Annotated in this window: 55 protein-coding genes and 1 tRNA gene (1 of these 56 only partly in view); 46 read left to right on the top strand and 10 right to left on the bottom strand. The window is 38.8% G+C overall.

Features of this window, described 5'->3' with window-relative positions; all coding sequences use genetic code 11:
• A protein-coding gene (fadJ, locus tag GQR45_RS08420) for a fatty acid oxidation complex subunit alpha FadJ (protein WP_165725674.1) crosses the window boundary here: on the top strand, nt 1-984 show its 3' portion. It extends 1224 nt beyond the left edge of the window; only the last 984 of its 2208 coding nucleotides appear in the window; the start codon falls outside the window, past its left edge; it ends in the stop codon at nt 982-984.
• 73 nt (nt 985-1057) lie between these two features.
• Nucleotides 1058-1567, top strand: a complete 510-nt coding sequence (locus tag GQR45_RS08425) for a GNAT family N-acetyltransferase (protein ID WP_024608906.1) — start codon at nt 1058-1060, stop codon at nt 1565-1567.
• A 36-nt stretch (nt 1568-1603) separates the two neighbouring features.
• On the opposite strand, the gene GQR45_RS08430 is transcribed toward GQR45_RS08425, so the two are convergent.
• A complete protein-coding gene (locus GQR45_RS08430; RefSeq protein ID WP_007580596.1) occupies nt 1604-1990 on the bottom strand; it encodes an MmcQ/YjbR family DNA-binding protein in 387 nt (128 codons plus the stop codon).
• A gap of 194 nt (nt 1991-2184) precedes the next feature.
• Between GQR45_RS08430 and yeiP the strand changes: the two genes are divergently transcribed.
• Nucleotides 2185-2757 carry an elongation factor P-like protein YeiP gene (gene yeiP, locus GQR45_RS08435; protein ID WP_007580599.1) on the top strand — a complete coding sequence of 191 codons (573 nt, stop codon included), beginning with the start codon at nt 2185-2187 and terminating at the stop codon, nt 2755-2757.
• 368 nt (nt 2758-3125) lie between these two features.
• Nucleotides 3126-3320: a hypothetical protein gene (locus GQR45_RS08440; RefSeq protein ID WP_007580601.1), complete on the top strand. Its 195-nt coding sequence runs from the start codon at nt 3126-3128 to the stop codon at nt 3318-3320.
• Here GQR45_RS08440 and GQR45_RS08445 read toward each other — a convergent pair.
• Together GQR45_RS08445 and GQR45_RS08450 are read right to left on the bottom strand one after the other, a co-directional pair.
• Nucleotides 3317-5569, bottom strand: coding sequence for an EAL domain-containing protein (locus tag GQR45_RS08445; RefSeq protein WP_007580604.1), 2253 nt, complete (start codon nt 5567-5569; stop codon nt 3317-3319). The genes GQR45_RS08440 and GQR45_RS08445 overlap by 4 nt on opposite strands.
• A 54-nt stretch (nt 5570-5623) precedes the next feature.
• Nucleotides 5624-8347, bottom strand: coding sequence for an insulinase family protein (locus GQR45_RS08450; RefSeq protein WP_010554661.1), 2724 nt, complete (start codon nt 8345-8347; stop codon nt 5624-5626).
• 192 nt (nt 8348-8539) lie between these two features.
• Between GQR45_RS08450 and sixA the strand changes: the two genes are divergently transcribed.
• The 3 genes from sixA to GQR45_RS08465 are packed head-to-tail and all read left to right on the top strand — an operon-like array spanning nt 8540 to nt 10134.
• Complete coding sequence (gene sixA, locus GQR45_RS08455) at nt 8540-9010, top strand: phosphohistidine phosphatase SixA (RefSeq protein WP_007580608.1); 471 nt, start codon at nt 8540-8542, stop codon at nt 9008-9010.
• Nucleotides 9011-9034: 24 nt separating this feature from the next.
• Nucleotides 9035-9388, top strand: coding sequence for a RidA family protein (locus GQR45_RS08460; protein WP_010554663.1), 354 nt, complete (start codon nt 9035-9037; stop codon nt 9386-9388).
• Nucleotides 9389-9396: 8 nt separating this feature from the next.
• Nucleotides 9397-10134, top strand: a complete 738-nt coding sequence (locus tag GQR45_RS08465) for an SDR family oxidoreductase (protein ID WP_024608900.1) — start codon at nt 9397-9399, stop codon at nt 10132-10134.
• Between the two features lies 1 nt (nt 10135).
• On the opposite strand, the gene GQR45_RS08470 is transcribed toward GQR45_RS08465, so the two are convergent.
• Both GQR45_RS08470 and smrB read right to left on the bottom strand, forming a co-directional pair.
• Nucleotides 10136-11065, bottom strand: a complete 930-nt coding sequence (locus GQR45_RS08470) for an AEC family transporter (RefSeq protein WP_010554665.1) — start codon at nt 11063-11065, stop codon at nt 10136-10138.
• A 27-nt stretch (nt 11066-11092) separates the two neighbouring features.
• Nucleotides 11093-11650, bottom strand: coding sequence for an endonuclease SmrB (smrB, locus tag GQR45_RS08475; RefSeq protein ID WP_165725675.1), 558 nt, complete (start codon nt 11648-11650; stop codon nt 11093-11095).
• Nucleotides 11651-11802: 152 nt separating this feature from the next.
• Between smrB and prmB the strand changes: the two genes are divergently transcribed.
• The 9 genes from prmB to GQR45_RS08520 all read left to right on the top strand — a co-directional run bounded on the left by prmB (nt 11803) and on the right by GQR45_RS08520 (nt 19469).
• Nucleotides 11803-12738, top strand: a complete 936-nt coding sequence (prmB, locus tag GQR45_RS08480; protein WP_165725676.1) for a 50S ribosomal protein L3 N(5)-glutamine methyltransferase — start codon at nt 11803-11805, stop codon at nt 12736-12738.
• Nucleotides 12739-12802: 64 nt separating this feature from the next.
• Nucleotides 12803-13900 (top strand): chorismate synthase, encoded by a 1098-nt coding sequence (gene aroC / locus GQR45_RS08485; protein WP_008138551.1) that lies wholly within the window; start codon nt 12803-12805, stop codon nt 13898-13900.
• Between the two features lie 119 nt (nt 13901-14019).
• A complete protein-coding gene (locus tag GQR45_RS08490; protein WP_165725677.1) occupies nt 14020-14397 on the top strand; it encodes a DUF4112 domain-containing protein in 378 nt (125 codons plus the stop codon).
• 106 nt (nt 14398-14503) lie between these two features.
• On the top strand, nt 14504-15151 hold the full coding sequence (locus GQR45_RS08495; protein WP_165725678.1) for a glutathione S-transferase family protein: 648 nt from the start codon (nt 14504-14506) through the stop codon (nt 15149-15151).
• Between the two features lie 62 nt (nt 15152-15213).
• Nucleotides 15214-15675, top strand: a complete 462-nt coding sequence (locus tag GQR45_RS08500) for a zinc-ribbon domain containing protein (protein ID WP_010554668.1) — start codon at nt 15214-15216, stop codon at nt 15673-15675.
• A 117-nt stretch (nt 15676-15792) separates the two neighbouring features.
• The gene (locus tag GQR45_RS08505; protein ID WP_010554670.1) at nt 15793-16347 is read left to right on the top strand and encodes an elongation factor P hydroxylase; all 555 of its coding nucleotides are present in this window, start codon (nt 15793-15795) and stop codon (nt 16345-16347) included.
• Nucleotides 16337-17500, top strand: coding sequence for an ATP-NAD kinase family protein (locus tag GQR45_RS08510; protein WP_165725679.1), 1164 nt, complete (start codon nt 16337-16339; stop codon nt 17498-17500). The genes GQR45_RS08505 and GQR45_RS08510 overlap by 11 nt, the downstream gene beginning before the upstream one ends.
• Complete coding sequence (locus tag GQR45_RS08515; RefSeq protein WP_002962183.1) at nt 17497-17772, top strand: YfcL family protein; 276 nt, start codon at nt 17497-17499, stop codon at nt 17770-17772. The genes GQR45_RS08510 and GQR45_RS08515 overlap by 4 nt, the downstream gene beginning before the upstream one ends.
• Before the next feature lie 143 nt (nt 17773-17915).
• A complete protein-coding gene (locus GQR45_RS08520; RefSeq protein ID WP_101216627.1) occupies nt 17916-19469 on the top strand; it encodes an AbgT family transporter in 1554 nt (517 codons plus the stop codon).
• A gap of 80 nt (nt 19470-19549) precedes the next feature.
• Here the strand turns inward: GQR45_RS08520 and GQR45_RS21345 are convergent, their stop codons facing one another.
• From GQR45_RS21345 to GQR45_RS08535, 3 genes are all read right to left on the bottom strand, one after another.
• The gene (locus GQR45_RS21345; protein WP_240920188.1) at nt 19550-19864 is read right to left on the bottom strand and encodes a hypothetical protein; all 315 of its coding nucleotides are present in this window, start codon (nt 19862-19864) and stop codon (nt 19550-19552) included.
• Between the two features lie 511 nt (nt 19865-20375).
• On the bottom strand, nt 20376-22229 hold the full coding sequence (locus GQR45_RS08530; RefSeq protein WP_165725681.1) for a DEAD/DEAH box helicase: 1854 nt from the start codon (nt 22227-22229) through the stop codon (nt 20376-20378).
• 160 nt (nt 22230-22389) lie between these two features.
• Nucleotides 22390-22653 carry a GrxA family glutaredoxin gene (locus GQR45_RS08535; RefSeq protein WP_007585470.1) on the bottom strand — a complete coding sequence of 88 codons (264 nt, stop codon included), beginning with the start codon at nt 22651-22653 and terminating at the stop codon, nt 22390-22392.
• 257 nt (nt 22654-22910) lie between these two features.
• Here GQR45_RS08535 and GQR45_RS08540 point away from each other — a divergent pair, with 257 nt between their 5' ends.
• The 9 genes from GQR45_RS08540 (at nt 22911) to GQR45_RS08580 (ending at nt 32487) form a co-directional block, all read left to right on the top strand.
• Complete coding sequence (locus GQR45_RS08540) at nt 22911-23948, top strand: response regulator (protein WP_024593897.1); 1038 nt, start codon at nt 22911-22913, stop codon at nt 23946-23948.
• A 22-nt stretch (nt 23949-23970) separates the two neighbouring features.
• Nucleotides 23971-24579 carry an isochorismatase family cysteine hydrolase gene (locus tag GQR45_RS08545; RefSeq protein ID WP_165725682.1) on the top strand — a complete coding sequence of 203 codons (609 nt, stop codon included), beginning with the start codon at nt 23971-23973 and terminating at the stop codon, nt 24577-24579.
• Nucleotides 24572-27382, top strand: a complete 2811-nt coding sequence (locus GQR45_RS08550; RefSeq protein ID WP_165725683.1) for a PAS domain-containing hybrid sensor histidine kinase/response regulator — start codon at nt 24572-24574, stop codon at nt 27380-27382. Before GQR45_RS08545 ends, GQR45_RS08550 begins: the two co-directional genes overlap by 8 nt.
• A gap of 365 nt (nt 27383-27747) precedes the next feature.
• Nucleotides 27748-28038: a hypothetical protein gene (locus GQR45_RS08555; RefSeq protein ID WP_165725684.1), complete on the top strand. Its 291-nt coding sequence runs from the start codon at nt 27748-27750 to the stop codon at nt 28036-28038.
• Between the two features lie 426 nt (nt 28039-28464).
• Nucleotides 28465-29277: an EAL domain-containing protein gene (locus tag GQR45_RS08560; RefSeq protein WP_139016253.1), complete on the top strand. Its 813-nt coding sequence runs from the start codon at nt 28465-28467 to the stop codon at nt 29275-29277.
• Between the two features lie 108 nt (nt 29278-29385).
• Nucleotides 29386-29760 (top strand): Hpt domain-containing protein, encoded by a 375-nt coding sequence (locus GQR45_RS08565; RefSeq protein ID WP_024591627.1) that lies wholly within the window; start codon nt 29386-29388, stop codon nt 29758-29760.
• Between the two features lie 9 nt (nt 29761-29769).
• The gene (locus tag GQR45_RS08570) at nt 29770-31167 is read left to right on the top strand and encodes a sigma-54 dependent transcriptional regulator (RefSeq protein WP_345889735.1); all 1398 of its coding nucleotides are present in this window, start codon (nt 29770-29772) and stop codon (nt 31165-31167) included.
• 113 nt (nt 31168-31280) lie between these two features.
• Nucleotides 31281-31811 (top strand): peroxiredoxin-like family protein, encoded by a 531-nt coding sequence (locus tag GQR45_RS08575; protein WP_007585494.1) that lies wholly within the window; start codon nt 31281-31283, stop codon nt 31809-31811.
• Between the two features lie 229 nt (nt 31812-32040).
• Complete coding sequence (locus GQR45_RS08580) at nt 32041-32487, top strand: Hsp20 family protein (protein WP_007585496.1); 447 nt, start codon at nt 32041-32043, stop codon at nt 32485-32487.
• Nucleotides 32488-32547: 60 nt separating this feature from the next.
• On the opposite strand, the gene GQR45_RS08585 is transcribed toward GQR45_RS08580, so the two are convergent.
• Together GQR45_RS08585 and GQR45_RS08590 are read right to left on the bottom strand one after the other, a co-directional pair.
• Nucleotides 32548-34104: a cryptochrome/photolyase family protein gene (locus GQR45_RS08585; RefSeq protein ID WP_121954719.1), complete on the bottom strand. Its 1557-nt coding sequence runs from the start codon at nt 34102-34104 to the stop codon at nt 32548-32550.
• A 191-nt stretch (nt 34105-34295) separates the two neighbouring features.
• Entirely contained in the window at nt 34296-34757 is a 462-nt protein-coding gene (locus GQR45_RS08590) for a globin domain-containing protein (protein WP_007585499.1), read from the bottom strand.
• A 430-nt stretch (nt 34758-35187) separates the two neighbouring features.
• Here GQR45_RS08590 and GQR45_RS08595 point away from each other — a divergent pair.
• From GQR45_RS08595 to GQR45_RS08695, 21 genes are all read left to right on the top strand, one after another.
• Nucleotides 35188-35264 (top strand) — tRNA-Met (locus GQR45_RS08595).
• A gap of 281 nt (nt 35265-35545) precedes the next feature.
• Complete coding sequence (gene rimP / locus GQR45_RS08600) at nt 35546-36001, top strand: ribosome maturation factor RimP (protein WP_002958482.1); 456 nt, start codon at nt 35546-35548, stop codon at nt 35999-36001.
• Nucleotides 36002-36040: 39 nt separating this feature from the next.
• Nucleotides 36041-37540 carry a transcription termination factor NusA gene (gene nusA, locus GQR45_RS08605; protein WP_007585502.1) on the top strand — a complete coding sequence of 500 codons (1500 nt, stop codon included), beginning with the start codon at nt 36041-36043 and terminating at the stop codon, nt 37538-37540.
• A 25-nt stretch (nt 37541-37565) separates the two neighbouring features.
• Nucleotides 37566-40226, top strand: a complete 2661-nt coding sequence (infB, locus tag GQR45_RS08610) for a translation initiation factor IF-2 (protein WP_007585504.1) — start codon at nt 37566-37568, stop codon at nt 40224-40226.
• A gap of 156 nt (nt 40227-40382) precedes the next feature.
• Nucleotides 40383-40868: a 30S ribosome-binding factor RbfA gene (gene rbfA, locus GQR45_RS08615; RefSeq protein WP_007585506.1), complete on the top strand. Its 486-nt coding sequence runs from the start codon at nt 40383-40385 to the stop codon at nt 40866-40868.
• On the top strand, nt 40852-41811 hold the full coding sequence (truB, locus tag GQR45_RS08620; RefSeq protein ID WP_007585508.1) for a tRNA pseudouridine(55) synthase TruB: 960 nt from the start codon (nt 40852-40854) through the stop codon (nt 41809-41811). Before rbfA ends, truB begins: the two co-directional genes overlap by 17 nt.
• A 153-nt stretch (nt 41812-41964) precedes the next feature.
• Nucleotides 41965-42234 carry a 30S ribosomal protein S15 gene (gene rpsO, locus GQR45_RS08625; RefSeq protein ID WP_007585509.1) on the top strand — a complete coding sequence of 90 codons (270 nt, stop codon included), beginning with the start codon at nt 41965-41967 and terminating at the stop codon, nt 42232-42234.
• Nucleotides 42235-42854: 620 nt separating this feature from the next.
• Nucleotides 42855-44981, top strand: a complete 2127-nt coding sequence (pnp, locus tag GQR45_RS08630) for a polyribonucleotide nucleotidyltransferase (RefSeq protein WP_007585511.1) — start codon at nt 42855-42857, stop codon at nt 44979-44981.
• 141 nt (nt 44982-45122) lie between these two features.
• A complete protein-coding gene (gene nlpI, locus GQR45_RS08635; RefSeq protein WP_121954716.1) occupies nt 45123-46001 on the top strand; it encodes a lipoprotein NlpI in 879 nt (292 codons plus the stop codon).
• Complete coding sequence (locus GQR45_RS08640) at nt 45988-47163, top strand: hypothetical protein (RefSeq protein WP_165725685.1); 1176 nt, start codon at nt 45988-45990, stop codon at nt 47161-47163. Before nlpI ends, GQR45_RS08640 begins: the two co-directional genes overlap by 14 nt.
• 215 nt (nt 47164-47378) lie before the next feature.
• The gene (locus GQR45_RS08645) at nt 47379-50171 is read left to right on the top strand and encodes a monovalent cation/H+ antiporter subunit A (protein WP_033012429.1); all 2793 of its coding nucleotides are present in this window, start codon (nt 47379-47381) and stop codon (nt 50169-50171) included.
• Nucleotides 50171-50524 carry a Na+/H+ antiporter subunit C gene (locus tag GQR45_RS08650; RefSeq protein WP_010554685.1) on the top strand — a complete coding sequence of 118 codons (354 nt, stop codon included), beginning with the start codon at nt 50171-50173 and terminating at the stop codon, nt 50522-50524. Before GQR45_RS08645 ends, GQR45_RS08650 begins: the two co-directional genes overlap by 1 nt.
• On the top strand, nt 50521-52038 hold the full coding sequence (locus tag GQR45_RS08655; protein ID WP_010554686.1) for a monovalent cation/H+ antiporter subunit D: 1518 nt from the start codon (nt 50521-50523) through the stop codon (nt 52036-52038). Before GQR45_RS08650 ends, GQR45_RS08655 begins: the two co-directional genes overlap by 4 nt.
• Complete coding sequence (locus GQR45_RS08660) at nt 52038-52574, top strand: Na+/H+ antiporter subunit E (RefSeq protein WP_007585523.1); 537 nt, start codon at nt 52038-52040, stop codon at nt 52572-52574. Before GQR45_RS08655 ends, GQR45_RS08660 begins: the two co-directional genes overlap by 1 nt.
• The gene (locus GQR45_RS08665; RefSeq protein WP_007378493.1) at nt 52568-52837 is read left to right on the top strand and encodes a K+/H+ antiporter subunit F; all 270 of its coding nucleotides are present in this window, start codon (nt 52568-52570) and stop codon (nt 52835-52837) included. The genes GQR45_RS08660 and GQR45_RS08665 overlap by 7 nt, the downstream gene beginning before the upstream one ends.
• A 9-nt stretch (nt 52838-52846) precedes the next feature.
• Complete coding sequence (locus GQR45_RS08670; RefSeq protein WP_007585525.1) at nt 52847-53179, top strand: Na+/H+ antiporter subunit G; 333 nt, start codon at nt 52847-52849, stop codon at nt 53177-53179.
• A gap of 130 nt (nt 53180-53309) precedes the next feature.
• On the top strand, nt 53310-53807 hold the full coding sequence (locus GQR45_RS08675) for a DUF2059 domain-containing protein (protein WP_010554687.1): 498 nt from the start codon (nt 53310-53312) through the stop codon (nt 53805-53807).
• Nucleotides 53808-54309: 502 nt separating this feature from the next.
• On the top strand, nt 54310-54753 hold the full coding sequence (locus GQR45_RS08680) for a MerR family transcriptional regulator (RefSeq protein WP_165725686.1): 444 nt from the start codon (nt 54310-54312) through the stop codon (nt 54751-54753).
• Nucleotides 54743-56989: a heavy metal translocating P-type ATPase gene (locus tag GQR45_RS08685; RefSeq protein ID WP_165725687.1), complete on the top strand. Its 2247-nt coding sequence runs from the start codon at nt 54743-54745 to the stop codon at nt 56987-56989. Before GQR45_RS08680 ends, GQR45_RS08685 begins: the two co-directional genes overlap by 11 nt.
• Nucleotides 56990-57009: 20 nt before the next feature.
• Nucleotides 57010-57363 (top strand): cupredoxin domain-containing protein, encoded by a 354-nt coding sequence (locus GQR45_RS08690; protein ID WP_007378488.1) that lies wholly within the window; start codon nt 57010-57012, stop codon nt 57361-57363.
• Nucleotides 57364-57433: 70 nt separating this feature from the next.
• On the top strand, nt 57434-57649 hold the full coding sequence (locus tag GQR45_RS08695; RefSeq protein ID WP_007585532.1) for a TIGR02450 family Trp-rich protein: 216 nt from the start codon (nt 57434-57436) through the stop codon (nt 57647-57649).
• Nucleotides 57650-57671: the final 22 nt, after the last annotated feature.

Below are 57671 nucleotides of genomic sequence, written 5' to 3' on the forward strand. Positions count from 1 at the left end.
GACGTAGAGCAGCAATGCCAAGCAAATACAATTTTTGCAAGTAACACGTCATCATTACCAATATCGCAAATTGCAGCGCAGGCAGCACGTCCTGAAAATGTAATTGGCTTGCATTACTTTTCACCAGTGGAAAAAATGCCATTAGTGGAAATTATTCCACACGAAGGTACGTCTCAAGAGACCATTGCCCGCGTTGTTAACTTTGCACGTAAGCAAGGTAAAACGCCAATTGTTGTAAAAGACATGGCCGGTTTTTACGTCAACCGTATTTTAGCGCCTTACTTAAACGAAGCTGCTAACTTAATGTTAGCAGGCGAGCCAATTGAAAAGATTGATGCAGCGCTTGTTGAGTTTGGTTTTCCGGTAGGCCCGCTGGCTCTACTTGATGAAGTAGGTATTGATATTGGCTCTAAAATTGCCCCAATTCTTGAAAAAGAATTAGGCGAGCGTTTTAAAGGCCCTGATGCATTTATGCGTATGATTGATTCAAAACGCCTTGGCCGTAAATCGGGTCGTGGTTTTTATGAATACGATAAAAAAGGCAAAAAGGTTGATGAGTCAGTTTACGAACTATTGGGTGTTACCCCGGCTCCACGTTTAAACAAGAGCGAAATTGCTAAGCGTTGTGTATCGCAAATGCTTAACGAAGCAGTACGCTGTTTAGATGATGGCATTATTGCCAGCCCACGTGATGGCGACATTGGTGCAATATTTGGTATTGGTTTTCCACCATTTTTAGGTGGCCCGTTTAGCTATATGGATAAATTAGGCGCAAGTAAAATAAGCTCTGATATGTCTACATTAGCTAACAGCGATGCTAACTTTGCACCATGTGAATCACTGGTAACAATGGCAAGCTCTGGTGCTACTTTTTATAACGCAACACATGTTGAGGTTGTAGCTCCTGAAGTACAAAGCACTGAGTCACAAGAGCAAAGTGTAGCTGAGCCTGAAGTTATTAAAGAGATTGAAACGAAAGAATAAAGTTTCTGCTATCTAAAAAAACCGCATTTAAATGCGGTTTTTTTATAGTTTTTATAAATAAATGAGGAGCTTAATGACATTATTTACACAAAGATTGAGCATGTACCAAATGGAAGAATCTGATTGGCCTCTTTTTCTAGCGCTTCATCGCGATCCTCAAGTCCTTAAGTATTGTTTTGATATGCCAATGGAGTCACTGGTAAGAAACCGCTTTGAGATACGCTTGCCTAAGTGGAATGCTAAATCACGTCATCCCCTGTGTTTACTCATTATTAATAATCAAACAAAACAACCTGTGGGTGTTACAGGCTTTGCCTATGACGGAGAAACCGCAGAGCTTGGTTATTTATTATTGCCAGAGTATTTTAATAAAGGCTACGCGACAGAATCCCTAAGAGCTGTGATTGACTGGGCTTGGAAAGAATGTGGTATTAGGCAGTTTAAAGCAGTCGTAACGCGTGGCAATATTGGTTCTGAAAAGGTGCTTGGTAAGTGCGGTTTAACCCATACCGATACACTTTTTAAAGTGCATACAATAGGCGAAAAGTTATATGACGATTTAATTTATACGCTTAAGGTGTAGGGTTTTAATGGGCTAGTAGCCTAGCCCAAAAAGTGTTTACAAGTGAAGTGAAATAGCTTTTCGGTCTTTTTCTGGCATGTTTTCTACGACTAAATTAAATGAGTTATCAATCATTCTCTCAATTTCACCTTGTGGAATTGTGCCGTCTAAAATTACTGTGTTCCATAAGCGTTTATTCATATGGTAACCAGGGATCACTGCCGGGAAAATATCACGCAATGATATTGCTTCATCAGGATCGCACTTTAAGTTAAGCCACCAAATAACCTCACCATCATCATTAGTTTGACCGTCATTGCCAATAGCAAGAGTCGCAAACATTTTATGATTCACTTTATATACATCAACCTCTTGCGCAAATGGTTTTGTAACCTGAACAAGTGGTTTTTTAACTAAATACTCATGTACTTTTTTCTGGTCCATGATCCATTCCTTGAAGTCATACTCGGTAAAGCTACCATAGCAGTTTTTTTCACATTTGATTATATGTATTTTAGTATAAATTAAAATTTTACAAGCTAATACAACATGTAGCGTAAAACCAACGTAATTTTAGTTGAACAAAATCCAGTTCGTGGTATGTTTCTGGCAATCAAAAAAATAATAGGAATTTACACATGCCAAAGGCGAGTGATGTTAAAAAAGGTACTGCTATTGACTTCAATGGCCGCGTTTTAGTTGTAAAAGATATTGTGCGCTCTGTGCCGCAAGGTCGTGCTGGTGGTAGTTTATACCGTATGCGTTTATACGATGTGGTAACCGGTGGTAAAGTTGACGAAACATTCAAAGACAGTGACATGCTAACGCTGGCTGATTTAACACGCCGTGAAGTAATGCTATCGTACATTGATGGTGACGAGTATGTGTTCATGGATAATGAAGATTACACGCCTTATAACTTAAGCAAAGATGCTATTAGCGAAGAAATTTTATTTGTTAATGAAGAAACACAAGGCGTACACGTAATTGTTATTGATGGCGCGCCAGTAGGGCTTGATTTACCGTCAAGTGTTGAACTTGTTGTTGAAGAAACAGACCCATCTATCAAAGGTGCATCTGCGAGTGCTCGTTCAAAACCTGCACGTATGTCTACTGGCTTAAATATTTCTGTGCCAGAGCATATTTCAACAGGTGACCGTATCCGTATTAATACTGTTGAACACAAATTTATGGGTCGTGCTGAAAAGTAACTTGTAATACCAACCTGCATAAATCTTTGATCAATTTAACGAATTAAATTGCACTATAACGTCGTTAAAAGTTTTTTATTTACGACTGCATGGATGCATGGATGCATGGATGCAGGAGGTAGAGCAATGCAGGGAGCAATTGCCGAGAACAACTAGATATAAAAACTTTTGCCTAGTTCTAGCGTAATTTTCTTAACGTTAAATAGACCCCATATATAAGCAGATTGGTATAAATTATAATTTTAAAAGCCGAATCTGTGTTTAACAGCTTCGGCTTTTTTGTGCGCGCGGGGGATTTGTTGCTTTAAATTTAATCACGTTAGCGTTAGAATAAGTGCCGTATTTTTGAGCAACTTTAAAGGGTAATTTTGTTTATAGTTTTACTAAGCAGTGCATTTATAGCTTTAATGTATTTAGAAGCCATTAAAAAAGGTATGCCAATTAAGCGATGGCTTATTTTAGGCGGTTTACTTGGGCCTGTGGCCTGGTGCTTATTTAATCTACATTATCGCCGTGCTTTAGTAAGAAATGTAGGTATAAATGCGTGTATATGGCGCCCTTAATTTATCGACGCCACATTTTTATTTTTTCTAATTAAGCTTGGGGCTGCTTTAGTTTGTTGCTGCTTTAAAAATTCAGTAAATTCACTTTTTGATAGTGGCTTAGAATAGTAATAACCTTGTACTGTTTCGCAATTAAGCTTTTTAAGTATATCAATTTGATGAGCTTGTTCTACACCTTCAGCAACTACATGCAAATCAAGGTTATGCGCAATAGTGACTATTGAGTCGACCATATTACGCCCTCGTTCGTTGGTCATGTCATCTATAAATGCTTTATCTACTTTAAGTGTATTAAGCGGAAATTGCTTTAAATACGCTAATGATGAATAACCAGTACCAAAATCATCCATTGCTAAATGAATACCTCGGGCACTTAACGAACGCATAATTGCAATGGCTTCTTTAGGGTCGTCCATTACAGTACCTTCTGTTATTTCAAGCTCTAAAAAGTAAGAAGGTAATTCGTTTTTTTGCAAAATAACGTCAATACGAGAAGTTAAATCGGGGAGGCTAAATTGCTTTGCTGATAAGTTGACAGCTACTCGGCCGCTAAATAAACCGCTATCTAGCCATTCTTTTACGTCTCTGCAGGCTTTGTTTAATACCACTTCACCAATTTCAATTATTTGGCCCGTCTCCTCGGCTATGGGTATAAACACGCCTGGGCTAATAATGCCTTTTTTGGGTGTAATAAAGCGTACTAATGCTTCCATTCCGGTTAGCTTGCCTGTGCGGATATTCATTTTTGGTTGGTAGTACACTTCAAAATGATCTTCTTTTAAACCAAAGCGCATAAGGTTTTCTATTTGTAGTCGTTTAACGGCTTGACGGTTCATCGTGTCGTTAAAAAATAAGTAGCTGTTACCTTTCTTTTTAGCATGATACATCGCGGTATCTGCATTTTTTAAAAGCAGTTCAGGCGTATTACCGTCTTCTGGAAATAATACAATGCCTACACTTGAGGTGATTGCCAGTTCGTGGCCAGCCATTTTAAATGGTGTAGCAATGGCTGCTAAAAACTGTTTTGCCATACGTGTAATTACATGTATGTCGTTAGTGTCAGACATTACAAGAGCAAACTCATCGCCGCCTAAACGATAAAATACATCATTTTCGCGGGTTAGTTTATTTAAGCGCATTGCTAGTTTAGCTAATAAGCTGTCACCTAGTTGATGCCCTAACGAGTCATTTATTTTTTTAAAGTTATCTAAATCGAATACAAGCAAGGCGTGATGCGAGTTGAGCTTTACTAGCTTTTGCAAATCAGTAAAAAATAAATTTCGGTTAGGCAGGCTAGTTGTGCGATCTCGATTCGATAAGTTATGTAACTGCGATTCGGCTTTTTTACGCTCTGTTAAATCTGAATAAACAACGACATAATTAGTTATTTGATTTTGATCGTTTTTAATTTCATCTATCGATATTTCTATAGGCAATAAAACACGCTCACTATTACGAAGCTTCACTTCTTGTTGGATATGTTCGCGCTCTTTTACTATTTCAATAATTCTGTTTGTGTAGCTTGGCTCATACCCAGATAGGTTGAAATCTTTTCCTAAGTATTGCTCGCGTACGCCACCAAACAAGGTTAAAAAACTCGGGTTTATATCAACCAGTTTAAAGTTTTTATCGTAAATTGCTAAGGCGTCAGTGAGAGATTCAACACATTTAGCAAAAAGGTTTAAGCGTTCTTCCGTTGATTTTAACTGTGATATATCGCGAACGGTACCGGTCATTCTAAGGGGTGATAAGTTGGCGTCTTTTTCAATTATTTTTCCGCGATCGAGTACCCAATGCCAACGACCAAATGTATCTTTGATTCGGTAGGTGGCTTCAAAAAAAGCAGACTGCTCTGCAAAGTGTACTTTTAACAAGTGCTCAACGTTATTAATATCGTGAGGGTGAATAAGGCCTTTGTTTGGCGGAAACCCCATTAAGGTAGTCGAATCCATTAAGTACTTATCGTTAATACGAATAACTTCGCCTGTTTTTATGTTCCAGTCCCAAAGTGTATCGCCGCTACCTTCTACAGTGCTTTTAAGGCGTTTTTCCGAAAGACGGAGTTGACGGCGTGAGCGTCTAAGTTTGTGGATTACAAATAACAGGTAGGGCAAAGCAAGCGCTATAATGGCGCTTGCTAGTATAAGTATATTGTCGGAGTTGTAATTAAATGATGACTCAAAGGCAAAAAGCTCAAATGAGTAAGCAAGTACTACAAGCATGCTTAGTTTTATTATTATTTTTATCATTTTTTTATTACTTCTAATTTACAAATGATAATTTAAAACAAGCTAAACCTAGTGTCAAAGAGATTGAGAGTAAACGGGCATATTTTGAGATTTATTGACTTTTGCCGAGCTTAAAAGCTCATATCTTGGTCTATTATCATCAAATAGGCTTAGTGCATAAACTTTTAGTTCTTTTAGGGTTAGCGCATTTAAGGCATCTAAAAGTCGTTGTTGCATATGAAATTCATGATCTCTGTTACCAATAGCAAGCCATAACCGTTGTGAGCGTAGGCGCAGGTTTTTATCTTTTTCTGCAATATGAGTACTAAGGCCGTGTTTTTGCTGTTGCCAATCGTTTTCATCAAGTGCATCAATGTTATCAAGGTAGTTTTTAATAAAACGGTTATGTCGATGCAATAAAGTTTTTGCATCAAACTTAGGTGACTGCACATAAAATGCTATTCCAGCACGCGTGTTAAATGGTGCATAACCTGCGCCTACTAAATAACCAAGTTGCTGTGTAGTTCGTAATTCATTAAAGTAATCTTGATTAATTAAATGATTTAACGCCATCATTTTTACTTTTTCGGCCACGCAATCCGTTTGCGCTTGATAGTAAATAACCATTGCATGGTCGTTACAAGGAAGCTCTAACTCGTAGCGAGTTACTTTTTTAATTTCAAAAAGAGGGCGTCTTAAATCTTCAATTATGGTTGCGTTTTTTAAGTGATTTGCGACCTTTTTTTGAAAGGCTATTGCATCACTTTGCTGCCAGTTACCATGTAAAAATGATTCAACATGTAGTGCTTTAAAAAAGTCTGTTCTGAACTCATTAAATTGCTGAAAACAGGTGTTTTTTAATGCCGATGCAAGCTCCCCAGGTTGTGGGTTCCAAGGCATTATTTTTGCGCCTAAAATGCTAAATAACTCACTGACTGGTTTGTTTTGGTTGCTATTGCGCCAATGCCTTACAAGCTGTTTTTTATATTCAGCAAAGCGTTTTGCACAGATCTCTACATTAAATAAAGCATCTATTAATTGATCAACAAGCTCTAACTGGCTAGATGAAAGCCCCGCAGTATGTAGAGTTAATCCACCTTGATGCGAGGTTAAGTGGTAGCTAAGTCCCGCAAGTTCTGCTGGATAAAATTGCTCGCCCACACTATCCATAAATAAATCTGTAAATAAGCGGGTGAGTGCCATATGTTTTACATCTTTTACGGCAAAATCAGAATCCATGGCCAAATAAAAATGGCCTTTAGCAACACGAAATGTGTTGTCTTGTTTAAACCAAAAGTCAAAACCGGGTTCTTTTACTAATAACTCGGGTTTTGTTTGTGGTTTTACGACATCAAATAACACCACTTCTTTTGTTAAATAAGGATTAGCTGTAGGTAGCAGCATTTCGCTCAACGGCTTATTTATCTCGCTAAGGGCATCAAGCCAACTAGGTGAAATATGTTCTACTTTATATGGTGTGTTGTACCATGCCGTTTTATGTTCAGGCTCTACATCTGGATGTATAAGTACGATGCGCATATTATGTGGCGTTAACCACTGCATGGCCATTTCGTGGGTCGCTTTTTTAAAGCCTTCCATTAAATAGTCGCCTTGCACGTAATTTGCTTCATCGTAATGCTGCATATTAATGCTTAAATTACTGACCCAATCAATCAGGCGTGACTTTTCTTGGTTATCGAATGCTATTTGTAATAGATTTTTTTTATCTTGGTATAAGCGTGGCAATTTTTCGGTGTTATCGTTAATTAAGCAAATGTATTCAAACACCATTTCAATAATGTCTTCGAAGTATTCAATACCTTCATCGGTAAGCGCTAAGCTAATATTAAAATCTTTGAAGTTGCTGCCATTAATACCACCGCCAGCAGAAAGCGCGTTTATCCAGCCTTGTTCTTTTAAAATAGAATAAAGAGAACCCGCGCCTTCATAGCCAAGTAAGTGGGCAATAAAACTTACTGTTTTATGGCGATAAAAGTCGTCAATATTAGGCATAGCAAAACTTATAATAAGTTTTTGCATATGCTTATGTGGCTCAATGTGGAGTATTTTTCCTATGTCTTGTTTACGATAAAGTGGCTCACTGATCTCTGGCTTTTTAAGGTTTTTGTTGCCGTTAATTGCGCCAAAGTAAGTTTGAGTCCAGCTTTGTAGTGTGTCTAATGTTTCGTTTGCGCAAATAACTAAAGTCATCCACTGAGCTTGGTACTGGCTATTAAAAAAGTCACGAAGCTCATCACTAATACAGCGCTCTCTGTCAGCTAAGGTTTGTAGGTTTCCTACAGAAAACTTAGCAAATGGATGAGCTGGATTTACCGTTTCTTTATGGGCTTGATAAATACGGCGACCGTCGTCTTTTATTTTTAGTTTAAACTCGGCTTCAATTGCGTTACGTTCTTTTTCTGTTTCGGCTGAATTTAAAAGAGGCGCAATAAAAAAGCGGCTAAATTGGGTAAGTGCTTGTTCAAATTCTTGATTGTTAATATCAAAAAAGTAACAGGTATGCTCAGTGCCGGTCCACGCATTGGTGTTGCCGCCAGCTTGCGAAACAAAATTATTAAAACTGCCTGAATCTGGGTATTGGTCAGTGCCTAAAAAAAGCATGTGCTCTAAAAAGTGTGCTAGGCCTTGCCTATCAAGAGGGTCGTCAAAATGTCCGGCGTTAACTGCCATTGATGCTGCCGCTTTTGTAGAATCTTTATCTTGCACTAATAGTACTTTTAGACCATTGTCCAGTGTAAAGGCGCGGTATGCTCTGTTATCATTGCGGCTGATATTCAAATGATGCTCCTGAAACTAAACGTTTACTTGTTAACAACAGATGATGGCTTCAGGAAAGCGAAGTACAGCTTAAAGATTTACCTGAATCTCATGAAAGAACTATTTTAGAAATAAATAGATTTATATTGTTAATATAGCTGACAAACGGGCAAACTGGCTACTGTTTTATATTCTTTAATCGGTTGATTTTTTATGAAAACAATTCTAATAATGCGCCACGGCGAAGCAACACCCATGCAGGCTGATGATGCAGGTAGAAATTTAACCCAAGCAGGGCATGATGAAGCTGAAAAAATGGGCCTTTGGCTCAGTAAAGCACATTACCCTGATGCACTGTTAGTTAGTCCTTACATTCGAGCACAGCAAACAGCTGCGGGTGTGGCTAAAAATAACGTATTTAAATTTAGCGAAACCACGTCTGATATAATTCCCGAAGGCAAACCTCAAATTGCTGCTGACTACATCGAAACACTTATTGCTACTCACCCCCAATGCAATACATGGCTTATAGTGGCACACATGCCTATTGTAAGTTACTTAGTGGACCAATTAAGCCCTGGCAATATGCCCATTTTTAATACGGGTGCTGTTGCTGTTATTAGTTACGATGAGCAAACCCAGCGTAGTAGTTATTTAAGTATAAATGCCCCAGAAAACGTTTAAATATAAATAATTGAGTAAAGTAAAATGACAATAGAACGTTTACAAACAGGTGCGCGCATGAGCCGCATTGTAAAACATAACGGCACTGTGTATTTATGTGGGCAGGTATGCGCCGACGCGCAAAAAGATATCAAAGAACAAACTCAAACTATGCTTGATAAAGTAGAGGCATTGCTTGATGAAGCGGGAAGTTCAAAAGAACATATGCTTAGCGCGACTATTTATGTAAAGAGCATGGAATACTTTGCTGATATGAATGCAGTATGGGATGCGTGGGTAACCGAGGGTTGTGCACCAGCACGTGCCTGCGTAGAAGCTAAAATGGCACGTGATGCACTGCTTGTTGAAATTTCAGTCGTTGCAGCTTTAAAAGAATAATAGCTTTAATGACTTGCTCCCCCGTTGTACTCATCACTGGCTCTAGTCGAGGTATTGGCGCAGCTACCGCATTATATTTTGCAAAGCACGGTTATAATGTTTGCATTAATTATAAAGCAGATTTAGCTAGTGCAATATTGGTGGCAGAAAAAGTAAAGCAATTAGGCGTTGAGGCTGAAGTAATTCAAGGTGACGTGTCACTAGAGGCTGACGTTTTAGCTTTATTTATGCATATAGATAAAGTCTTTGGTCAACTTGATGTACTAATAAATAACGCCGGTATTTTAAAACCACAAATGCCTTTGTTAGAAATGAGTGCTGAGCGCATAAACGAAGTTTTGACTACAAATATTACCAGTGCTTTTTTATGTAGCCGTGAGGCAATAAAGCGAATGGGAAATAGCGGTAGTATTGTTAATGTTTCATCGGGGGCCGCTAAAACGGGCTCTCCTAATGAGTACATTGATTATGCAGCATCTAAAGGTGCAATGGACACATTTACTATTGGCTTGGCAAAAGAGGTGGCAAGTAAAGGTATTCGAGTTAACTCGGTTAGACCTGGGCTTATTTACACTGATATGCATAGCGATGGCGGTGAAAAAAATCGAGTCGATCGTCTTAAAAGTAAATTACCCCTTGGCAGAGGCGGTACACCCGAAGAGGTTGCTGCAGCAATTTACTTTTTAGCTTCAGAGCACGCTTCTTTTACAACGGGTAGCTTTGTTGATGTAGCCGGCGGTTTGTAAGCTAAAGTAATAAAGCTAGCCAAAACGTAAAGCTAATAACACTTAAGATAGTAGAAAGTACGACAGCCCCAGCAAGAGTAGCTTCATGCTGCTTTATTTGAGTCGCAATAAGATAAGCATTTACGCCAACAGGGGACGCACTTAAAAGTACCAATACATTAAGTATTTGCGTGTCTAGCTTAAATACATAGGTGCCTACCAATAAAACTAGCGCAGGCAATAAAAATATTTTTAAAATTGATGCTATTAACGCCGGTTGCCAATTTGCAGCTATTTTATAAAAAGCTAAATTAGCACCAAGTACAAATAGCGCACAGGCAATTGCTGGTTTAGCTAATAGCTCCAAACTATTTGCTAAGTCGGTAAACAGTGTAACTCCTAATATGTTTAATATAAGCCCGCACCCAATACTTAGTACTATTGGGTTTAACACCATACTTTTTCCAAAGTGCGACCACGAAAATTTATCGCTACTGCCCTTAGCCCCTATTAAAAAAGTAAGTGCAAATAACAATGTGCTATGAAAAGTAATGATCATAAACGCAATGGCTATCATCTCTTTGCCAAGCGATGCAATAACAATAGGAATACCCACTAACACCATATTTGAATAGCTAGAAGCGAGTCCAAAGACGCCGTGTTGTTGGTAATTTTTTAAATACTTTTTATTTAAATAAAAGCGATCAATTAAAATACCCACCCCAAACACGCTCAGAACGGGTATGTAAAAACTCAAAAATGCAAAAAGGCTAATGCTTTGCTGTAAGTTAATTTGCGACATATTTAACAATAAAAAAGCAGGCAAACTAATATAAAAAGTAAATTTACTTAAGCCTGCAATATGCTGCTTTTCGAAAAATTTTAATCGGCAACAGCTATAACCAAACGCAACAATAAAAATGAGTGGAAAAATAATCGAAAAAATATGCACGAAGTTACATCCTAGTAATAGCTAAAGTTAGCGTCTAAATTCATCACTTTGCGGTAAATTAATTAGTATGAGTACAGCGCCTCTACCACCATATTCGAGAGGGGCTTGGTGCATCGCTATTACGTCTGGGTGCTGTACTAAGTACTGAGGCACTTTGTGCTTTAGTACGCCGCCGCCAATACCGTGCACTACACATGCACAATAGTAATGCTGCTTTTTACATTCGTGAATGAGTCCAGCGAGTTCATCTTTAGCAAGTTCTTTATTTAAGCCATGTAAATCTAGCGTCAAATCGGGTGCAAAGTCACCACGGCGAAGCTGTTTAGCTAGGAAGGTATCTTGGCCTGGTTTTACATATTTAACCGTGCCGTGGGTGTCTATATCGGGAATATAAACGTCTGAGAAGAAAAATTCAGATTGAGCCTGCTTTTTTTGCTGGGCAAATTGCTTAGCTTGTGACACCTTAGGCTTTGTATCAAAACGATGAGTATCTTGTTTAAATACTTTGGCGTCTGTGATCGTTTGACGAAATAAGCTTATGTCGTCATTGCTTAGGGACGAATGTGATGGAGTGTCTTTTTTCATAACTATTACCTAAACAAAAAAACGTAAAAACGCAGCGCAAAAGGCGGTACAATACTTAAATGAGGGGCAATTGTAATTTGCCCAGCGCAGATAGGCAATGCAATCGTCTTAAAGACTCAAAACAGTCAGTAAGCTAATACAGGTAAAAATATATGAGCGATTTACAAATAGAAGAAGCAACACTCGAAGAAGCCGTTGCAGAACTGTCAACTTTACATGACTGGTTACGTTGGACTACAAGCCAATTTGCAAGTAGTAGTATATTTTTTGGACACGGTACAGATAACGCATGGGATGAAGCTGTAAGCTTATTACTGCCTGCGCTTAGCTTGCCTGTTGATGCGCCAAAAGAATTAATGCACGCGCGTTTAACAAGCACAGAAAAAAACCGACTTGCGGGTCTTATTGCAGAACGTATTAACGACTGCACACCAGTACCTTACTTAACAAACATTGCATGGTTTGCGGGTATGCCATTTTATGTGGATGAACGTGTACTTATACCTCGCTCACCGTTTGCTGAGCTTATCAGCAACCGCTTTACACCCTGGCTTGAAGAGCCACAATCGGTTAACCGTATATTAGATTTATGTACAGGCTCGGGTTGTATCGCAATTGCACTTGCGCAAGCTTTTGAGCAGGCACAAGTTGATGCGGTAGATATATCGTATGAAGCGCTTGAAGTGACAGACATTAACATTAACGATTACATGTTAACTGATCGTGTGTTACCTATTCAGTCTGATGTATTTAGCGGTGTACCAGGTCAAAAATACGACCTAATAGTAGCAAACCCACCATATGTTGATGCAGAAGATATGGCTGACTTACCACGTGAATTTCATCATGAACCAGAGCTTGGGCTTGCTTCAGGCCACGATGGTTTAGATGTAACCCGTACTATTTTAAGTGAAGCGAGTGAACACCTAACTGATAACGGTTTGTTATTTGTAGAAGTTGGTAACTCTATGGTACATATGGATGCACTGTATCCGGGCGCGCCGTTTGAATGGATTGAATTTGAACAAGGCGGCTTAGGTGTATTTGTAATTAGCAAAAAGCAGCTAGATGAGTATTTTGCAAAATAAGTAAAAAATGAATAGCCAAGCCGTGTGCTTGGCTATTGGTAGTCATTAGGAATGAGGAAAGTTAATGGCAGGTAATAGCATTGGACAGTTATTTAAAGTGTCCACCTTTGGTGAGAGCCACGGCGTTGCATTAGGCGGCGTTGTTGATGGTACTCCCGCAGGTCTTGAAATCACAGAGGCCGACTTACAAATTGATTTAGATCGCCGAAAACCAGGCCAAAGCCGTTATACAACGCAGCGCCGCGAAAGCGATCAAATAAAAATATTAGCAGGCGTTTTTGAAGGTAAAACCACAGGTACCAGCATTGGTTTATTAATTGAAAACACCGATCAACGCTCGCAAGATTACGGCAAAATTAAAGATGTATTTCGCCCAGGTCATGGCGATTACACGTATTGGCATAAGTACGGCCTGCGCGATTATCGTGGTGGCGGCCGTTCGTCTGCACGCGAAACCGCAATACGCGTAGCGGCAGGCGCTATCGCTAAAAAATACTTAAAGCAATTTCATGGTATTGAAGTTAAAGCATGCTTAAGCCAGCTAGGTCCTATTAAGGCGGAAACGTTTGATTGGGACGAAGTTGAAAATAACTTATTCTTCTTCCCTGATGCAAGTAAGCTTGAAGCGCTTGACGAATATATGCGTGACCTTAAAAAGCAAGGTGACTCAGTTGGCGCTAAAGTAAAAGTAGTGGCAAGCAATGTACCTGTTGGTCTTGGTGAGCCAGTATTTGACCGCCTTGATGCCGAACTTGCACACTCATTAATGAGTATTAATGCAGTTAAAGGCGTTGAAATTGGTGATGGCTTTGACGTAGTTGAGCAAAAAGGCTCTGAGCATCGCGACGAGCTAACCCCTGAAGGTTTTACATCAAACCATGCAGGTGGCGTACTTGCGGGTATTTCGACAGGGCAAGATATTATTGCTTCTATTGCGCTAAAACCAACGTCGAGTATTACCATCCCAGGTAACAGCATTAATACAAGCAACGAAGCGGTTGAGATGATCACTAAAGGTCGTCACGATCCGTGTGTGGGTATTCGTGCAATCCCGATTGCTGAGGCAATGATGGCTATTACATTAATGGATCATTTACTGCGCCAACGCGGACAAAATCCACATGTAAACCACGAACACGGGCCAATTAACGGCTCTGTGTAAGTATTTATAATTATAAAAAACGCGGACTACCGCGTTTTTTTATGTCTGTAATTTAGTTCAAAGCCTTTCAGGAGTTGTTCAAGTAGGCCCTATATACTGCAAGAAGGAGGGTAGTAATCATGAACGATAATATTAATGAACACTCACAAATGAAAGCCCAAGCTGCAATAGCCCGCTTAGAGCGATTCAGTAAGTTAACTGATAGCAGCATTGGCATTCCTTTTACTAAATTTAATATAGGTTTGGAGGCTGTGATTGGTTTAATTCCCGTTATAGGTGATGCCGCAGGGCTAATTTTATCAAGTTATGTGCTGATAGAAGCCCAGCGTTTAGGTGTGAGTAAACGTATAAAGACTAAGATGATTATCAATATGATCATAGACTTTGTGGGCGGTTTAGTGCCATTTTTTGGTGATATTTTTGATGCCTTTTTTAAAGCTAACACGCGTAATACACAACTATTAAAAAAGCATTTAAACAAGCAGTTGAGTGAGTAATTAATAGCTTTAAGTAACAGTTAGCAAAGAGACTTTAAACAAAATGTTGTTGGTTGTTAAATCACCTAGTATGGTAGGAGCGTCTATTCACTTTGGTATTTACAATATGCAATTATTTATCGGTAATAAAAACTACTCTAGCTGGTCATTACGCGCATGGTATTTAATGAGTAAATTTGATGTTGAGTTTAGTGAAACCCAGCTAGTACTCGACACCCCCGACTTTTACAATGAACTAAAAAAGACCTTTGCTTTGCAAAAAGTCCCAGCGTTAATTGATGGCGATTTACAGGTATGGGATTCGCTAGCAATTTGTGAATATATTAACGATGCTTACTTATCAGGCGCTGCATGGCCAAAATATATTACCCAAAGAGCTAAAGCGCGTGCACTAAGCGCTGAAATGCATTCAGGCTTTGTGGCACTGCGCAGTGAAATGCCAATGAATATAAGAGCAACCCGTAAAGTAGACCTATCGAGCGAAGCACTAAAAGACATAGCCCGTATAGACGAAATATTTGCACAGCAACAAGATGTGTTTCCAAATGAGTGGTTTTTTGGTGACTTTAGTATTGCTGATGCCATGTATGTGCCTGTTGTACTGCGCTTAAAAACCTATCAAATTACGTTATCGCCAGAGGCACAGCAATATTGTGACTTTGTTATGCGCTGCCCAGTATTGCAAGCATGGATCACTCAGGCATTAACCGAGACCGATATTGTAGAGTGTGATGAAGCAGGAACGCCTGTATAATTATTGTTTTCTTATATGGCATGTTTTATACCTTAAAATCATAAGTTTAAACTAGGCAGCTCATGTATCTAAATCACCCAAGGTATGGCAATACACCAATAACTACCAATACCCCAGTGACAATAGAGGCGATAGAGAATGCGCACTGGCGTTACTCGAGCCTTAAATACTTCCCTAATACGGTAATATTGGCTGATATAAAAAAGCAAAACTATGCCATTTATCCTCGGGCACTTTATGTTGATATTGAAGAGAAGTGCGGGACTTGCTCTAAGGCATTTATTTTTTTTGCTCAAGAGCAGCAATATTGGTTTGAAACATTAAGATTTTGGGTCGATTCACACTGTACTCATTGCTTTGAATGCCGTAGACATGCCAGATATATACTAACTCTACGTAAACGGTACGATATGTTAACTAGCTTAGCCAATAAAACCTCAGGTGAAAAAACACAGCGTAAAGAACTTGGTAATACTCTTTACTGTTTAGGTATTATTAAAAATATCAATAAAGTGAAAGATTAGTCCGCTTATATTTTACTATCACGCCTTATTTTTACTTTAGTTGTAAAAGCCCGTACAATTCGTCTCGTTTTTACTGCGCAAAATAGCGCTGCAACCGAGAAAAATTAGCCTAATTTTATGCATCAAATAGCTGATCTAATTTCAATTTTTGAACGCACTTTTTATCAAAGTCATAATACATGTCTGATAAAAGGCGATTTTGAACCTGTGTATTTACCAGCAACAGAGCACGTGCCATATCACCAAGTTGTATTTGCGCATGGTTTTTACGCGAGTGCATTACATGAGGTTGCACACTGGTTGGTTGCAGGCGATGAACGTCGTTTATTAGAAGATTACGGCTATTGGTATTGTCCTGATGGGCGCGACAAACAAAAACAAGCTGAGTTTGAAAACGTAGAAGTAAAGCCTCAAGCTATAGAGTGGTTATTAAGCACCGCAGCAGGGTTTAATTTTAATGTGTCGGTGGATAACTTAAACGGCGAGCAAACATGTCGGTTTGATTTTCAGCAGCGAGTACATGCACGTGTATTATCGTTAATCGAAAATGGCTTTAACTCTCGTACAGAGTCACTTTTAAAAGCACTCTCTGATTTTTATAATACACAGTGGCCATTAACAGCGCAGCAATTTAATTGGCAACATCCGAAGGAGCTTTGTAATGGCGTTTAAATTAGGTTTAATTGTAAACCCAGTAGCAGGTTTAGGCGGAACAGTTGCCTTAAAAGGTAGTGATGGCGCACACACAGCCGCTAAAGCAATCGAATTAGGTGCAGAACCCAAAGCAAATAGCCGAACAAAAGCAGCGCTTGAAGTGCTATTGCCTTATAAAGAACGCTTAACCATTTACACCGTTAACGGTGACATGGGTGAGCAAACAGCAAAAGCCTTGGGCTTTAATGTAGAGGTTATATACAACACTGCTGCTATAACAACCCCAGATGACACAGAACAAGCAGCAAAAGTACTTAAAGACTTTGGTGTTGATTTAGTTTTATTTGCTGGAGGCGATGGTACAGCGCGTAATATTTGCCATGCAATCGAAGATACCATTCCCGTACTTGGTATTCCTGCAGGCTGTAAAATTCATTCTGGTGTATACGCCATTACACCCAAAGCAGCAGGGCGCGTAGTCGAAATGCTGGTTAAAGGTGAGTTAGTTACCTTAGCTGATGCAGATGTAATGGATATAGATGAAGATGCCTTTAGACAAGGCACAGTAAAAGCAAAGCGCTACGGCGAAATGCAAACACCTAGCGAAGTACGCTATATGCAAGCGGTTAAAAATGGCGGCAAAGAAACCGACGAACTCGTACTTGCCGACATTGCTGCGCATGTTGTATCGCAAATGGATGAAGACACATTTTATATAATGGGTAGCGGCTCAACCGTTGAGGCCATAATGGAAGAAATGGGACTTGAGAATACGTTGCTTGGCGTTGATTTAATAAAAGATCAAACCTTAGTTGCTCAAGATTTAACGGCGAAGCAATTACTTGAGCTTACACATGATCAAAGTACTAAGTTAGTCATTACGCTCATTGGCGGGCAAGGGCATATATTTGGCCGTGGTAACCAGCAATTGAGCCCTGCGCTTATACGCGCAATTGGCAAAGAAAATATTATTGTAGTAGCAACTAAAACAAAACTACAAGCGCTTAATGGTCGCCCCCTTATTTGTGATACAGGCGATGGCGAATTAGATGATGAATTAACGGGTTATATTAAAGTAACCACCGGATTTAACGACCATATTATGTATGCAGTAGGGCACCAAAACCTTGAAAATACAGGTGCTTTACAAAACCAGGAGATTAATAAATGAGTTTAGTGAACTATATCGATGCAGCCCAGCAGTACTTCGATGATTTAGTAATAAAAGCAACTGACGATGAGTTATTTGCAGGCGGCTATTTACGAGGTCATTTTGATCTTGCAGTTGGTTATGCCGAAGTAGAAAAGCTGACAATCAGTATAGATGAGCTAAACGAAACTGTAGAGCAGAGCTTAGTTAAAGCGTATCGTAATGGTGAGCTTAACGAAGAAGATAAGACATTAGTTGCACGCTTGTGGGAAGAAGTTAAAGCCCTCGCTTAAAAGTAAGTGATACAAAAAACACGATTTGTTTATCACTATCGTGTTTTTTTGTGTCCAAAACTTTTAAAGCTAATTTTTATGTTAATTTACTGTTTTGTTTTTATGCGATATTGTTACTAAAAATAAATTTAGGAACAATAAAAATGAATAATAATCAAGACGCTTTACCTTCAGGGGTTGTTGCGCGTTTTTTAAATTTTGTTGAACGGGTTGGCAATAAGCTTCCAGATCCAGCCGTAATATTTCTGTTCGCAATGTTATTAATTTGGTTTTTGTCGTGGTGGTTTTCAGGCGTGAGTTTTGATGCAATAGACCCACGAACTGGCGAAGCGATTATTATTAATAATATGCTGGCAAGTGATTCGCTCGCTACCTTTTTATCCTCTATGGTAAAAACCTTTACCGGCTTCGCTCCCTTAGGTGTCGTTTTAGTAGCTATGTTAGGTGTCGGTGTTGCAGAGCATTCGGGCTTCATTAATACCGGTCTTAAGTTAATGCTTAAAGTTACTCCTAAAAAGCTATTAACGCCTTCAATCATTTTAGTAGCCATTGTGAGCCATACCGCTACTGACGCAGGTTATGTATTAGTTATTCCACTTGCCGGTGTTATATTTTATGCTGCAGGACGCCATCCGCTTGCGGGTATTGCAGCTGCATTTGCAGGAGTCAGTGGTGGTTTTGGGGCTAACTTTATTCCATCAGGGATTGATCCATTGCTACAAAGCTTTACCCAAAGTGCGGCGCAAATAATTAATCCTGCAATAACAATTAACCCGTTAAATAACTGGGCATTTGCTTCAGCATCTAGCTTATTTATTGTGGCATTAGGCTGGTACATTACCGATAAAATTATTGAACCACGTTTACAAAAAACAGCAGTTGATGGTGCTAAAGAGGACTTACCTGTATTTGAAGATGCACGTAGTGATGAAAAACGTGCCTTTTATATAGCTAGTACCGTGATGATTGCAGGACTTGCGTTATTAGCATTTGTCTCTGCTCCAGACGATTCTGCAATGCGCAGTAGTGACGGATCCCTTACTAATTTTAGCTCTCCTTTAATGCAATCAATTGTACCACTAATATTTTTACTTTTTTGGCTACCTGGCACAGTATATGGTTTTACGGTAGGTACCTTTAAAACTTCAAAAGATATGATTGATGCAATGAGTAAAGCGATGAGCGGCATGGCATATTATATCGTCATGGCATTTTTCTGTTCGCTATTTATTGCTGCATTTAGTAAATCAAATTTAGGTGCATTACTCGCAATCGAAGGTGCGCAGTTATTAAAGGCAATGGAATTGCCAAGTGCAGTAACGGTTGTGGGCATTATCTTTTTAACTGGCTTTGTTAACTTGTTTGTAGGTTCAAGTTCAGCAAAATGGGCGTTACTTGGCCCTATTTTTGTACCGATGTTAATGCAACTTGGCATTTCGCCAGACTTAACTCAAGCCGCTTATCGTGTAGGTGACTCAAGTTCTAATATTATTACACCGTTAATGCCTTATTTCCCATTAGTGGTGGTGTACTGTCAAAAGTATGTGAAAGGCACAGGTATAGGTACTTTAATTGCTATTATGCTACCGTACTCAATCGCCTTTATGATTGGCTGGAGTATCTTTTTATTAGGTTACTGGGCACTTGGTATTCCACTAGGGCTTGATGCTAGCTACGTTTACCCAGCTTTGCCTTAACCTAAACCTTGATTTATGAACCTCACTCACTTGAGTGAGGTTTTTAAATAAAAGTCCTGTAATGTAAAAGTAAGTCTAAGTTACTTTTCTAAATCTCTCACTATATAGCCAAATAAGTTGGCCTCACCAACAATATACACATAATCGTTTTTGTTGTTCATTATTGTAGACTTAGCGTCGTACCACCTAAAATCATAAATTTTATTCGTTTTAGGGTCTTTGAAGTATAAATGAGTACAACTATCTTCATACTCGGTGCCACACTTTTGTACATCGGTCAGTATATATTCCTTATACCAATAGTCGCCTTGCGTGTAGTAAGCCCATAATTTAATGGGATCAGAGATAAAAATATAGAGTATTCCATAGATTAATAAAGGGGATAATGGGTACATGAAAATGGATGCCAATTTCATTTTTGTATCTGAAAAATTGTATTTAAGTGATTCTCTATATTTACTGCAGCGTTTGTATTTATTGAATATAAGTATATTTAAATAGATAAATAGTGCGCAACAGATAATAGGGACGGCTATAAAGAAAACAACGTCGTATAGCTCATTTGAGATGAATGGTGGATCTGTAAAGTCCATTAAAATAGGAATAGTGATGCATAATAAAATGGAGAGTATTATTGCTACAAAGAGCAAGTTGTCGTAAATCTTTTTCAATTTTTAATTCATCCGTGAACTATAGCCTTTGTTTAGTTTACAGAATTTTTGTTATTTTAAAAATCAGAGGAATATATTTTTAGGAATTAAGTAACCCGAACTCAGGCTAAAAAAACTATCTCAAGCTGCTATTGAATTGACGCGAAGGTTTACTTTGTATTCACTGTGGCAGCAGCTTAAAAACAAAAAAACCTTGTCACTTTCGTGGCAAGGTTTTTTATTAAAGAGTCGTTGCTTATTTAGCTGTGAAGCTTACTGGGCGACGTTCTTTACGAGGGCCAGTACGCTTATCACCGCGTTGGCTATCGTCTTTATCTTTACTAAAAGTGCGCTTTTTGTCACCAGCTGGACGCTCAGAGCGTTCTGCACGTGGCTCAGCAGGGCCTTGATCTTGTGTAATTGTTAAGCCCATAGGACGTTTACAAATAAACACTTTTTGGAAATGATCAAGTACATCTTTAGGCATGTTTTGCGGTAATTGAACCGTACTGTGATTGTCGTGTAAACGAATATCACCAATAAACTTGCTTGAGATGTCAGCTTCGTTAGCGATAGCGCCAACAATGTTCTTAACCTGAACACCGTGTTCACGACCTACTTCGATACGGTAAGTATCCATAGGGCCTGCATCACGGCTGTTACGTTCGCGAGGTTTACGCTCAGCGCGTTCACCACCACGTTCGTTACGACGTCCACGGTCACCACCGCGATCATTGCGGTCGTTACTACGTGGGTTGCGATCGTTACGCTCGTTACGTTCACGAGGTTGAATCTTAACTTCTTCAACTTTAATTGGAGACTGTTGCTGTGCTAAACACAGTAACGCACCCGCTAAGCTTTCAAGAGGAAGTTCAAGTTTTTCAGCCATGTTAGTAGCTATCTCGTTAAAGAATGTAATATCTTTGTTTTCAAGCGCAATAGTTAATTTTGCTTGTAACGCTTCAATACGTTTTTCTTCAACGATTTTTGCAGTTGGTAATTCAACTTGTGCAATTTCAGACTTCGTATGACGAATGATATTTTTAAGTAAATAACGTTCGTTATGTTTTACGAATAAAATTGCTTTACCAGTACGACCAGCACGACCTGTACGGCCGATACGGTGAACGTAGGCTTCAGAATCTTGTGGTATATCGTAGTTGATAACTAAGCTTAAGCGGTCAACATCTAGACCACGAGCAGCAACGTCTGTTGCAATAACAACATTTAGCATGCCGCTTTTTAAGCGTTCTACAGTGCGTTCACGTGCTTGCTGGTTCATATCACCATTAAGTGGAGCAGCAGAGAAACCTTCGCGCTCTAATAACTCAGCAAGTTGTACTGTATCGTTACGCGTACGTACGAAAACAATAGCACCTTCATACTGTTCAGCTTCTAAGAAGCGAACAATAGCTTTATTTTTATGTACGCTTGCATTCCAAAACACTTGCTCAACAGATGATACTGTAGAGTTACGCGCAGAAATATGAACCTGTTCAGGATTGTTCATATACTTGCTGCTGATGTTTTGAATTTGCTTAGGCATAGTCGCAGAGAAAAGACATGTTTGCTTTTCGCGCGGTGTTTTTTCCATGATGCTTTCTACATCATCGATAAAGCCCATACGTAACATTTCATCGGCTTCATCAAGTACAAGTGCTTGTAGAGCATCAAACTTGATAGTGCCACGGTTAATGTGATCGATTAAACGACCTGGAGTTGCAACAATAACCTGAGCGCCACGACGAAGTGCGCTTAATTGGATACTGTAGCTTTGGCCACCATATAGTGCCAATACTTCAATACCACGAACATGTTTAGCATATTGTTCGAATGCCTCAGCAACTTGGATCGCAAGCTCACGTGTTGGTGTGAGTACAAGGATCTGTGGCTGTTTCACAGACGGGTCAATATTATTTAGTAATGGCAGTGCAAATGCTGCGGTTTTACCTGTACCCGTTTGAGCTAGTCCCAGTACGTCCTTTCTTTCTAGCAATAACGGTATACATTGAGCTTGGATTTCAGATGGTGTCTTGTAACCCAACTCTTCAACTGCCTTCAAAATTGCAGGAGAAAGATTTAGAGATTCAAACGTGACTGGTTCTGACATTAATACGCCTCAACGAATTTAAAGAGGCGCGCATTATATAGGATTCGCGAGGCAAATGCTTGTATAAATTGAAACTAATTTGTATGTGTTTGATGTTGGTCGAAATTTAACCAGCTCAATGTAGGGTTTATTAAACTGGTTAACATATTTAATACAAAGCTTATTTATACAAGCCTAGGTTTTCTTTTGCATAAGCTTCAAATTCTGTAAATCCACCAATGTGATTTTGGTCTACAAAAATTTGTGGAACAGTAGGGCAAGGCTTACCCGCTGACTTTTCAAGGTCGGCTTTACTAATGCCTTCTTTAATTATGTCGATGTAACGAAATTTAAAGTCATCACGTTCATTTGATAATTGCTCAGCAACATCTTTTGCACGAACACAAAATGGACAGCCTTCACGGCCAAAAATTACGGTTAACATAGCTTTCTCCTCAATTTGATTAATATCAGTTTAAATGAATGGAAAATTATTTAAAGAGAAAAAAATCGATTGCACCATTCTAATAAAAGCATAAATCATATTATGCATAGCAATATGATTTGCAAAATGCGAATGAAAAACCAGAGCCCTGTTTGTCTAATACTTAAGTCTATGAATGCAAGTGTGTTTACAAGAATTAATTTATGGCACATAACTTGATGGTGTAGAGCTATACATTGGGTTAACGAGAATGCTTTATGAATATTAATAGTCACGTTTTAGAAATTATCCAAGGAGTAATAGGTAAATATTGTGAAACCCAAAGTCAAAAATTCTCTATTACCTTAATTAATAAGTTGCAATGTAACTACGTCTGTTTGCAAATTCCGCCAGAGCAAATGATTGCACAATGCGAGGCGTTTCTTACTCCGGCGCTAGCAGCAGTAAAACAGTGCTTTTTATTGACGCTCGAAGCAAATATTCAGGGAGTTAGTATTCACTATCAGATTGATGATTCTGAACAAGTAAACACGTTGGATTTTCACGGGCTCTTAGCAACTAAAGAGTCTGTTAGTTTAGCGCTTGATGTTAGACAAAATGTAGACGTTTTAACTGATTGCGAAGCGTTACTCAAAAGCTGTTTGAAAATGTCAGCTAATACTCACGATCGTTTTGGTTTAAATTTTAAATTATTTAATAGCACGCTTAGAGAGTCTGCACAGCTAGAGGATTTACGCCATCTTAGTGGTAACGCATTAATTGATAAATTAAATAGTGACAGCTTAAATACACACATAAAGTTGTGCTCTATTAACGACATTTACGAGCTGAGCCAAGCTCATAAACTATCTAAAAAAATATTAGGCTGGCCATTTTTTGATACCGACTTAATTACTATTTTAACAACATTTCACACACAAACACGTTTATCGGTATTAGTAGCAGACGACAGCTTACCGAGCCAAATTGCTACAAAAGTAATGCTTGAAATGCTGGGCTGCTTAGTAACGTGTGCAGAAAATGGTGCCAGTGCATTAACACTTGCTCAAAATGAACCATTTGACTTGCTACTTTTAGATGAGCGTATGCCAGGAATGTTTGGTAGCGATGTGGCGCAGCAATTAGTTAGGCAAAATACACCTAATAACAATACTCCTAAAGTTATTTTAACGGGGTTAACAGGCGATGAGCAAATAGCTGAGTTGTTTGATAAAGGAATTACTCACTATTTACAGAAGCCAGTGACAAAAGCGGTACTTGAGAAATTTATTAAACCTTGGCAGTTAGCCTCTTAAATTGATTAATAAGGAGAGAGTTATGGATGATTTCTCTAAGACAGCACCTATTTTAATTGGTTTTCAAAACAATTACTTTTTGCCAAAAGGCATTTTGTATGACGGGGTTGAAGAGTCATCAAGAATTACTGGCGTGGGGAAAAATACACTCTATTTATTGACCTTCTGCGCAGAGCAATTTGCTTTAGTTATTAATACACCCATTCACTTTACGCAAAACTATAGCGAGCTTAAAAATCCGATTGGTATATTAAAAGTCATTGCGGTGGGGGCATTTAAAGCGGGTTCGTACGGTGTTCAAACCATTAAGCAGATAGACCTTTTTAGTAATATTATAGAGGTGGTATTTGGGAAAAGAAGTTTAAATGCTTTTACACATATAGGTTTAGCCGAAAACATCAAAAAACATGGGACCACTAATATAATTTTAGCGGGTACTGTGTCTTCTATCTGTATTGATTCAACTGTGCGCACTGCTGTTGCACTTGGTTCTAATGCCACTATTTTAAGTGACTGCACACCGAGACGCACTCCTTTTGAACAAGCATTCTACCGTGAAAAGGTTTCCCTTCTTTATGTACGAGTTTGTCAGAGTAATACTTTTATAAAGTATTGGAGAGATCATGAATAATAATGATGAGCTACAAGTTCAAATCCAATATGCACTAGTTGAAAAACTTTCCAATAGTAATCGACGTCAAGCAAAGCTATTAGCTATTTTAGATGAGTGTATTTTTGAGTGTGATAAACATTTAAATTTTACTTATATTAATGAAGCTTGGGAGAAGAAGTTAGGTTACTCAACCGATTCATTAATTGGCTCCAATATTACTAAGTTAATGAATTGCGATGATATTATGCATTTTGTCGCATACAGCTGTTGTTTACTAGAAGGGAAGCAGGCTCCCAGTGTAGAAATACAAATTAAAAGCAGCATCGGGCTCATGAACTGGTTTGAGTTAAGGTTAGTTTATGATGAAAAAAGCGGCTTTATAGGCTCGTTCTATGACATTCAACGTCATAAAGATTCTCAATTATTGCTCACACAACAACAAAAATATGTAAAACGCTTATCGCTTGTTGCAAGCCATACAAATAACTTAGTAATAATTACAGATAAATTTGGCGTAATTGAGTGGGTTAACAATAGTTTTGAAGTACTTACAGGTTACACCTGTGATGAGGTTATAGGCACTAGCCCAGGTCAATTACTGCAAGGGCCAAAAACATGTGAAAAAAGTCGTAAGGTTATGTCTCACGCTGTAAAAAATGGGCTTCCTTTTCAAGTTGAAACCACAAATTATGATAAGAATGGTAACGTTTATTGGGTTGCTATTGATGCAAATCCAGTGCGAGATGATGAAGGTAAAGTAAAGCATTTTATCGCTATAGAAACTAATATTACGCAGCGAGTTAAAGCTGAACAAGCAATGGCAGAGATAGAATATAACTACCACTCTGTCGTCGATAATATTCCTGATATTGTTTTACGCCTTGATACATTTGGCAATTTATTATTTATAAATCAAGCATGGCAACGCGTCTTACACAGCAGTGTAGATGAGAGTCTTGGCTTACCTATAATTAAGTTTATAGCAAAAGAAGATGTAGAAAAAATTAGTAGCACTTTGCTTGATTATAAACAAGGTAAGCGTGATATACGTCGCTTTGATATACGTTTGATTAATGCACAAGGCATAAATAATTGGGTTGAAATGACACTTACTCCCATTGTGGGTGGCTACGAAAGCGATTTGTTATCTATTGCCGCAACACTTGTTGATATACAAGAACGTATTGAAAGCGAGCAAATATTGCTTGAAGCTAAACATCAGGCAGAAACATTAGCTGAGTCTAAAAGCCGATTTATGGCAAATATTAGCCATGAAATTCGCACGCCATTAAATGCCGTTATTGGCTCTGCAGATATTTTGCATCATACCGGTTTAACTTCTGAGCAAATGCGTTACACGCAAATGATTAAAACAAGCTCTGATGCATTACTGAGTGTATTGGACGATGTATTAACGTATTCGCGTTTTGAAGCACAAGCTATAACACTCGATAATCAGCCATTTAGTATTGATACGTGTATTGAAGAAGCAATAGATATTATTACCCAAAGTGCTTTGCAAAAAGGGCTTGAGGTTGTTTTTGATTTTTATCCTGATGTACCAGCTCAAGTAATTGGTGATCATGTACGTATAAGGCAAATAGTCATAAATTTATTAGCCAATGCGATTAAGTTTACTCAGCATGGTGTAATAACGGTTACTGTTAAGTGCACTCATATTGAAGGTAATAATTTAAACCTTTATATATCTGTAAAAGACACTGGAATGGGAATCGCAAAAAATAAAATAGAAAGTATGTTTATGCCTTTTATTCAATCAGATAATTCAATTACCCGAAAACATGGTGGTAGTGGCTTAGGCCTTGCGATATGTAAGCAAATTTGTGATGTAGTAGGGGGAGATATTTCGGTTAACTCTGAGCTCAATAAAGGGAGTGAGTTTATCGTTAATTACCCGTTAAAAATAGACACAACCGACTCAATATTGCGAGAGGGGTTTGCAGCACGAAGTAAAAAGCCAAGAGTATGGATTGTAGGACATAATCAAATTTTAAAAACCGCGTTGGAGCACACACTCACTCGGTTTTCTATCGCTTTTGAGCACTATGAAATATGTCCAGATATCCCTGAGTATGATAGTTTTCCTGATGCAATTGTATTAACTGATCCTCCAATGCTAGCCCAAACACGCGAGTGTATAAATACATATAACTCCCTTAATTCACCATGTTTACTTATCTTAGACTTACTAGGTGAAAGCTTATTACCGCAAAATCTTAACGACAGAGAGCTTAGGTTAAATGGCCCTTTTAAAGTATCGCATGTACCGCGAGCAATTAGTTTATTGGAAGAGCAGTTATTTCATTTAGATATTATATTTACTAATCGTGAACAAAAAGAAGCCTTAGAAAGCTCTTCAGGGTTAACTCAGTTGAATGGGACCAATGTATTGGTTGCTGAAGATAATACTAATAATCAAATAGTAATAAGACAGTTTTTAGAGCAAAAAGGTTGTCGGGTATATATTGCTAGCGATGGGCAAGAGGCAATAACGAAGGCTAAAAACAATAAAATTGATATTATTTTTATGGATATCCAAATGCCAATACTAGATGGGATCTCTGCAACTAAAGCAATCAGAAAGTTAGGTATAGCCACTCCTATAATAGCGCTCACAGCAAATGCAATTCATGGTGATAAAGAGCGATTTATTGAAGCGGGGATGAATGATTATTTAGCTAAACCAATTGTAAGTGAAACACTTTATTTATTGCTTGATAAATATGCACCAAAGCAGGCTATTGAATCTAAGCATTTAAAGCTTACTCGTTTAGTGCAAGTGTGGGAAAAGCTGGGTTGAGCAATTGAAGAGCAATATAAAAAGTGGGTTTGTGTTGCATAAAACTTGATAAACGAAGAAATTAACCTAGTATTTTAGGAGTAAGTTAAATTTATTTTTTAGTATTTAATGAGTGTTTTTATTATAGTTTTTCAATTTGATTCGCAAATTGCAATTCAAAATAAAAATACAACGTTACGAATTATTTTTGGATTCTAAATTACATTTTTATTTTTTTTAATACTTTGATTTTGTTGTTTATTTTATCTTTCGTTTGTTTTTGTTTAGTTGGCACGGCTTTCGCAACATATCAAATATCAAATATCAAATATCAAATATCAAATATCAAATCAAGACATTTTAGTTAAATTTTTAAGAGGTGCAATATGCAAACAAATACAAAAGCCAAACAACAACCTAAAAGTAATAATTGGGTACTTACACCTGAAATCATGGTTTTGTCTATTTTGCTTGTAGCTACCTTAGTAATAGGTATTACAGTTCTGCGCGGTAGCGATTCTGTAGAGCCGTTAACGGACATACAGCCGATTACTTTTACACAAGTTGATGTTGAAAATGCACAGTCGATGAGTAATACGTTTGACTCGCAAAATACTAACTATGCACAACATGTAACAGCCCCTAAAAACGAAAATAACGACACTCTTTCAAACTAGAGACTTTTGCGCAGGTAACTATTTATTGTTGCCTGCGTTTTTTTATGTTTCCTATCACCGTTTTAACTTTTTCTCCCTAGCTTTAAAATTACGTGTACGTTTTTTAATTCAAGCTGTGCGTAACTAAATTAGTTTTATCCAGCCTTTCTTTATACTCATCTTCAATTACTAATCCTTACTTTTAGCCAACAATTACTAACCGGTTTCTCTGTGCTGTTTGGGCTTGAGTAAGCTCTTATTTATTAATTTAGGTGCATTGCAAATTGAATTGCAAAATGCAAATAAAATAGAAAAATTTAAATACTCAAATAACTAAACTTAACCTTTTGAATTTGCTGTTTTTATTTTTGTTTTATTCACTTTCTAAATGGTCTGTAACTTGCTCTTGATTACATAAGTCACTAAGAGTGAAAATCGGAGCAAAACATGAATGCATTTAAGTACCTAGAAGCAGAAAGCCCAGTCAATCTCGCAAGATGGCATGAGTTAGAGAGAATCATGTCGGATGCAATGCAAAATAATTATTTTAAAATGGTTTATCAACCGCTTGTATCATTAGGAACGGGAAAGTTGGTCGGCTTTGAATCGCTAGTAAGGTGCCAATCACCCCGCTTTGGTATTGTAGGCCCTGATGAGTTTATCCCTCATGTAGAGCAATCGGGAATGATTTTAGAATTAGGTGACTGGATTTTTGAGCAATGTTTGTCTGATTTAAAACAGATGCGACATTTTGGTATGACAGATATTGCTGTTTCTTTAAATATTTCACCGGTACAAATTTTAGATGGTGATGTGTTTTCAAAAGTAATGGCTTTGCTAGAAAAGCACCAAATACCACCACAAGCCATTAAAGTTGAATTAACGGAAACAGCGCTCATTCATAGTCCTGATAAAATAGCTAAGGCGTTTGAAAACTTCCATAAAGAAGGCGTAAAGGTGTGGATTGATGATTTTGGCACTGGGTACGCGTCTTTAGGTCTACTTCGTCAATTTGATATTGATGGTTTAAAAATTGATCGCAGTTTTGTAAGTGGTATTGCAACTAATAACGAAGACTTTACGTTATGTAGCGCAATTATTGCGATGGCTCAACGATTGGGCTTACAAACTGTAGCAGAAGGCATTGAAGAGAATGAGCAATTACAAATATTAGAACAACTTGGTTGTGATATTGCTCAGGGGTACTTGCTCGATAAGCCGCAAACATTAACAAAAAGTATTGATACCTGGGCTCTGTAATTGTTTATATTCATTTTGATTTGCAAAATGCAAAAAACAAATTACTCTTAAACTACAATTCTTACATTTTATTAGTGTACGAAGCTTTAACTTATACAAAGGTTATCTATGCCTATATCAGAGCAGTTTATCGATAAAAGTATTACGGAGCTAAATGTTTTAATTCAACTTGAAAAGGATGTTGGAATAAGCGTTTTAGCTCGATTAGTAAACTTATTTATCGATGAATTAGTTACTATGGCTAACCAATTAGATACGGCAATTAGTAATGCAGATATTATAAAAATTAGAGAAATAATGCATGTTTTGAAAAACTCGGCTGCTTTATATGGAGCCGCTCCTTTAGCTGCATTGGCAACACAGTTACACGATTCACCACCACCAACCACAGAAGAAAATTTGCACGCAGCGCTTGTTATTAAACATAACTTGGATAAAACCCGAGATGCATATCAAATAATGAGTAAGAGTATAGCTATCTAGGAGAAAGCCGTGTCAGATATAATGGGTAAAGGCCTTGTTTATATTGTTGAAGATAGCATCGCAAGTGGTGCTTTGTACGCAAGTCAGCTAGAGCAAGTAGGTTTTGAATGTAAGCATTTCGCAGATGGATATTCTGCTTTGGTCGGTATTAAAGAAAAAATGCCTGCGGTGATAGTACAAGATGTATGCTTGCCTGATATAAGTGGGCTTGAAGTTTTACAATTTGTAAATAAACAAAAAAATCCTGCTAATGTAGTCATGATCACCTCAAATAGTTCTATTGATATTGCAGTGGAAGCTATGCGTTTAGGTGGCTTCGACTTTTTAGAAAAACCCTTCACAAGTCAGCGACTTATTAGCTCAGTAGAAAGCGCGTTAACACCCAAAGAGCAAACTAAAGTACAACCTTTGGTTCAAAGCAGTGATAAAAGCCAAGATTTTGTTGGTGAATCTCTCGCAATGAAAACCGTTTTTAGATTGCTAGATAGTGCAGCTAGAAGCAAAGCATGCGTATTTATTACAGGTGAAAGTGGAACCGGTAAAGAAGTTTGTGCACAAACTCTTCATGATGCAAGTCCCCGAAATAAAGGGCCGTTTATTGCTATAAACTGTGCTGCGATCCCTGCTGAATTATTTGAGTCTGAATTTTTTGGGCATGTTAAAGGGGCATTTAGTGGCGCTTTAAGCGATCGCAAGGGCGCAGTTGAAGTGGCCAACGGCGGTACGTTATTTCTAGATGAACTATGTGAAATGGAGCTTAACTTACAAGCTAAGTTATTGCGCTTTTTACAAACTGGCATATTTAGCAAGGTTGGTAGCAGCGAAGTATTACACAGCGATGTCCGCTTGGTATGTGCAACCAACAGAAATCCAATAATAGAGGTAGCAGAGGGGCGCTTTAGAGAAGATTTATATTATCGTTTAAATGTTATCCCCGTAAAGCTCCCGCCTTTAAGGGAGCGCGGAAACGATATTTTACTGCTCGCTGAGTATATTTTAAAACAAAAAAGCGATAGCAACGCTAAACATTTTATTGGCTTTTCTGATGAAGTTAAGGCGCTTTTTTGTAATTACGATTGGCCAGGTAATATACGCGAACTGCAAAATGTAATTGAAAATACAGTCGTTATTAATGATGGCGATGTAATAGAAAGAGATATGCTACCAAATTCATTTGGTCTAGGCGCTGTAAAACACTCAAGCTCAACTAAGTCAATTCACAATACAAACGATCAGAGTGTTCAATTATCTCCTATGTCGGTTCACGATATAGAACCATTATGGCAAGTTGAAAAAAGGGCTATTGAAAACGCAATCAAAAGCTGCGAAGACAACATTCCTCTTGCTGCTGCTTATTTAGGGGTAAGTGCATCTACCATTTATAGAAAAATAAAGGGATGGTCTTAAAGCTTTAATAGATTTTTAATTGCAATTTTAGGTTGAATTAATAAAAGTTACCCTAAACTCTATGTGTAAGAGCAAAATTAATTTTTAATCTGAAACAGTAAAAGGAGATCGCAATGAGTAACACTAGTTTAAAACCTGCGGATATTATGCCATCACTAGTAGTGAGTGATGTTGATGAGAAAAAGGTAGATTTAGTTGACAGAATAAGTGACTCTCCGTGGAAAATGATTGTTGTTTATCGAGGCCAGCACTGCCCTAAATGTACTGCGCAACTCAACGAGCTTGCTAAAGTTCATAAAGACTTTAAAGAGGCTGGAGTTGAAGTGGTTGCAGTAAGTGGTGATAGCCATGAGCAGCTTAATAAACATCTTGAAAAAATAGATATTAACTTCCCAATTTACTATGGTTTAACAATCGAACAAATGACTGATTTAGGGCTACATATTAGCGAGCCTCGCAGTGGTGCAGAAACTGATCATCCATTTGCTGAACCAGGAATTTATGTGCTTAATGAAAAAAATCAGCTTCAAATGGTCGATATATCAAACAGCCCGTTTGTTCGTCCTGATTTAGAGCAACTGCTAGGTGGGATTAAGTTTTCAAGAGAAAACGACTATCCAATCCGGGGCACATTTATTAAATAGTATTCATTTTACATGGTTTCAAAAAAGGCACTCTTCAGTGCCTTTTTTATTTATTTTTAATAAATTTACTTGAAAACAATTTTACCGTCCATATATAGTTAAGTAGGACGCCTGATGGGTCCTAAATTAAACTTAAACAATTGAAATTTATATTATTAATTAAACTTTGCTTGAGCTTGTTCAATAGAAAAGCACATGCAAAATATCGCTTAAATATGAGGATATTATTATGCGTACAGTAGACTTATCACCACTTTATCGTTCATTTATCGGCTTCGAACATTTAGCATCACTTATGGATGCGGCAGCTAATACAGACAAGCAGCCTAGTTTTCCTCCTTACAATATAGAAGCACTCGATAAAGACAAATACAGAATCACTATGGCCGTTGCTGGTTTTAGTGATAGTGAATTAACCATTGAGTCAGAAAACAACACATTAAAAGTTGCAGGTATTAAAGCTAATAAAGATGAAAATAATGAACGTAAGTTTATTCATCAAGGTATAGCAGAGCGTAACTTTGAACGTAAGTTTCAGCTTGGAGACCATGTAAAAGTACTTGGTGCCGATTTAGCTAACGGCTTATTAAGCATAGAGTTACAGCGTGAAATTCCTGAAGCACTTAAACCACGTAAAATAGAAATTGGTAATAGCAATCTAATAGAAGGTAAATAGTCTTCTAAAGTACATATTCCCCTGATTATTTAGCCGCCTCATTTGAGGCGGTTTTTTTACTTAAAGCGCTTCTAAATTATTAAGGTAGTAGGTTGCTTGTTGCAGCGTTTGTTCTTGAAGTGTTTCATCTTGTTTATCCCAGTTTTTATATACCATACCAATACGTGGGTTCTTCTCTAGCCTGTCTCTGTGTCTATTCATGAAATGCCAATACAAGCTATTTAGCGGGCAGGCTTGATCTCCTACTTTTTGTTTAACATCGTACTGACAGCTTTTGCAGTAATCGCTCATTTTATTAATGTAGTTACCGCTTGCAGCATAAGGCTTTGTTGCAATTATTCCATCATCGGCAAACTGACTCATGCCTCGGGTGTTGGGCATTTCTACCCATTCTATGGCATCTATATAAACGCCTAAGTACCAGTTGTCTACGTCATCAGGGTTTATTCCTGTGAGCATGCAAAAGTTCCCAATAACCATTAGGCGCTGAATATGATGAGCATAAGCGGTTTCAAGGCTTTGCTTGAGTGAGTGGCTTAGACAATTCATTTTTGTAGAGCTGTTCCAAAAATAAGATGGCAGTTTATTTTTGGCTTGTAATTGATTTTTAACTGCGTAGTCGGGCATGTTAATCCAATAAATGGCACGTACATACTCTCTCCAGCCTAATATTTGCCTAGTAAAGCCCTCTACTTGCGAGAGGGATATTTCATTGGGTCTTTGTTCGTATTCGCTTATTACACGTTTGATTACATATAACGGGTGGAGTATTTTTGCGTTTAGGGCAAACGATAAACGGCTATGGTACAGGCTGGTATTGTTTTTACTTTGATCTGTCATCGCATCTTGAAAGTGACCAAAGCGACTAAGTAAGTGCTCACAAAAGTATTCAAGAGATTCAATCGCTTGTTTACGCGTTGTTGGCCACTCCAGTGAATGTTCATTTATTTCACCCAAATAAGCGACGTTGTGTTTATTTAAACGAGAAATAATGCTGCTAACATCAGTATTGAATAACTTAGGCTCTGGGATGTCGGCTAAGTCTTTTTTGGAAAATTTATTACGATTATTACTATCAAAATTCCATTTGCCACCAGTTGGCTTTGCATCATCAATTAATATATTAAATTGCTTACGCATAGCACGATAAAAGTGCTCCATTGTTACATGCTTGTTTTTTGTAAAGCGTGTTTTTATATCGGTGAACGGTAATAAAAAGTGTTCAGTATCTGTAGCAATTACATTTAATGAGCTATCACTTTTAAACTTAGCTAATTGAGATTTTAGCCTAAACTCGTCAGGGTATTGATATTCAATAGAGTCGCATTGGTATTTATCGGCAACTCGCTTGAGTAATTCAATCAAGTCCTTGTCGTCATCGGTATCATCAAGTGTTAAATGTAAAACATTAAAACCTGCCGTGTTTAATGCAGTTGCAAAGTTTTCCATAGCATTAAAAAAAGCACACAGTTTTTGAATGTGATGTTTAACGTAGTCAGTTTCTTGTTTTAGTTCTGCGATGAGGTAAAGCGTGTCGTCGTCTTTTTGCTTGTACCATGAATGAGATGGGTTTAGCTGATCGCCTAGTATTAGTCTGAGTGTTTTGTGATGGGTCATAGTAAAGCCAAATTTTTTTATACGGACGTATTTAATTAAAGGATCGTTTTACTATTTAACTACGAGTGAATAGAGCAAAAAGGCTTAACCGATTATCAAGGCAATAAAGGCGTGTTGGATCATGGTGTGCAAATGAGTTTAATTAATGGGGAGGTTAAGTAAGTTAAATTGCCACCCCTAAAATTTTATATTTAAATTTTATTACTTTGCTTTTGCTGCATTTTTTGTTGTAACGAAACCACATTAGATACATTAAATAGAATATTGCTGGCAAAGTTTTCAAAATATTTGAGGGCTTTTTTCCAAGCGAGCTGGCTCTCAGGAGTAAAGTGTTTACCAAGGTGCTCTTTAAGGGTTTCGTAAAACGCATCAGATAATAGTGCAATGTCACTTTGCGAAACACTGCTTTTTTTTAGGTACATTAAATGATGTGCTAAAAAAGGAGCTACCGATGCTGGCTTATCTAAATGTTTAACAATTCGTTCTAACACACAAAAAAGGGTAAAACTCTTTTCGTTAAATTGTAAGGCTGTTGGGTAATTCATTTCAATGCTAGATTCAGCCAATTTACTGTGAAATCGAGCCGTGAATGCATGAAAATTTGGCTTAATAATTGTTAAGTTATTTAACAATGCTGATTGTTGTTGGTTCATTTTTATCTCGCTGCAGTGAGTAATAACTATTATTATTAAGTGGCATAAAATTGATTATAGCGGGCAGATAAAATTCTGCACGTTTTTTTAGTGTTAAAGTATGGGTTTTAGTTATATCAATTTATTTTCTAGTAAATTGTAAGCATCTAGAAGGTACTAAGGTAGCTCAAATTTAGTTTGTTTGATTTTCACTCAAAAATAATAAGCTGTAATATTTAATAATTTAGAGACAGCATTTTATAAAATTGATTGATTACTTATGTTACTTATATATACATTAAATTAGCATCTTGACGAATTGGAAATTTTACAAACTAATTGCGTATTATAGTTGCTAATCATCCCGTACATCCTTATAATAGCGGCCATTGTTTAGCATGTTGTAAAACAGCTAACAGCGATATTAAATTTAAAGTTTGATATCTATTGGCGCGGGATGGAGCAGTCTGGTAGCTCGTCGGGCTCATAACCCGAAGGTCGTCGGTTCAAATCCGGCTCCCGCAACCAATTCTACTAGTAGGTATTACCTTACTAATTTATATCGCGCATTCTAAGTAATGCGCGTTTTGCGTTTTAGACTATGTAGTTTAATTAGGTCAGTTTACTGACTCGCAACCAAGCTTGGCCCTAGGCCACACAGTTTTATGCTTTATTGGTGTGACGCCCCGCTTGGTTCGGGGCGTTGTTGTATCTGCACCTTGCGATTTGTGGCAATTGTCATCAAATTAAAACTTAAACTCAGTATTTTAGGGCTATAAGCCCTTTTTTTGTTTGTATGGAGGATTTTCGTGACAAAACTTGAACAAGATTTAGTAACCATGTTAACGCCTGCGGTAGAAATGTTAGGCTTTGAATTGCATGGTCTTGAATTTGTGCAAGCGGGTCGCCATTCTACCTTAAGAGTATATATTGCTCATGAGGATGGGATCTCAGTTGATAACTGTGCGGATGCAAGTCGCCAAATTAGTGCGATTTTAGACGTCGAAGACCCAATTACAAATGAATATGATTTGGAAGTATCGTCTCCTGGTGTTGATCGTCTATTATTCAAACAAGATCACTACGAGCAGGCGCAAGGAGAGGAAGTACGCGTGCGTACTAAACTTCCACAGGATGGTCGTCGTAATTTTAAAGGCGACTTAGTAGCAGTTAGCAGCGATATGATCACACTATCTAGCGATGGTGCAGAGCATCTGATCATGCTTAGTAACATCGAACGTGCGAATTTAATCGCGAAGTTTTAAATTCGAGTGCGAAGGAATAGGGCAAGCGAGGCATTACCCATGGCAAAAGAGATATTATTGGTTGCTGAAGCCGTTTCCAATGAGAAAGCGGTTCCAAAAGAAAAGATTTTTGAAGCTCTAGAGTTCGCTTTAGCGACAGCTACAAAGAAAAAACACGATGGCGAAATTGAAGTACGCGTAGCAATTGACCGTAAAACCGGTGATTACGATACGTTCCGTCGTTGGCAGATTGCCGCTGTATTAGAAGATGGTTCTTTAGAGAACCCATACAGCGAAATCACTCTAGAAGCAGCACAGGTTGAAGAACCTGATTTGCAAATGGGTGATTATGTTGAAGAGCAAATCGACTCAATCAAATTTGACCGTATTACAACACAAATGGCTAAGCAAGTTATCGTACAAAAAGTACGTGAAGCTGAGCGCGCTTTAGTTGTTGAAGCATACAAAGATCAAGAAGGCGAGCTGGTAACGGGTGTTGTTAAAAAAGCAACTCGCGATGCAATCGTGCTTGATTTAGGTAACAACGCAGAAGCGGTAATTTACCGTGATGACATGTTACCACGTGAAAACTTCCGCCCCGGTGACCGTATCCGTGGTCTTTTATATGAAGTTAAGCCTGAAGCACGCGGTGCACAATTATTTGTAACGCGCTCTAAACCTGAAATGCTAATGGAATTATTCCGCATTGAGGTGCCAGAAATTGGCGAAGAGATGATTGAATTACGTGCAGCAGCACGTGATCCAGGTTCACGCGCTAAAATTGCTGTTAAATCTAACGACAAACGCATAGACCCAATTGGTGCATGTGTTGGTATGCGTGGGGCACGAGTTCAGGCTGTATCGTCAGAACTTGGCGGTGAGCGTGTTGATATCGTACTTTACGATGACAACCCGGCACAATTTGTTATCAATGCAATGGCGCCAGCAGAAGTTGCTTCAATCGTAATGGATGAAGACACTCACTCAATGGATATCGCTGTAGAAGCAGATAACCTAGCGCAAGCAATTGGTCGTAATGGTCAAAACGTTCGTTTAGCAAGTCAGTTAACTGGCTGGGAACTAAACGTAATGACTGTTGAAGACATGCGTACTAAAAATGAAGCTGAATCTGATAAGTTACTTAACTTATTCACTGAAAATTTAGAAATTGATGATGAGTTTGCATCATTACTTATCAACGAAGGTTTCTCGACACTTGAAGAAGTGGCATATGTACCAGCGTCTGAATTTTTAGAAATTGATGGTCTTGATGAAGAGACTGTAGATTTACTGCGCTCACGCGCAAAAGATGCATTGACAACTAAAGCACTTAAAACGGAAGAAAGCTTAGATGGCGCAGAGCCAGCTGAAGACTTACTTGCGCTTGAAGGCTTAGAGCGTCACTTAGCATTTGTTATGGCAAGCAAGGGTGTTGTTACACTTGAAGACTTGGCAGAGCAAGGTATTGACGAATTAGTTGATATCACAGAACTTTCATCTGAAAAAGCGGGTGAACTGATTATGGCTGCACGAAACATTTGTTGGTTTGCAGACGAGTAATTTATTAACGGAGGTATTACACACTATGGCAGAAGTAAATGTTGAAAAACTAGCCGGCGATATAGGTACGACTGTTGATAAATTGCTACAGCAGTTTTCACAAGCAGGTATCACTAAGCAAGCAACTGATAACGTAACAGAAGCTGAAAAAGCAACGTTACTTGATCATTTAAGCAAGCATCATGGCGGTACAGGTTCAGATGGCCCAGCGCGTATGACTTTACAACGTAAGAGCAAAAGCACTTTAAGTGTTACGGGCTCTACTGGTAAAGCAAAAGATGTTCAAGTTGAAGTTCGCAAAACACGTACTTACGTGAAGAAAAGCGCAATGGAACAAGAACAAGAGCAAGCTCGCTTAGCTGCTGAAGAAAAAGTGCGTCTTGAAGAGCAGCAAAAAGCTGACCAAGAAGCCGCAGAATTAAAAGCGAAACAAGAGGCAGAACGCAAAGCGAAAGAAGAAGCCGACCGTAAAGCCAAAGAAGAAGCTAAACGCAAAGCTGATGCAGAGCGTAAAGCGAAACAAAAGCAGATGACCCCAGAGCAAAGTGCTAAGTCTGAGAAAGATCGCATAGAAGCTGAGCGTCTGCAAAAAGAAGCAGAAGAGGCCGCATTGAAGAAAGCTGAAGAAGAAGCGAAACGTCAAGCAGAAGAAGCAAGAAAGCTAGCTGAAGAAAACTCGGCACGCTGGAAGAAAGAAGAAGAAGAACGTAAGAAACGCGAAGAAACAGCGGATCACCATCTTACGACTTCTACTTATGCACGTGAAGCAGAAGATGTTGCCGATGCTCGTGATGAGCAAGGTACACGCCGTGCTAAGAAAAAGAAAAAAGCGCCAGCAAAAGATAAATTTGCAGCGTCAAGAGGCCGTAACAAGTCTAAGTTAAAAGCACCTGCATCATTACAACATGGTTTCCAAAAACCAACTGTTGATGTTAAAAACGAAGTGCGTATTAGCGAAACAATTACAGTAGCTGAGCTTGCATCACGCATGGCCGTTAAAGGCGCTGAAGTTGTTAAAACAATGATGAAAATGGGTGACATGGTTACTATTAACCAAGTGATTGACCAAGAAGCTGCACAATTAGTTGCAGAAGAAATGGGTCACAAGGTTATCATTGTTAAAGAAAACGAATTAGAGCAAACAGTACTTAATGACCGCCACGAAGATGGTAAGTCAGAGCCACGTGCTCCAGTAGTAACTGTAATGGGTCACGTTGACCATGGTAAAACATCAACTCTTGATTACATTCGTTCTGCGAAGGTTGCTTCTGGCGAAGCCGGTGGTATTACACAGCATATTGGTGCATACCATGTTGATGTAAACGGTCACATGATCACCTTCTTAGATACACCAGGACATGCTGCATTTACTTCAATGCGTGCTCGTGGTGCTAAAGCGACTGATATCGTAATCCTAGTAGTTGCAGCAGATGATGGCGTTATGCCACAAACTAAAGAAGCGGTACAGCATGCTCGTGCAGCTGGCGTTCCTTTAATCATCGCAGTAAACAAAATGGATAAAGAAGGCGCAGATCCAGATCGTGTTAAAAACGAACTTGCTGTACTAGACGTTATTCCAGAAGAATGGGGCGGCGATACGCAGTACGTTCATATCTCAGCTAAAACTGGCTTAGGTATTGACGACCTTCTTGAAGCAGTATTGAACCAATCTGAACTTTTAGAGCTTTCTGCACCTACTGAAGGTATGGCGGCTGGTGTTGTTATTGAATCTCGTCTTGATAAAGGCCGTGGTCCAGTAGCATCAGTACTTGTTCAATCTGGTACGCTTAACCAAGGTGACATTGTATTATGTGGTCTTGAGTATGGCCGTGTTCGTGCAATGCGCGATGAAAACGGTAAAGACATTAAGTCAGCTGGTCCATCTATCCCAGTTGAGATTTTAGGTCTTTCTGGTATTCCTGCTGCAGGCGACGAAGCGACTGTAGTTAAAGATGAGCGTAAAGCGCGTGAAGTTGCTTTATACCGTCAAGGTAAGTTCCGCGATGTTAAACTAGCACGTCAGCAAAAAGCTAAGCTTGAAAACATGTTTACTAACATGACTGAAGGCGATGTTTCTGAAGTTAACGTGGTACTTAAAGCAGACGTTCAAGGTTCTATCGAAGCAATCTCTGATTCACTAACTAAACTTTCTACTGATGAAGTGAAAGTGAAGATTGTTGGTTCAGGTGTTGGTGGTATTACCGAAACTGATGCAACACTAGCTGCAGCGTCTAACGCAATTGTAGTTGGCTTTAACGTTCGTGCTGATGCTTCAGCTCGTAAAGTTATCGAGACTGAAAACTTAGACCTACGTTACTACAGCGTAATCTACAGCTTGATTGACGAAGTTAAACAAGCAATGTCAGGTATGCTAGCGCCAGAGTTTAAACAAGAAATCATTGGTCTTGCTCAAGTTCGTGACGTATTCAAGTCTCCAAAAATTGGCGCAATCGCTGGTTGTATGGTTACTGAAGGTGTTATTAAACGTAGCGCTCCAATCCGTGTACTACGTGAAAACGTTGTTATCTATGAAGGTGAACTTGAGTCACTTCGTCGCTTTAAAGACGATGTTGCTGATGTTCGTAACGGCATGGAATGTGGTATCGGCGTTAAGAACTACAATGACGTACGTGTTGGTGACCAAATCGAAGTATTCGAAACAGTTGAAGTACAACGTACTCTATAATTGTTACTAGGGAGTATTGAACGCTCAGGTTAACGCCGGACGTTCTACACACCCTACGCTAAGATTTTAAATGGGGGCTTAGCCCCCATTTGCATATCCATTATTTAGTTAACTTATTATTTAATTTCAATAAGTTATTATTTTAGGACAAGTATAATGAGAGAATTTTCTCGCACTGATCGTGTTGCACAGCAAATCCAAAAAGAGATTGCTGTAATTTTACAACGCGAAATTAAAGATCCACGCTTAGGTATGGTGACAGTGTCAGCGGTAGAAGTATCGCGCGATTTATCTTATGCCAAAATTTTCATTACTGTGTTTAACACACAAGATGAAGACGCAGCAAAGCAAAGCGCAAAAGTACTTAATGAAGCAACGGGCTATATTCGCTCGTTACTTGGTAAGCGTATCCGTGCACGTATAATGCCTGAGTTAAAGTTTGTAGTTGATAACTCATTAATGGAAGGTATGCGTATTTCTAACTTAGTGGATTCTATTATCCGCGAAGATAACGCAAAGCATGTAGATGAAGACGTAGAAAGTGTTGATGCTGCTGATGTTTCAGATAGCGAAGAAGGTACTGATCACGTAGACGATACAGATAGCGAAGAAGGCACTGATACAGATGGCAAAGCGCAGTAAAGGCCGTGCAGTTGACGGTATTTTGTTGTTAAACAAACCTGAAGGCATTTCATCAAATAAAGCATTACAGCAAGCCAAAAGTGTTTATTTTGCGCAAAAAGCTGGGCACACAGGTGCTTTAGATCCACTTGCCACAGGTATGCTGCCAATTTGTTTTGGTGAAGCGACTAAGTTTACGCAGTTTTTACTCGATACAGATAAAACCTATATCGTTCGTGCACAACTGGGTGAGCGTACAACAACATCAGATTCTGATGGCGAAATTGTTAGCACTAAAGATGTGAACGTTACGCGTGAACAGCTAACAAAAGAAATAGCTGCTTTTGTTGGTGAGTCTGAACAATATCCGTCAATGTACTCAGCTCTTAAGTACCAAGGTAGACCGTTATATAAGTACGCGCGCGAAGGTATTGAAGTTCCTCGTAAATGCAGAAAAATAAACGTGTTTAGCTTATCGTTTGACGAATTTGATGAACAAAGCAACGTATTACAAATGACGGCCCATGTATCTAAAGGGACCTACATTCGTACAATCGTTGATGATTTAGGCGAAAACCTAGGCTGTGGCGCACACGTTATTATGCTCCACAGAACCGCTGTTGGTCAGTATCCGGCAGATAAAATGGTCTCGCTTGATGAGATTGAAGCGTTGCTTGCTAAAGCGAAAGAAGAAGAGCTTGCGCCTTCAACTTATTTAGACTCGCTATTGCTACCAATTGATACTGCTTTAACTGATTTACCCGTTGTTGAAATTACAAAAGAACAAGGGGGAATTTTTAGTCACGGGCAAGCTGTAGAATTATCAATCGCTTTACCTGATGGTGCAATTAAAGTTGTTGCGGATAATATATTTATTGGTACTGGTGAGCGCAACTCAAACGGTCATTTAAAGGTTAAACGTGGTCTTGCTAGTCAGCAAGACGATTACGTGAAGCCTGAATAAGCAACTAATGTGCCTAACGGTGGCTTATTAGTTGTAGTTGGGGATAATTAGCTTGTAGTTATTCCTACAGTTGGTAGAATACGCCCGCTTAATCGTTTTGGCTGAATTAGTGATCGGCTAAGACACCTTTTAAATTTAATTTTTGGAGTTATTATGTCACTAAGCAATCAAGAAAAAATCGATATCATTGCTAAATTTGCACGTGCAGAAGGCGATACAGGTTCATCAGAAGTACAAGTAGCATTACTTACTTTTGACATCAACAAGCTTCAAGGTCACTTTGCTGATCACAAGCATGACTTCCACTCACGTCGTGGTCTGCTTCGTAAAGTAAGCACTCGCCGTAAACTACTTGATTACCTTAAAGGTAAAGACATCACTAGTTATACTGCATTAATCAAAGAACTTGGCCTACGTCGCTAAGAACTAGATTATAGAAAAAGGAGCTTTTTAGCTCCTTTTTTTGTGCCTGAAATTTGTGTTTCCAAATTAAGAAAATTCTTAAACCTATTGAATTATAATATAAAACCCCCATTTCATAGCCTACCAATAGCTGTTGTATTTACCCGCTAATTAGCCCAGTTTAAATCTAGTAGCTAGTGTGTGTTGACCTTTCGTGATTAATTTTGCAGCTGTATGTTTGGTCTTTAGGCAAGGCAGCGCCTATGTAGTGTGGTTATTCCCCATAAATAGGCGATAACGCAGCATAAATGCCAAACATGCGCTGCCCTGCGGGTTCATCCTAGGGGCGATTAACTCTTTGTTGCTCGATTTTTACTTAGCCCACTAGGTTACAAATCTCGCGCCGTGATTAAATCGACCCTAGATTGAACAAATTTCAATCCACAAAGATCAACACACCCTAGACTCGCATTTTGAAGCAGCTTTGGTATATACTATGCGCGTAGGTAAAAAGGTTTATCTACGCTTATTCACATCATTGCCAATTGTAGTACTTAATTGATTTCCAACTGAATACAATTATGTACTGTAATTGGTACTTTGATGACAACTTATTAGAATACATTTAAGGAATATTTTAAGTGCAAGCAATTATTAAAGAATTCAAACTAGGTCAACATACAGTGACTCTAGAAACTGGTGCAATCGCTCGTCAAGCAGACGGCGCTGTACTTGCAAGCATTGGCGACACTTCAGTTTTAGTAACTGTTGTTGGTAAGCGTGAAGCACAACCTGGCCAAGACTTTTTCCCACTAACAGTTAACTACCAAGAGCGTATGTATGCTGCTGGTCGTATCCCAGGTGGTTTCTTAAAGCGTGAAGGTCGTCCTAACGATGGCGAAACACTTATTGCACGTCTTATTGACCGTCCAATTCGTCCACTTTTCCCAAGCGGTTTTGTAAACGAAGTACAAGTTATTGCTACTGTTGTTTCTGTTAACCCTGAAATCCAACCTGATATGGTTGCGATGATTGGTACTTCAGCAGCACTTGCTATCTCTGGTATCCCGTTCAGTGGTCCAATTGGTGCATCTCGCGTTGGTTACATCAACGGCGAATATGTACTTAACCCTACATTAAAAGAGCTTGAAGAAAGCCAACTTGATTTAGTGGTAGCCGGTACTGATAAAGCGGTACTTATGGTTGAATCAGAAGCTAACGTACTTGCAGAAGACGTAATGCTTGGCGCTGTTGTATATGGTCATGAGCAATCTCAAGCGATCATCACTGCAATCGAAGAATTTAAAGCAGAAGCAGGCAAGCCTACTTGGGATTGGACTGCACCAGCTAAGAACGTTGCACTAGAAGATAAAGTTGCAGCAATTGCTGCTGATAAAGTAGGCGCAGCTTACTTAATCACTGATAAAGTAGCGCGTAAAGAAGCACTTGGCGTAGCTAAAGATGAAGTTGTTGCAGTGTTAACAGCTGAACTTGCTGAAGGCGAGTCTTTAGATAAGCAAGAAATTGGTAAAATCTTCGGTTCACTTGAGAAGAAAATCGTTCGTGGCCGTATCGCTTCTGGCGAAAAACGTATCGATGGTCGTGAACCAGATATGATTCGTGCACTAGATGTAATGACTGGCGTATTACCGCGTACTCACGGTTCTGCTATCTTTACTCGTGGCGAAACTCAAGCGTTAGTAACAGCTACACTTGGTACAGAACGTGATTCACAGTTAATCGACGATTTAACTGGTACTCATAAAAACCACTTTATGCTTAACTACAACTTCCCTCCATTCTGTGTAGGTGAAACTGGTTTTGTTGGTTCTCCTAAGCGTCGTGAAATCGGCCATGGTAACCTTGCTAAGCGTGGTATTGCTGCTGTAATGCCAACATTGACTGAATTCCCATATTCAATCCGTGTAGTATCTGAAATCACTGAATCAAATGGTTCATCTTCAATGGCTTCTGTATGTGGTACTTCACTTGCACTTATGAATGCCGGTGTACCAATTAAAGCGTCTGTTGCCGGTATTGCGATGGGTCTAGTTAAAGAAGACGATAAATTCGTTGTTCTTTCTGACATCTTAGGTGATGAAGATCACTTAGGTGACATGGACTTTAAAGTTGCTGGTACAGCTGCAGGTATCACTGCACTTCAAATGGATATCAAAATCGAAGGTATCACTCAAGAAATCATGCAAATTGCGCTTAAACAAGCAAAAGCTGCACGTTTACATATCTTAGAAGTGATGGACGAAGCAATTTCTGCTCCTTCTGAAGAGCTATCAATGTTTGCTCCTCGCATATACACAATGAAAATCCCACAGAAGAAAATCGCTGAAGTTATCGGTAAAGGTGGCGCAACTATTCGTCAGCTTACTGAAGAAACTGGTACAACGATTGAAATCGGTGACGACGGTACAATTAAAATTGCCGCTACTGATGGCGAAAGTGCAGCTAATGCAATTAGCCGTATTGAGCAATTAACAGCTGAACTTGAAGTAGGTACTATCTACGAAGGTAAAGTTGTACGTATTGTTGATTTCGGTGCGTTTGTAAACATTCTTCCTGGTAAAGATGGTCTAGTACATATTTCTCAAATTAGTACTGAGCGCGTTAATAACGTGGCTGATCACCTTTCTGAAGGTCAAGAAGTTAAAGTTAAAGTACTAGAAGTAGATCGCCAAGGCCGTGTACGTCTAAGTATTAAAGAAGCAATGGAATCAGCAGCACCTGCAGCTGACGCGCCAACTGACGCGTAATTGTTAACTTATTAATCTAGTTATATTAGCTAGATGATAAAAAAGGGGCTGTTTAGCCCCTTTTTTTATGCTTTAATGAAACCTTATTGGACAAGATCTGTCTTATATTAATCGCGATATATCTTGGTATTAAGGATTTTAATGATACTCAAACATTTAGCTTTGGCATCTTTTGCTATTTTGTCTTTAAGCGCTTGCCAAACTACAACAGAATCAGAACCAACCCCGATTGTTAATGTGCCATTTACTGCACCTTTAGCCTCTGACTTTAGAAGTGAAATTGCTATTGCACGCTACTCAGAGTTATTGAATAGGGCTGACTTAAGCGAAGAGCAACAAGCTAAGCTTTATTACGACCGTGGTGTGCTTTTCGATAGTCTAGGTATGACCACTCTTTCGCGTATTGATTTTAACCGCGCAGTAAAACTTAAGCCTGATTTAGCTGAAGTGTATAATTTTTTAGGTATTCAACATACGCTTATGCAGCAGTACGAAAAAGCCTATGAGTTTTTCGATTCAGCTCTAGAACTTGATGAAGAGCATGAATACGCCTATTTAAATCGAGGAATTGCACTGTATTACGGCGATAGAGCTGGCCTTGCTAAAAATGACTTTAATGAGTTTTTAGCCCGTTCTCCTAACGATCCGTACCGTGTTTTATGGGTTTATTTAGCCCAGGCACACGAGGATAAAGTAATCGCACTTGATGCCCTTAAACAAAATGCGACTGCGCTTGATGATTCACAATGGGCGTATCAGTTAATTTCTCTTTATACGGGCGATATGAGTGAACATGCATTTTTATCAGGCATTAGTGATGGTGTAAGAACTGAGCAAGAGTATGCGCAACGTTTATGTGAAGCTTATTTTTACCTAGCTAAAATGCATCAAGCAGCGGGTGAGCTGTACTTAGCATCAGACTATTTTAGGCTTGCGCTAGCAACCAATGTACATGAGTTTATTGAGTACAAATATGCGCGTTTAGAACTTGAGTTGATGGAAGGTGTTGACGCAAGTTAAGCGTTTTAAATTAATAGGTGTATTACTATGTTGTTTGTTAATTACAGGCTCGAGTAATCACCTTGGCGCTATTGGCTTTTGGCATGTTTTAAATACAAAAGCCAATGTTCTACAAAGTTATTGGAATTCACCAGCTTATTTTTCTGATCACCTAGAGCAGTTACCAAAGACCTCTTTAGCTATACTTGCTCGCAGTAAAATTTCCTCAGCACAATATATGTATTCTCTTAAGCTTATTAAAAGCAGTCAGAGTGATACTGCAAAACAATTTTGGCTCTCCGCTATAAATGACTTAACAATCCCAGAGCGTAAAATATTAGCAACAAAGTTACTTGATCAATCACGTTGGAGCGATTTAGAGTTACTCGCTAGTAAAAACAAATTACCAGCAGGGGATGTACTAAATCATCTAAAACTTCAGTTAAAAATACCACAGAGTAAAATATCTACCGCGTTTATCCACGACCTCGGTTTTTCATCTTTAAGAAATATAAGCAAACCTAATAAGCAATGTATGTTTAACGTGCTGACTATGAGCGATCATCGCAGTGGCTTATATAAACTTACAGAGTTTATTAATGCTTATAATAAACAACCAGAGCCCCGTGAAAATATTTTTTGCTTTTCAAAACCCGTTTACGTTGCGGGTATGCTTGAGTGTAAAAGTAGTACTAGTCAAATAGCAAAGTGTGACTGGCAATCATCTAAACTTAATAGCCAGCTTCCTAACAATTTTGATTTTATAGTGATGATGCCTAAAGATGGAACGGCTAATGTCACGAAGGGAACAATGCTAATAAACTCAAAAGCAAAATACAGTATATTTTTGCATGAGCTGATGCATTTTAACGGTTTTGAAGATGAATACGCTTTGCCTAAAACTAAGCAAGCATGGTTGTGTGCAAAAACGGGTTTTGTTGCACCTAATTTATTTATTTCTCATGGTGAGTTGCCGCCAACAGGTTGGCATAAAGCAAAGAGTTGCCAGGTAGGGGGTATTGCTTATAAACCTAGTGAAAATTGGTCTATTATGCAATATCAGCAGTTAGGGCTCTCAGCGCAGTATAGACAACTTTGGTTGAAACATTTAGATATGACCAATGGTAACTTTCATCGTCACCCTGGCGCGCTTACATTTGCAAATAAGGCCATATTAAATTAACAATTATCAGTATTAATTAATTGTTTTTTTAGGCTTAATAAATTGTTAGTTCTTGTTTAAAAAACACCCATACAGAACCGCTTTTTATAGACAAAATCAGTGTTTTTCAGTATAACTATAGTCATTAATGTCGTTTAAAAACAGGCAGTAAAAGCATCACTTAGTATTAAAAAGAGATGCCCTGATAAACTTATGATAATAAAAGGCCCTACATTATGACTTTGCTCTGGATACCCTTGTTATCCTTAATTGGCAGTGTTATTTCTGCATGCACAGGTAAGTTATCCCGCAATTTAAGCACTAGTTTAACGGCTCTTGCGCCTTTGACGGCTTTGGGGATTACTCTATACCATGCACCTGCCGTTTTAGCGGGCGAAACCATTCGTTATTCTTTAGCTTGGATCCCGTCAATAGGACTCGATTTGTCTCTGCGGTTAGACGGCCTCAGTTTATTGTTTATGTTTATGATTTTAGGCATAGGCTTGCTCGTTATCCTCTACACCCGTTACTACCTAAGCGCTAATGACTCAATGGCTAAGCTATATAGTTACTTAATGCTATTTATGACTGCAATGCTTGGTATTGTTATGTCTAACAACGTCATTCAACTGTGGTTGTTTTGGGAATTAACGAGCATCAGCTCATTTTTATTAATTAGTTTTTGGTGGCATAAATCAGAAGCGCGAAAAGGCGCACGTATGGCGCTTGCTGTAACAGGCGCGGGCGGCTTAGCGTTACTTGCTGGATTGATGCTATTAGGTGATATTGTTGGTAGTTACGACCTAGATGTTATTCTAGCGAGTAAAGCAATAATTCAATCTCATGATTTATACGAAGTAGCATTGGTATTGGTGCTACTGGGTGCGTTTACTAAATCGGCACAATTTCCATTTCACTTTTGGCTTCCTCATGCAATGGCAGCGCCTACGCCAGTAAGCGCGTATTTACATTCTGCGACGATGGTAAAAGCCGGTATATTTTTGTTAGCACGTTTTCATCCTGCTTTGGCAGGCACCGATACTTGGTTCTTGCTCGTTGGGTTAACGGGTTTAGCTACGCTGTTGTTTGGCGCTTATATAGCACTATTCAAACACGACTTAAAAGGCTTGTTAGCCTATTCAACAATAAGCCATTTGGGTTTAATAACGCTATTACTCGGACTTGATACTGAGCTTGCGACTGTTGCTGCTATTTTTCACATAATTAACCATGCAACGTTTAAAGCGTCATTATTTATGGCCGTTGGTATTATTGATCACGAAACGGGCACGCGCGATATGCGTAAATTAAATGGTATGTGGCGATACTTACCATACACTGCAACGCTTGCGATGGTCGCGGCGGCTGCAATGGCAGGAGTTCCTTTACTAAATGGCTTCTTGTCTAAAGAAATGTTTTTTGCAGAAACGCTACACCAGCAAGTGCTTGGTTCTATGTCGTGGTTAATTCCAGTACTGGCAACTGTTGCAGGTGCATTAGCTGTTGCGTACTCAGCACGCTTTATTCATGACGTGTTTTTTAATGGTGAACCAATTGATTTACCTCGTACGCCGCATGAGCCACCGCGCTATATGCGTGTACCAATAGAAATACTCGTTGTGATTTGTTTGTTAGTGGGTATGTTCCCGCACTTTACAATTGATGGCATTTTATCTGCGGCGTCTTTAGCTGTACTTGGAAAAGAAATGCCGGTGTACGAATTGGCTATCTGGCATGGGTTTAACTTGCCTCTACTAATGAGTGCGATGGCGATTGCTGGCGGCTTATTTATTTATATTAATCGTAAATATCTATTTCAATTTCAAGCATCGTTACCACCTCTAAACGCTAAAAAAACGTTTGAACGTGTGATATTAAGCGTTATTGCTTGGTGTCAGTCAAAGGTAAGCAGTATCGAAAATGGGTCACTACAGCGCTACCTTGTAATTATGCTAGCGGTAGTATTGCTGTGTGCGGGTTGGCCATTATTTGAAATGCAACAACTTGCCGGAAGCATGCCACTTACGCCTGTTGATGTGCACAATGCAATTGGTGCAGGCTTATTGATTATTGGTGCTCTTGCCACCGTTATTTGGCATCGCTCTCGAATGGTATCGCTATTAATGCTCTCAATTGTAGGATTAATGGTGTCGGTTGTATTTACACGCTTTTCTGCTCCAGATTTAGCGCTTACGCAGCTAACTGTTGAGGTTGTTACTATTATTTTACTTATGCTGGCATTGTTTTTCTTGCCGCAGCATACGCCAAAAGAATCAAGTTCATTACGCGTACTTCGAGACTTAGCAATAGCCTCTACATTAGGTGTAGTTATCGCGAGTATTTGTTATGCATTACTTACACGCCCGCTAGATTCAATCTCAGACTTCTTTATTGCTAACGCTAAAATTGGTGGCGGTGGTACTAACGTAGTTAACGTTATTTTAGTCGACTTTAGGGGCTTTGATACGCTTGGTGAAATTACCGTATTAGGCATTGCCGCATTAGGTATATTTAAAGTACTTTCTCGAATTCCATTATTTATGCCAGCAAGCGACAGCGAAGGGCGCCCATGGGCACGAGAGCGCCATCCAATATTACTGGCGAGTATTTCACAAAGTTTATTACCGCTTGCGTTATTAGTTTCTGCATATATTTTCTTACGTGGGCATAACTTACCTGGTGGTGGCTTTATTGCAGGACTGGTAACGTCAATCGCGTTTATTTTGCAATACATGGCGCATGGTACAGCATGGATAAACGAACGTTTTGATGTTAATTATCGCAAAATTATAGCTTCAGGCATTGGTATTTCTTTGTTTACAGGTGTGGGTAGTTGGTTCTTCGATAAGCCATTTTTAACAACTTGGTTTGACTACTTTGATATTCCGTTTGTCGGTAAAACAGAGCTTGCCAGCGCGATTGCATTTGACCTAGGTGTTTACTTAACTGTTGTAGGCGCTACGTTAATGATTTTAGCAAGCTTAGGTAATATGACAGCAGATACCCAGAAAAAAGAGGTAAATATTTAATGGAATTATTGTACGCATCTTGCGTTGGAGTATTGGTCAGTTGCGGTGTGTTTTTACTGCTAAGAGCTCGTACGTTCCCTGTAGTACTTGGGCTTACTATGATTTCATATGCTGTTAACTTATTTTTGTTTTCAGCAGGTCGCCTTACTATTAATAAAGCGGTAGTACTTGGTACTGGCACAGAATACGCCGATCCTCTACCTCAAGCATTAGTACTAACTGCAATAGTGATTGGTTTTGCGATGACCGCATTTGTGGTTATTTTGGCAATACGTGGGCGCGCCGATTTAGGTAGTGACCATGTTGATGGTTATGTGCCTAACACCTCTGCAGATAATAAGGAGCAAAAATGATCCAACATTTAGCTTCGCTACCTATTTTATTACCTATGTTGACGGCAGTTATTTTATTGCTGCCGCCATGTGGTAAAAGCGTCAAAATTCGCCGCTTAGTTTCAATTGTAATGGCAATAGCTACTTTTGCCATTAGTGTGCTTTTACTTGTACATATTAATAATACAGGTATTAATGTTTACGCTATTGGTAGTTGGTCTGCACCATTTGGGATAGTCTTAGTCGCTGACATGTTATCTACCTTATTGGTTACGTTAACTTCACTTTTAGGTTTGGGCGCTATTTTATATGGTAGTGCTGGCGATGATGAAAAGGGCAGCTTTTATCATCCACTTGTTCATTTTTTAATATTGGGTGTAAATGGCGCGTTTTTAACTGGCGATTTATTTAACCTATTTGTATTTTTTGAAGTGTTACTGATTGCATCATATGCACTGTTAATGCATGCAGGTGATAAACAAAACACTCGTGCGGCACTGCAATATGTAATATTAAATTTAGTTGGCTCAAGCGTATTTTTAATCGGTTTGGGTATTTTGTACGGTGTACTTGGTACGCTTAATATTGCAGATATGGCGCAAAAAGTATCACAGCTTTCGGGCGATGATGTATACCTAGCAAAAGCAGGTGGTTTATTACTATTAATTGTATTTGCTTTAAAGGCCGCACTATTACCTCTGCATTTATGGCTTCCAAATACGTATTCAAGCGCTAAACCTGTAGTTGCAGCATTGTTTGCGATTATGACCAAAGTAGGCGTTTACGCCATGCTTCGTGTTTACACGGTGATATTTGGCGAACAAGCAGGAGCGCTTGAACATATGGCGCAGCCTTGGCTTTGGGGCTTAGCAATTGCCACCATTATAGTGGGTGCCATTGGCGTTATGGCAGCGCAAGACTTACGTAAACTCACCTCTAACTTAGTATTAGTATCGGTAGGTACGTTGGTTGCGCTAATTGCATTGCAAAATGTAAATGCCACTGCTGCACTTTTATATTATTTAGTGCATTCAACACTTGTTAGTGCCGCACTGTTTTTACTAGCAGACTTAGTTTCAATCCAGCGCGGTAAAGTTGGTGATAGGCTAGTAGCGGGTCGCTCTGTTAAACAACCATTTTTATTAGGTGTGTGCTTTATTGTTGCAGCTTTAACTGTAGTTGGTATGCCGCCACTATCAGGCTTTGTAGGTAAAATTTGGATACTTAAAGCCACATTAAATAGTGAGCAAGCTTTACTATTTTGGCCTGTATATTTAGTAACAAGCTTTGCGTTGTTGGTAGCGCTTTCGCGTGCTGGCACGACCTTGTTTTGGGAGCATAAAAGTAAAAATAGCGAAAACGCAGATTGTGCAAATGCACACCCGTTGCAGGTAATTGTAATTATAGGTTTACTTGCGTGTTCGCCATTGCTCGTTATTTTTGGCGGACCAATAAGTGAATACATGCTAGGTGCTGCTACTCAGTTACATGATATAAGCGGCGGTATTAATGCTGTACTTAAAGGAGGCATGTGATGAGATTACAAGCCCGTTTTCGTTGGTTACCAACGCCATTTCGTAGCTTATTTTTGTTTATGGTTTGGCTATTGTTAAATAATAGCGTGTCGGTAGGGCACTTAGTATTAGCGACTATTTTTGCAATACTTATCCCAATATTAAGTTTTTCGCTTCGCGAGCCTCAGCCACTAATTTTAAAGCCGGGCTTGGCTCTTAAGCAGTTGCTTATTGTGCTGTACGATATTGTCGTAGCAAATTTACAAGTGGCTTTACTTATACTTGGGCCATCTAAAAATTTGCGTCCGGCATTTATAAAAGTACCGATAGATTTAACTCATGATATGCCAATTACCATATTGGCCAGTAGTGTATCGCTTACACCCGGTACAGTGAGTGCAGAGGTTTACCCAATTGCTGAATCGTTACCTGAGGGTGAAGAGCCAACACAACGCTACTTATTAATACATGTGCTTGACCTTAAAGATGAAGAAGCACTTATCAAACAAATAAAACAACGCTACGAAGCTCCACTAAAGGAGATATTTCAATGTTAGACACCGTATTACTCATTGTTTTTTCGATGATTGGCTTATCATTATTGCTTAATTTATGGCGATTGATCATTGGTCCATCAGTGCCTGATCGTGTTTTAGCGCTCGATACAATGTACATTAACGTCATTGCACTGATTATTTTATATAGCATTAGTATGGATACAGGGCTTTATTTTGAAGCTGCACTGCTTATTGCCATGCTAGGTTTCATAAGTACAGTTGCAGTGTGTAAGTATTTACTACGTGGCGATATAATTGAATAAGGTGAAAACATGATCAGCGAATGGGTTGTATCAATATTATTGTTATTTGGTGGTACGTTTATTTTAATTGGCTCAATAGGCTTAGTTAAACTACCTGACTTTTTTATGCGTTTGCATGGGCCAACTAAAGCAACAACGTTGGGCATGGCAAGTATGCTAATTGCAGCTATGGTTTATTTTGCAAATTCAGGACATGGCCTAAGTGTTAAAGAAATACTCATTACTATATTTTTACTAATTACGGCACCGATTAGTGGTTACATGCTAATAAAGTCAGCTATTCATCATAAGCTAAAAGCCAAAGAAGGCACTAAAGGCCTAGATAATGTAGAAGACGATTAACATAAAAATATATTTATAAAAGGCCGAATAAATTCATTTTATTCGGCCTTTTTAGTGACTGCTTGTACCCTTTACAAGACTAATTAATAATGTAACTATAAAACGATTATTTATATGAAAGGATATTATTATGGGTAAGGTACTACTTTTATCATTACTGATTTTTTCTAGTAGTTTGTATGCTGAACAAAATACTAAGCAGCAAAAAATAGATGAACTTATTAGTGTAATGAATTTAGATTCAATGGTTGACTCTATGTACGGCCAGGTTGAAGGTATGATGAAAGGCATGTCAGACCAAATGGGCGTTAAGCCTTCTGAACAGGCAATTTTTGATAAATACTACAGCGACATGACGACGGTATTAAAAACCGAAATGAGCTGGGCCAAAATGCAGCCGATGATGATTAGCGTGTACGACAAACATTTTAGTGAGCAAGAAATTGCCGATATGCTAGCGTTTTATAAAACAGATACAGGGCAAAAAATACTTGAAAAAATGCCTGTTGTAATGCAAGAGTCTATGCAAATGTCACAAAGCTTAATGAAAGATGCTATGCCTAAAATACAAACTTTAGCGCAGCAACTAAGCGACGAATTAGAGCAAAGCCGTAGCGAATCAAACTAGGGCAGCGCATGTTTGGTATTTATGCTGCGTTATCGCCTATTTATGGGGAATAACCACACTACATAGGCTCTGCCAAAGACCAAACAGTCTGCTGTAAATTAAACCACCAATGATCAACACGCCCTTAGATTAATACGCGCCTTACTTAGGCGCTTCTCTCCTAAATTACCCCCCTCCAGATAATACACGCCCGATATCAGCTTAAGTTAATTATGTTTGTGTCACTATACCAATGAGCAACAATACTTAATCAATTTGAGGGATTATATTCGGCGTTAACTGCGTTAAACATTTTGATATACGACTGCATGGATGCAGAGGCAATTAGTGATAACAACTAAATAACGAAACCTTTGCCTTGTTATCAACACGATTTTCTTGTCTTAAATAGGTTACTTAATTAAGCGAATTGGTATTATTTTATTAGTTTTAAAATAGTCATTGACCTATGTGTTGCACCTAGGTTTATTATGAAGCTACTGAAACACGACGGAGCTAAATTATGTATGTTAAACAACTCGCCAAGTTAATGGGCGTGACTGCCGATACTGTTCGTCATTACACACGTGTTGGGTTGCTTAACCCAATACGCAGTGAAGAAAATGGCTATCAAGAGTATACAAAGCAAGACCAGCAGCGTTTAAAGTTTATTATTAGCTCTCGTCAACTTGGTTTTTCACTCAAAGATATTCAACACATTATAGGCGAGTCAGAGCAGGGGAATTGTCCTTGTCCGTTAACGCGTAAACTCATTACTAAACGCCTAGAAGAAACCGAAGCACTATTTCAAGCAACATTAAAATTACGAAACAGAATGCATGCAGCTCTGGCGCAATGGGATACATCAGCCGATGGTGCAAATGCCAGTGACGTGTGTAGTTTAATAGAATCTTTTGTTGATCCAATAAACGATTCTGCAAATAAGGAGCAGCGTAATGACGACTAATACAAAAGACACCGCGCAAAACTTTATTATTGAAGGTGCTAATTGCGGCAGTTGTGTGGCCAAAATTGAAAAAGCCCTCAATAGTGTTCAAGGTGCGCAAAACGTGGAAATGAACTTTGCTGAGCGTACAGTACGTGTAGAAGGTAAAGCCTGCGAAAGCACGCTTATTAAAGCAGTCGAAAACATTGGTTATTCAGCTAAGCCAATGAGTAACGAGTCTGATCAAGATGCACTTGATGAAAAAGCAAAGTCGGACGAGGCACATTACAAAAAGCTAATGCGTAATATGATATTAGCGTTAGGGGTCGGTGCGCCGTTAATGATATACGGGCTTATTTTTGACATGAGTGTGACCACCGACACACAACGAATGGCATGGTTTTTAGTGGGTATAGTCACGCTTGTGGTTATGGCTATATCAGGTAAACAATTTTACAACGGTGCATGGCAGGCATTCAAAAACCATGCTGCCAATATGGATACATTAATAGCGCTTGGTACAGGTACTGCGTGGTTGTATTCAATGTTTGTGGTAATAGCACCAAACTTATTACCACAAGTCGCAAGACACGTATATTTTGAAGCATCATCGATGATCATCGGTTTAATTAGTTTAGGGCTCGCTTTTGAAGTAAAAGCACGTGGGCGCACCTCACAAGCAATTAAACGCTTAATTGGCCTGCAACCAAAAACTGCACGCGTAATTCGCGATGGGCAAGAGCAAGACATCGACATTAGTGATGTTGTAAAAAATGATGAAGTACGCGTACGTCCGGGTGAAAAAATCCCTGTGGATGGCGATGTTATTGAAGGCAGCAGTACGGTTGATGAGTCAATGCTTACTGGTGAGCCAATGGCTGTAAGCAAAAAAACGGGCGACAAAGTCGTTGCCGGAAGTATTAATAAAAGTGGCACCTTATTATTTAAAGCCACGCACATTGGTAGCGAAACCACACTTGCCAATATTATCAATATGGTAAAGCGTGCACAAAACTCTAAGCCATCAATAGGGCGCTTAGCTGATGTTATATCAGGAATATTTGTACCAACAGTCATGATTATTGCAGTACTTGCGGGCCTTGCATGGTTAAACTTTGGACCTGAGCCATCAATTGCTTATGCCGTTGTTGCAATAACCACTGTACTTATTATTGCGTGTCCTTGTGCGCTAGGACTCGCAACCCCTATGTCGGTTATGGTGGGTATTGGTAAAGCTGCAGAGTCAGGAATATTAATTCGAAATGGTGAGTCGCTGCAAACAACATCTAAAATCACCACCATGATTTTAGATAAAACAGGCACTATTACTCAAGGCACACCGCAAGTTACCGATGTAGTTACGTTTAACAACAGTGATGAAAATACAGTAATGCAACGTGTTGCAAGCCTTGAAAGTAGCTCAGAGCATCCACTGGCAGAAGCAATTACGGCACACGCTAAAAAGCAGGGCTTAGCTTTAAGTAAAGTAGCCGACTTTAACGCAATTACAGGTAAAGGTGTGACTGGCAGTGTTGACGGGCAAACATTGTTGTTTGGTAATAAAGCGCTAATGGATAAATATGATGTAGCCGTTGATGATGCAACCGAGCAAGCTCAAACACTTGCCAGTGATGCTAAAACGCCCATGTATTTTGCAAGTAATAATAAGCTCCAAGCTATTATTGCAGTAGCAGATCCTATTAAAGAGGATTCAGTTGAAGCTATTAAACGCCTGCAAGATAAAGGTATCCACCTAGTTATGCTAACAGGTGATAACAAAGCCACTGCACAAGCCGTTGCTAAGCAAGTTGGTATTGATGACTTTATTGCAGAAGTAATGCCCGATGATAAAGTAAACGAAGTAACAAAGCGCCAAGCAAACGGTGAAATAGTGGGTATGACAGGTGACGGTATTAACGATGCCCCCGCACTTGCGCAAGCCGATGTAGGGTTTGCAATTGGCACAGGTACCGATGTTGCAATAGAAAGTGCAGACATTACCTTAATGCGTGGTTCGTTACATGGCCTTGCTGATGCAATTGCAGTGAGTAATGCAACTATTTCAAATATTAAACAAAACCTATTTGGTGCCTTTATTTATAACGTGGCGGGTATTCCGATTGCAGCCGGCGTGTTGTATCCATTTTTTGGAATACTACTTAACCCTGTTGTTGCAGGTGCAGCTATGGCACTTTCATCGCTTACAGTGGTAAGTAACGCTAATCGCTTACGTTTTTTCAAACCAAATAAATCGTAATTTAAGCTAAGGAGTACATTATGTTGATGATTAATATAGGTGGTGCACTGTTAATAGCCGCAATTATTTATTGGTTTTGGCTATACAAACCAGAGCAAACACAAAGTGATGACAACAAAGTAACGATAGTCGTTGATAACGGTGTTTATAAGCCAGGACACATTAAAGTGGCAGCCAACAAAGAGGTTGTACTTACCTTTGATAGAAAAGACAGCGCGCCGTGCGCCGAAACCGTGGTATTTCCACAGCTTGATATAAGTAAAACGCTGGCAATGGGTGATGGCAACACAGTTAAACTACCCGCGCTTGAAGCCGGTGAGTATGATTTTCATTGCCAAATGCAAATGTATAAGGGCAAGCTAGTTGCTCAGTAACCTGAACTAAGTAGGTGTTGGGGTCGTATAGTTGCCTTATAAAAGTTACGAGTAAGAGTCGCTATATTAAATGAATAAATTAAACCCTAAAAAATTATTGAATAGTAAATGGACCGCAACACCTTCTATAAATAAAGAAAAACACTTCATTATTGTTGAGGTGGAATTTGATGAAGATGGTAATGTAATTGAGTGTATTACCGAGGCTGTTATGTCAAAAAATCAATATCCAATTAGTTGGCGAGATTTAAAAGATAACCAAAAGTGGCTACAAGGGTGGAAGTAGTTTAAATCTACATAATTTACCT

Origin of the sequence: Pseudoalteromonas sp. SA25 (genome assembly GCF_011378705.1) — a bacterium.
Lineage (GTDB): Bacteria > Pseudomonadota > Gammaproteobacteria > Enterobacterales > Alteromonadaceae > Pseudoalteromonas > Pseudoalteromonas arctica.

Excerpts from the sequence above, each read along its gene's own strand:
- GQR45_RS08425 (WP_024608906.1), top strand. The coding sequence starts at position 1,058 with ATGACATTATTTACACAAAGATTGAGCATGTACCAAATGGAAGAATCT.
- GQR45_RS08430 (WP_007580596.1), bottom strand. The coding sequence starts at position 1,990 with ATGGACCAGAAAAAAGTACATGAGTATTTAGTTAAAAAACCACTTGTT.
- yeiP (WP_007580599.1), top strand. The coding sequence starts at position 2,185 with ATGCCAAAGGCGAGTGATGTTAAAAAAGGTACTGCTATTGACTTCAAT.
- GQR45_RS08445 (WP_007580604.1), bottom strand. The coding sequence starts at position 5,569 with ATGATAAAAATAATAATAAAACTAAGCATGCTTGTAGTACTTGCTTAC.
- sixA (WP_007580608.1), top strand. The coding sequence starts at position 8,540 with ATGAAAACAATTCTAATAATGCGCCACGGCGAAGCAACACCCATGCAG.
- GQR45_RS08460 (WP_010554663.1), top strand. The coding sequence starts at position 9,035 with ATGACAATAGAACGTTTACAAACAGGTGCGCGCATGAGCCGCATTGTA.
- GQR45_RS08465 (WP_024608900.1), top strand. The coding sequence starts at position 9,397 with ATGACTTGCTCCCCCGTTGTACTCATCACTGGCTCTAGTCGAGGTATT.
- smrB (WP_165725675.1), bottom strand. The coding sequence starts at position 11,650 with ATGAAAAAAGACACTCCATCACATTCGTCCCTAAGCAATGACGACATA.
- prmB (WP_165725676.1), top strand. The coding sequence starts at position 11,803 with ATGAGCGATTTACAAATAGAAGAAGCAACACTCGAAGAAGCCGTTGCA.
- aroC (WP_008138551.1), top strand. The coding sequence starts at position 12,803 with ATGGCAGGTAATAGCATTGGACAGTTATTTAAAGTGTCCACCTTTGGT.
- GQR45_RS08490 (WP_165725677.1), top strand. The coding sequence starts at position 14,020 with ATGAACGATAATATTAATGAACACTCACAAATGAAAGCCCAAGCTGCA.
- GQR45_RS08495 (WP_165725678.1), top strand. The coding sequence starts at position 14,504 with ATGCAATTATTTATCGGTAATAAAAACTACTCTAGCTGGTCATTACGC.
- GQR45_RS08500 (WP_010554668.1), top strand. The coding sequence starts at position 15,214 with ATGTATCTAAATCACCCAAGGTATGGCAATACACCAATAACTACCAAT.
- GQR45_RS08505 (WP_010554670.1), top strand. The coding sequence starts at position 15,793 with ATGCATCAAATAGCTGATCTAATTTCAATTTTTGAACGCACTTTTTAT.
- GQR45_RS08510 (WP_165725679.1), top strand. The coding sequence starts at position 16,337 with ATGGCGTTTAAATTAGGTTTAATTGTAAACCCAGTAGCAGGTTTAGGC.
- GQR45_RS08515 (WP_002962183.1), top strand. The coding sequence starts at position 17,497 with ATGAGTTTAGTGAACTATATCGATGCAGCCCAGCAGTACTTCGATGAT.
- GQR45_RS08520 (WP_101216627.1), top strand. The coding sequence starts at position 17,916 with ATGAATAATAATCAAGACGCTTTACCTTCAGGGGTTGTTGCGCGTTTT.
- GQR45_RS21345 (WP_240920188.1), bottom strand. The coding sequence starts at position 19,864 with ATGTACCCATTATCCCCTTTATTAATCTATGGAATACTCTATATTTTT.
- GQR45_RS08530 (WP_165725681.1), bottom strand. The coding sequence starts at position 22,229 with ATGTCAGAACCAGTCACGTTTGAATCTCTAAATCTTTCTCCTGCAATT.
- GQR45_RS08535 (WP_007585470.1), bottom strand. The coding sequence starts at position 22,653 with ATGTTAACCGTAATTTTTGGCCGTGAAGGCTGTCCATTTTGTGTTCGT.
- GQR45_RS08540 (WP_024593897.1), top strand. The coding sequence starts at position 22,911 with ATGAATATTAATAGTCACGTTTTAGAAATTATCCAAGGAGTAATAGGT.
- GQR45_RS08545 (WP_165725682.1), top strand. The coding sequence starts at position 23,971 with ATGGATGATTTCTCTAAGACAGCACCTATTTTAATTGGTTTTCAAAAC.
- GQR45_RS08550 (WP_165725683.1), top strand. The coding sequence starts at position 24,572 with ATGAATAATAATGATGAGCTACAAGTTCAAATCCAATATGCACTAGTT.
- GQR45_RS08555 (WP_165725684.1), top strand. The coding sequence starts at position 27,748 with ATGCAAACAAATACAAAAGCCAAACAACAACCTAAAAGTAATAATTGG.
- GQR45_RS08560 (WP_139016253.1), top strand. The coding sequence starts at position 28,465 with ATGAATGCATTTAAGTACCTAGAAGCAGAAAGCCCAGTCAATCTCGCA.
- GQR45_RS08565 (WP_024591627.1), top strand. The coding sequence starts at position 29,386 with ATGCCTATATCAGAGCAGTTTATCGATAAAAGTATTACGGAGCTAAAT.
- GQR45_RS08575 (WP_007585494.1), top strand. The coding sequence starts at position 31,281 with ATGAGTAACACTAGTTTAAAACCTGCGGATATTATGCCATCACTAGTA.
- GQR45_RS08580 (WP_007585496.1), top strand. The coding sequence starts at position 32,041 with ATGCGTACAGTAGACTTATCACCACTTTATCGTTCATTTATCGGCTTC.
- GQR45_RS08585 (WP_121954719.1), bottom strand. The coding sequence starts at position 34,104 with ATGACCCATCACAAAACACTCAGACTAATACTAGGCGATCAGCTAAAC.
- GQR45_RS08590 (WP_007585499.1), bottom strand. The coding sequence starts at position 34,757 with ATGAACCAACAACAATCAGCATTGTTAAATAACTTAACAATTATTAAG.
- nusA (WP_007585502.1), top strand. The coding sequence starts at position 36,041 with ATGGCAAAAGAGATATTATTGGTTGCTGAAGCCGTTTCCAATGAGAAA.
- infB (WP_007585504.1), top strand. The coding sequence starts at position 37,566 with ATGGCAGAAGTAAATGTTGAAAAACTAGCCGGCGATATAGGTACGACT.
- rbfA (WP_007585506.1), top strand. The coding sequence starts at position 40,383 with ATGAGAGAATTTTCTCGCACTGATCGTGTTGCACAGCAAATCCAAAAA.
- truB (WP_007585508.1), top strand. The coding sequence starts at position 40,852 with ATGGCAAAGCGCAGTAAAGGCCGTGCAGTTGACGGTATTTTGTTGTTA.
- rpsO (WP_007585509.1), top strand. The coding sequence starts at position 41,965 with ATGTCACTAAGCAATCAAGAAAAAATCGATATCATTGCTAAATTTGCA.
- nlpI (WP_121954716.1), top strand. The coding sequence starts at position 45,123 with ATGATACTCAAACATTTAGCTTTGGCATCTTTTGCTATTTTGTCTTTA.
- GQR45_RS08645 (WP_033012429.1), top strand. The coding sequence starts at position 47,379 with ATGACTTTGCTCTGGATACCCTTGTTATCCTTAATTGGCAGTGTTATT.
- GQR45_RS08650 (WP_010554685.1), top strand. The coding sequence starts at position 50,171 with ATGGAATTATTGTACGCATCTTGCGTTGGAGTATTGGTCAGTTGCGGT.
- GQR45_RS08655 (WP_010554686.1), top strand. The coding sequence starts at position 50,521 with ATGATCCAACATTTAGCTTCGCTACCTATTTTATTACCTATGTTGACG.
- GQR45_RS08660 (WP_007585523.1), top strand. The coding sequence starts at position 52,038 with ATGAGATTACAAGCCCGTTTTCGTTGGTTACCAACGCCATTTCGTAGC.
- GQR45_RS08665 (WP_007378493.1), top strand. The coding sequence starts at position 52,568 with ATGTTAGACACCGTATTACTCATTGTTTTTTCGATGATTGGCTTATCA.
- GQR45_RS08670 (WP_007585525.1), top strand. The coding sequence starts at position 52,847 with ATGATCAGCGAATGGGTTGTATCAATATTATTGTTATTTGGTGGTACG.
- GQR45_RS08675 (WP_010554687.1), top strand. The coding sequence starts at position 53,310 with ATGGGTAAGGTACTACTTTTATCATTACTGATTTTTTCTAGTAGTTTG.
- GQR45_RS08680 (WP_165725686.1), top strand. The coding sequence starts at position 54,310 with ATGTATGTTAAACAACTCGCCAAGTTAATGGGCGTGACTGCCGATACT.
- GQR45_RS08685 (WP_165725687.1), top strand. The coding sequence starts at position 54,743 with ATGACGACTAATACAAAAGACACCGCGCAAAACTTTATTATTGAAGGT.
- GQR45_RS08690 (WP_007378488.1), top strand. The coding sequence starts at position 57,010 with ATGTTGATGATTAATATAGGTGGTGCACTGTTAATAGCCGCAATTATT.
- GQR45_RS08695 (WP_007585532.1), top strand. The coding sequence starts at position 57,434 with ATGAATAAATTAAACCCTAAAAAATTATTGAATAGTAAATGGACCGCA.